50 protein-coding genes (1 of these 50 running past the window's edge) are annotated in these 57671 nt (G+C 66.8%); 36 read left to right on the top strand and 14 right to left on the bottom strand.

Going from position 1 to position 57671, the window contains the following annotated elements:
* The 10 genes in view from VKF82_09475 to VKF82_09430 are tightly spaced (at most 54 nt apart) and all read left to right on the top strand, a layout consistent with a single transcriptional unit that may run on beyond the window.
* Positions 1-152, top strand: partial view of a hypothetical protein gene (locus VKF82_09475; protein HME82294.1) — the 3' portion only. Its footprint begins 25 nt before the window's first position; 152 of the gene's 177 nt are visible here — the last part of the coding sequence; its start codon lies beyond the left edge, outside the window; its stop codon occupies positions 150-152.
* 54 nt (positions 153-206) lie between these two features.
* Positions 207-1253: an NDP-sugar synthase gene (locus VKF82_09470; GenBank protein ID HME82293.1), complete on the top strand. Its 1047-nt coding sequence runs from the start codon at positions 207-209 to the stop codon at positions 1251-1253.
* Positions 1253-3406 (top strand): UvrD-helicase domain-containing protein, encoded by a 2154-nt coding sequence (locus VKF82_09465; GenBank protein ID HME82292.1) that lies wholly within the window; start codon positions 1253-1255, stop codon positions 3404-3406. The genes VKF82_09470 and VKF82_09465 overlap by 1 nt, the downstream gene beginning before the upstream one ends.
* Before the next feature lie 45 nt (positions 3407-3451).
* Complete coding sequence (gene dapB, locus VKF82_09460; GenBank protein HME82291.1) at positions 3452-4201, top strand: 4-hydroxy-tetrahydrodipicolinate reductase; 750 nt, start codon at positions 3452-3454, stop codon at positions 4199-4201.
* Entirely contained in the window at positions 4198-5214 is a 1017-nt protein-coding gene (locus tag VKF82_09455) for an aspartate-semialdehyde dehydrogenase (protein ID HME82290.1), read from the top strand. Before dapB ends, VKF82_09455 begins: the two co-directional genes overlap by 4 nt.
* Complete coding sequence (locus tag VKF82_09450) at positions 5211-6413, top strand: aspartate kinase (protein HME82289.1); 1203 nt, start codon at positions 5211-5213, stop codon at positions 6411-6413. The genes VKF82_09455 and VKF82_09450 overlap by 4 nt, the downstream gene beginning before the upstream one ends.
* 9 nt (positions 6414-6422) lie before the next feature.
* Positions 6423-7319, top strand: a complete 897-nt coding sequence (dapA, locus tag VKF82_09445; GenBank protein HME82288.1) for a 4-hydroxy-tetrahydrodipicolinate synthase — start codon at positions 6423-6425, stop codon at positions 7317-7319.
* Entirely contained in the window at positions 7316-8095 is a 780-nt protein-coding gene (locus tag VKF82_09440; GenBank protein HME82287.1) for a WecB/TagA/CpsF family glycosyltransferase, read from the top strand. Before dapA ends, VKF82_09440 begins: the two co-directional genes overlap by 4 nt.
* 10 nt (positions 8096-8105) lie before the next feature.
* Entirely contained in the window at positions 8106-9092 is a 987-nt protein-coding gene (locus VKF82_09435) for an NDP-sugar synthase (GenBank protein HME82286.1), read from the top strand.
* Positions 9093-9110: 18 nt separating this feature from the next.
* A complete protein-coding gene (locus tag VKF82_09430) occupies positions 9111-9830 on the top strand; it encodes a hypothetical protein (protein HME82285.1) in 720 nt (239 codons plus the stop codon).
* Here the strand turns inward: VKF82_09430 and VKF82_09425 are convergent.
* The 4 genes from VKF82_09425 to VKF82_09410 are packed head-to-tail and all read right to left on the bottom strand — an operon-like array spanning position 9827 to position 14274.
* Entirely contained in the window at positions 9827-11302 is a 1476-nt protein-coding gene (locus VKF82_09425; GenBank protein ID HME82284.1) for an ATP-binding cassette domain-containing protein, read from the bottom strand. The genes VKF82_09430 and VKF82_09425 overlap by 4 nt on opposite strands.
* Entirely contained in the window at positions 11295-12197 is a 903-nt protein-coding gene (locus tag VKF82_09420) for a branched-chain amino acid ABC transporter permease (protein ID HME82283.1), read from the bottom strand. The genes VKF82_09425 and VKF82_09420 overlap by 8 nt, the downstream gene beginning before the upstream one ends.
* The gene (locus tag VKF82_09415) at positions 12190-13050 is read right to left on the bottom strand and encodes a branched-chain amino acid ABC transporter permease (GenBank protein ID HME82282.1); all 861 of its coding nucleotides are present in this window, start codon (positions 13048-13050) and stop codon (positions 12190-12192) included. Before VKF82_09415 ends, VKF82_09420 begins: the two co-directional genes overlap by 8 nt.
* Before the next feature lie 39 nt (positions 13051-13089).
* Positions 13090-14274, bottom strand: coding sequence for an ABC transporter substrate-binding protein (locus VKF82_09410; GenBank protein HME82281.1), 1185 nt, complete (start codon positions 14272-14274; stop codon positions 13090-13092).
* Positions 14275-14386: 112 nt separating this feature from the next.
* On the opposite strand from VKF82_09410, the gene VKF82_09405 reads away from it, so the two are divergent.
* The 6 genes from VKF82_09405 to VKF82_09380 are packed head-to-tail and all read left to right on the top strand — an operon-like array spanning position 14387 to position 21562.
* Positions 14387-15028: a phosphoribosyltransferase family protein gene (locus VKF82_09405; GenBank protein HME82280.1), complete on the top strand. Its 642-nt coding sequence runs from the start codon at positions 14387-14389 to the stop codon at positions 15026-15028.
* A gap of 34 nt (positions 15029-15062) precedes the next feature.
* Positions 15063-16283, top strand: a complete 1221-nt coding sequence (ribD, locus tag VKF82_09400; GenBank protein ID HME82279.1) for a bifunctional diaminohydroxyphosphoribosylaminopyrimidine deaminase/5-amino-6-(5-phosphoribosylamino)uracil reductase RibD — start codon at positions 15063-15065, stop codon at positions 16281-16283.
* Positions 16175-16756, top strand: coding sequence for a riboflavin synthase (locus tag VKF82_09395; protein HME82278.1), 582 nt, complete (start codon positions 16175-16177; stop codon positions 16754-16756). Before ribD ends, VKF82_09395 begins: the two co-directional genes overlap by 109 nt.
* A gap of 31 nt (positions 16757-16787) precedes the next feature.
* Positions 16788-17996 (top strand): bifunctional 3,4-dihydroxy-2-butanone-4-phosphate synthase/GTP cyclohydrolase II, encoded by a 1209-nt coding sequence (locus VKF82_09390; protein ID HME82277.1) that lies wholly within the window; start codon positions 16788-16790, stop codon positions 17994-17996.
* Positions 17997-18008: 12 nt separating this feature from the next.
* On the top strand, positions 18009-18476 hold the full coding sequence (ribH, locus tag VKF82_09385; GenBank protein HME82276.1) for a 6,7-dimethyl-8-ribityllumazine synthase: 468 nt from the start codon (positions 18009-18011) through the stop codon (positions 18474-18476).
* A complete protein-coding gene (locus VKF82_09380) occupies positions 18476-21562 on the top strand; it encodes a pentapeptide repeat-containing protein (protein HME82275.1) in 3087 nt (1028 codons plus the stop codon). Before ribH ends, VKF82_09380 begins: the two co-directional genes overlap by 1 nt.
* Here the strand turns inward: VKF82_09380 and VKF82_09375 are convergent, their stop codons facing one another.
* A complete protein-coding gene (locus tag VKF82_09375) occupies positions 21563-22207 on the bottom strand; it encodes a response regulator transcription factor (protein ID HME82274.1) in 645 nt (214 codons plus the stop codon).
* Positions 22200-23789, bottom strand: coding sequence for a HAMP domain-containing sensor histidine kinase (locus VKF82_09370; protein HME82273.1), 1590 nt, complete (start codon positions 23787-23789; stop codon positions 22200-22202). Before VKF82_09370 ends, VKF82_09375 begins: the two co-directional genes overlap by 8 nt.
* A gap of 72 nt (positions 23790-23861) precedes the next feature.
* Between VKF82_09370 and VKF82_09365 the strand changes: the two genes are divergently transcribed.
* Positions 23862-26006 carry a hypothetical protein gene (locus tag VKF82_09365; protein HME82272.1) on the top strand — a complete coding sequence of 715 codons (2145 nt, stop codon included), beginning with the start codon at positions 23862-23864 and terminating at the stop codon, positions 26004-26006.
* Here the strand turns inward: VKF82_09365 and VKF82_09360 are convergent.
* From VKF82_09360 to kdpA, 4 genes are read right to left on the bottom strand one after another with little or no spacing between them, the layout of a single operon-like run.
* A complete protein-coding gene (locus tag VKF82_09360) occupies positions 26003-27163 on the bottom strand; it encodes an outer membrane beta-barrel protein (GenBank protein HME82271.1) in 1161 nt (386 codons plus the stop codon). The genes VKF82_09365 and VKF82_09360 overlap by 4 nt on opposite strands.
* 10 nt (positions 27164-27173) lie before the next feature.
* On the bottom strand, positions 27174-27773 hold the full coding sequence (gene kdpC / locus VKF82_09355) for a potassium-transporting ATPase subunit KdpC (GenBank protein HME82270.1): 600 nt from the start codon (positions 27771-27773) through the stop codon (positions 27174-27176).
* A 13-nt stretch (positions 27774-27786) separates the two neighbouring features.
* The gene (gene kdpB / locus VKF82_09350) at positions 27787-29835 is read right to left on the bottom strand and encodes a potassium-transporting ATPase subunit KdpB (GenBank protein ID HME82269.1); all 2049 of its coding nucleotides are present in this window, start codon (positions 29833-29835) and stop codon (positions 27787-27789) included.
* Positions 29836-31536, bottom strand: a complete 1701-nt coding sequence (kdpA, locus tag VKF82_09345; protein HME82268.1) for a potassium-transporting ATPase subunit KdpA — start codon at positions 31534-31536, stop codon at positions 29836-29838.
* A gap of 336 nt (positions 31537-31872) precedes the next feature.
* Between kdpA and VKF82_09340 the strand changes: the two genes are divergently transcribed.
* Genes VKF82_09340 through VKF82_09330 form a run of 3 tightly spaced genes read left to right on the top strand, consistent with a single transcriptional unit; the run spans position 31873 to position 35299 of the window.
* A complete protein-coding gene (locus VKF82_09340; GenBank protein ID HME82267.1) occupies positions 31873-33183 on the top strand; it encodes an aspartate aminotransferase family protein in 1311 nt (436 codons plus the stop codon).
* Positions 33180-34271 (top strand): S-methyl-5-thioribose-1-phosphate isomerase, encoded by a 1092-nt coding sequence (gene mtnA, locus VKF82_09335; GenBank protein HME82266.1) that lies wholly within the window; start codon positions 33180-33182, stop codon positions 34269-34271. The genes VKF82_09340 and mtnA overlap by 4 nt, the downstream gene beginning before the upstream one ends.
* A gap of 2 nt (positions 34272-34273) precedes the next feature.
* Positions 34274-35299, top strand: a complete 1026-nt coding sequence (locus VKF82_09330; GenBank protein ID HME82265.1) for a hypothetical protein — start codon at positions 34274-34276, stop codon at positions 35297-35299.
* A gap of 12 nt (positions 35300-35311) precedes the next feature.
* Here the strand turns inward: VKF82_09330 and VKF82_09325 are convergent, their stop codons facing one another.
* The gene (locus VKF82_09325) at positions 35312-36658 is read right to left on the bottom strand and encodes a nitrate/sulfonate/bicarbonate ABC transporter ATP-binding protein (protein HME82264.1); all 1347 of its coding nucleotides are present in this window, start codon (positions 36656-36658) and stop codon (positions 35312-35314) included.
* Complete coding sequence (locus VKF82_09320; GenBank protein HME82263.1) at positions 36655-38379, bottom strand: ABC transporter permease subunit; 1725 nt, start codon at positions 38377-38379, stop codon at positions 36655-36657. Before VKF82_09320 ends, VKF82_09325 begins: the two co-directional genes overlap by 4 nt.
* A 271-nt stretch (positions 38380-38650) precedes the next feature.
* Here VKF82_09320 and VKF82_09315 point away from each other — a divergent pair, with 271 nt between their 5' ends.
* The 5 genes from VKF82_09315 to VKF82_09295 are packed head-to-tail and all read left to right on the top strand — an operon-like array spanning position 38651 to position 43859.
* The gene (locus VKF82_09315; GenBank protein ID HME82262.1) at positions 38651-39295 is read left to right on the top strand and encodes a DUF1326 domain-containing protein; all 645 of its coding nucleotides are present in this window, start codon (positions 38651-38653) and stop codon (positions 39293-39295) included.
* Between the two features lie 7 nt (positions 39296-39302).
* On the top strand, positions 39303-40091 hold the full coding sequence (locus VKF82_09310) for a DUF2182 domain-containing protein (protein HME82261.1): 789 nt from the start codon (positions 39303-39305) through the stop codon (positions 40089-40091).
* A 35-nt stretch (positions 40092-40126) separates the two neighbouring features.
* Positions 40127-40774 (top strand): helix-turn-helix domain-containing protein, encoded by a 648-nt coding sequence (locus VKF82_09305; GenBank protein HME82260.1) that lies wholly within the window; start codon positions 40127-40129, stop codon positions 40772-40774.
* Positions 40771-42894: an alpha/beta fold hydrolase gene (locus VKF82_09300; GenBank protein ID HME82259.1), complete on the top strand. Its 2124-nt coding sequence runs from the start codon at positions 40771-40773 to the stop codon at positions 42892-42894. The genes VKF82_09305 and VKF82_09300 overlap by 4 nt, the downstream gene beginning before the upstream one ends.
* Positions 42891-43859, top strand: a complete 969-nt coding sequence (locus VKF82_09295) for an alpha/beta hydrolase (protein HME82258.1) — start codon at positions 42891-42893, stop codon at positions 43857-43859. The genes VKF82_09300 and VKF82_09295 overlap by 4 nt, the downstream gene beginning before the upstream one ends.
* On the opposite strand, the gene VKF82_09290 is transcribed toward VKF82_09295, so the two are convergent.
* On the bottom strand, positions 43771-44094 hold the full coding sequence (locus tag VKF82_09290) for a hypothetical protein (GenBank protein HME82257.1): 324 nt from the start codon (positions 44092-44094) through the stop codon (positions 43771-43773). The two genes, VKF82_09295 and VKF82_09290, sit on opposite strands and share 89 nt — an antisense overlap.
* Between VKF82_09290 and purB the strand changes: the two genes are divergently transcribed.
* From purB to guaA, 9 genes are all read left to right on the top strand, one after another.
* Positions 44084-45607 carry an adenylosuccinate lyase gene (purB, locus tag VKF82_09285; protein ID HME82256.1) on the top strand — a complete coding sequence of 508 codons (1524 nt, stop codon included), beginning with the start codon at positions 44084-44086 and terminating at the stop codon, positions 45605-45607. The two genes, VKF82_09290 and purB, sit on opposite strands and share 11 nt — an antisense overlap.
* A 9-nt stretch (positions 45608-45616) precedes the next feature.
* Entirely contained in the window at positions 45617-46894 is a 1278-nt protein-coding gene (locus VKF82_09280; GenBank protein ID HME82255.1) for a phosphoribosylaminoimidazolesuccinocarboxamide synthase, read from the top strand.
* A gap of 7 nt (positions 46895-46901) precedes the next feature.
* Complete coding sequence (gene purL, locus VKF82_09275) at positions 46902-49277, top strand: phosphoribosylformylglycinamidine synthase subunit PurL (protein HME82254.1); 2376 nt, start codon at positions 46902-46904, stop codon at positions 49275-49277.
* Positions 49270-50019 carry a phosphoribosylformylglycinamidine synthase I gene (purQ, locus tag VKF82_09270; protein ID HME82253.1) on the top strand — a complete coding sequence of 250 codons (750 nt, stop codon included), beginning with the start codon at positions 49270-49272 and terminating at the stop codon, positions 50017-50019. The genes purL and purQ overlap by 8 nt, the downstream gene beginning before the upstream one ends.
* Entirely contained in the window at positions 50016-50588 is a 573-nt protein-coding gene (locus VKF82_09265; protein ID HME82252.1) for a hypothetical protein, read from the top strand. Before purQ ends, VKF82_09265 begins: the two co-directional genes overlap by 4 nt.
* On the top strand, positions 50585-51100 hold the full coding sequence (locus VKF82_09260) for a phosphoribosylformylglycinamidine synthase subunit PurS (GenBank protein ID HME82251.1): 516 nt from the start codon (positions 50585-50587) through the stop codon (positions 51098-51100). The genes VKF82_09265 and VKF82_09260 overlap by 4 nt, the downstream gene beginning before the upstream one ends.
* A gap of 39 nt (positions 51101-51139) precedes the next feature.
* Positions 51140-52255, top strand: coding sequence for a formate--phosphoribosylaminoimidazolecarboxamide ligase (locus VKF82_09255; GenBank protein HME82250.1), 1116 nt, complete (start codon positions 51140-51142; stop codon positions 52253-52255).
* On the top strand, positions 52252-53385 hold the full coding sequence (locus VKF82_09250; GenBank protein HME82249.1) for a DUF1297 domain-containing protein: 1134 nt from the start codon (positions 52252-52254) through the stop codon (positions 53383-53385). The genes VKF82_09255 and VKF82_09250 overlap by 4 nt, the downstream gene beginning before the upstream one ends.
* Before the next feature lie 76 nt (positions 53386-53461).
* Positions 53462-55042, top strand: coding sequence for a glutamine-hydrolyzing GMP synthase (gene guaA, locus VKF82_09245; protein HME82248.1), 1581 nt, complete (start codon positions 53462-53464; stop codon positions 55040-55042).
* Here the strand turns inward: guaA and VKF82_09240 are convergent.
* Positions 55026-55598, bottom strand: coding sequence for a hypothetical protein (locus VKF82_09240; protein HME82247.1), 573 nt, complete (start codon positions 55596-55598; stop codon positions 55026-55028). The two genes, guaA and VKF82_09240, sit on opposite strands and share 17 nt — an antisense overlap.
* A 39-nt stretch (positions 55599-55637) precedes the next feature.
* On the opposite strand from VKF82_09240, the gene purD reads away from it, so the two are divergent.
* Complete coding sequence (gene purD / locus VKF82_09235) at positions 55638-56918, top strand: phosphoribosylamine--glycine ligase (protein HME82246.1); 1281 nt, start codon at positions 55638-55640, stop codon at positions 56916-56918.
* A gap of 48 nt (positions 56919-56966) precedes the next feature.
* The coding region (locus VKF82_09230; GenBank protein ID HME82245.1) for a class II glutamine amidotransferase at positions 56967-57671 on the top strand (705 nt) is incomplete at its 3' end.

Below are 57671 nucleotides of genomic sequence, written 5' to 3'. Positions count from 1 at the left end.
TCGATGCCGCCGCCGCCGTTCTGCTGATCGCCGTGCTGTTCGCGCCCTTGGCCGGCCAGCTCCGACCAGCGCAACCTCACCGGACCCACGTGACCGCCATGCATGCGCCGGCGATCGCCGCGTTGCACAACGGGGCGCACGTGAAGCAGTAGACCCGCGCCGCAAAGGCAAAACAAGCCTACTGACACGTCCGTTTCGGGGGGATATTGCAAGCAGTCATTCTCGTCGGCGGCGAAGGTACGCGGCTGCGGCCGCTCACCTACGCCCTGCCCAAACCGATGGCCCCATTGCTCGGGCGCCCGTTCATCGGTTGGATCATCGAGCGCCTGCGCCAGGCGGGCGTGGAGCACGTCGTCTTGTCGTGCTGCTATCTCCCCGAAGCGATCGAAGCGCATTTCGGCGATGGCCGCTCGCACGGCGTCACGCTGCATTACGTCCACGAAGAAGAGCCGCTGGGCACCGCCGGCGCGATCAGAAACGCGATCGCACACATCGACGGCACGATCTTCGTCTGCAACGGCGACATCCTCGCGGGCGTCGACCTGCGCACGCTGCTGGCCGCACACCGCAAGAACGATGCTGTCGCCACCATCCACACGCGGCCGGTGGACGATCCGAGCCAATTCGGCGTCGTCGAGACGGATGCTGACGGCCGCGCGCAGCGTTTCGTCGAGAAGCCGGCACCCGGAGAGACGTCGGCGCACGACATCAATGCCGGAACCTACGTGCTCGAGCCCGAGGCGGTGGAGGCGATACCGTCGGGGCGTCCGGTCTCGATCGAGCGCGAGACGTTTCCACTGCTGATCGACTCGACGCACCGCGTGTTCGCCGTCGCGACGCAAGACTATTGGATCGACGTCGGCCGGCCGGACACCTATCGGCAGGCACATCGCGACATTCTTTCGGGCAAGTACTCGCGGCCGTTGGGCGTCGAGCTGTCACCGGGCGTCTGGTCGGCCGACGGTGCAGCACTGCCTCGCGACGTGAAAGTGCACGGGCCGGTCTACATCGGCGCGGGCGCGCGCATCGGCGCGGGTGCTACGCTCGAGCCATACGCCGTCATCTACGACGCGTGCTTCATCGGACCGCGCGCGACCATCGGCGATGCGATCCTGTGGCCGGGCTGCAGCGTCGGCGAGCACGGCGTCGTTCGCGGCGCGATCCTCGGACTTGACGTGGCGGTCGAACCAAAAGCCGCCGTGCCCGCAGGCTCAGTGCTTGGGCGCGGCGAGCGCGTCACCGCCGCGCGCTGATGGATCCGCTCGAGCAGCTCAACGACGAGCAGCGCGCTGCCGCGTCGCACACCGACGGAGCGGTCCTCATCTTCGCAGGCGCGGGCAGCGGCAAGACGCGCGTGCTCACGCATCGCATCGCGTATCTGCTCGCCGGCGGCAAGGTCCCGGCGCATCGCATCCTCGCGGTGACGTTCACGAACAAAGCGGCCGGCGAGCTGCGCACGCGTTTGCAGCAGCTGGTCGGCGAGGCGGCGCACGGCCTGTGGGTCGGCACGTTCCATTCGATCGGCGTGCGCATGCTGCGGCGCAGCGGCGACATCGTCGGCGTCGCGCCGAACTTCGTCATCTACGACGAAGCCGACCAGCGCACGCTGCTCAAAGAGATATTGCGCGATCTGAACATCGACGAGCGTAACTATCACCCCGGCGCCGTGCTGCGCCACATCAGCCGAGCCAAGGAACGCCTGCAGGATCCGCTTGCGTACGCCGACAGCGCGGATGGCCAGCTCTCGCCGGTCGTCGCATCGCTCTACAGCGAATACCAGCGCCGCCTCAGCCAGGCGAACGCGCTCGACTTCGACGACCTCATCATGCGCACGATCGCGCTGCTCGAACGCCCAGTGGAAGGCAAGGCGTGGCGCGAGCGTTTCGAATACGTGCTCGTCGACGAATATCAAGACGTCAACGAGGCGCAGTACCGCATGGTGCGCGGGCTTTCCCAAGGCAGCGGCAACATCTGCGTCGTCGGCGACGACGATCAATCGATCTACGCGTTCCGCGGCGCCGACCATCGCATCATCTTGCGCTTCGAGCGCGACTTCCATAACGCCGCCACCTATCGCCTCGAGCGCAACTACCGCTCCACATCGCCCGTGTTGTCCGCCGCAAACGCGCTGGTCTCGCACAACACGCAGCGCCATCGCAAGAACCTGTGGACCAATCGCGAGGGCGGCAAGCCCGTTCGCGTCTACGCGGCGACGACCGAGCGCGACGAGGCGCGCTTCGTCGTCGACACGATCCATCAAGGCGTCAACGACGAGGGCCGCAGCCTGAGCGATCACGTCGTGCTCTATCGCACGAACGCGCAGTCGCGCGCCTTCGAGGAAGCGTTGCTCGTGGCCGGCATGCCGTATCGCGTGGTCGGCGGCGTCGGGTTCTACGCGCGCGCCGAGATCAAGGACGCGCTTGCCTATTTGCGCTACGTCACCAATCGCGACGACGGGATCAGCCTGCGCCGCATCATCAACGCGCCGCGCCGCGGCATCGGCCAAGCGACGCTCAACGCGATCGGCGACGAGGGCGCGCGCCGCGGGCTCTCGTTCGCGCGGGCGATGCTCGACCCCGATGTGATCGCCGGCGTCGCGCCCAAGAAGGCGAGGGATCTGGCGGCTTTCTTCCGAGACATCGACGCGTTTGCGGTCATCGCCGCCGATCAAGGTCCGTCGGCCGCGCTGGTCTCGGTGCTCGAAGACACCGGCTACGTCAAAGAGCTGCGCGACGAAGATACGGTCGAGTCGCGCTCGCGCGTCGAGAATCTCGAAGAGCTGATCGGCGTCGCGCGCGAGTATGAAGAGCGCGAAGGCCCCGACGTCGCCGGCTTCCTCGCCAATATCTCGCTGGTCTCCGACCTCGACGCGATGGACAAGGGCGGATCTGCCGTCACCCTCATGACGCTGCACATGGCCAAGGGTCTCGAATTCCCCGTCGTGTTCCTGGCGGGCCTCGAAGAGGGCGTGTTCCCGCATAACCGCGCGCTGATCGATCCTCATGAGATAGAAGAAGAGCGACGGCTATGCTACGTGGGCGTGACGCGTGCTATCGACGAGCTGTACTTGAGCCACGCGAAGCGGCGCACGACCTTCGGCAGCGCCTATCTGCATCCGCCTTCGCGCTTCCTCAACGAGATGACCGGGCTCGAGTTCTTGAACGCACCGCCGCTGTCGCCGGTCGGTTCGGGCGGCACGTGGGAAGAGCTGGCGACGCCGGCGCCGATCGCGCGCGAGGTCGAGCTGGTCGTCGGCGATGCGGTGACGCATCCGAAATTCGGCTCGGGCACGGTGTTGGAGGTGCGCGGCGCGGGTGGCGATGCGTTCGTCACCGTCGACTTCGGCGCTGTCGGACGCAAGAGCATCATGCTCAACTACGCGAAGCTCGAGAAAGTCGCGAACTGACCGGCACAAGGGCCGGCTTGTCCCGCTCTTGAAACGTCGAGTGAGATGATACGGGCTGGTGTGGCCGGCGCGAACGGCAAGATGGGCACGCTGACGTCGACCGCACTCGGCACCGCTGAGGGGATCGAATACGTCGGCGGCCTGGTGCGAAAAGGGACCGCCTTTCCCGGCCAGTTCGACGATATCGACGCGTTCGTCGAGCGCGCTCACCCCGATGTGCTGGTGGATTTCTCGCTCTTCCCGGATTCCAAACGCATCGTGCTCGACGCGCTCGAACGCGGTGTGCGGGTCGTGATCGGAACGTCGGGCTACGGCGAAGACGACTTGGCCGAGGTGCGCTCGGCGGTCGAACGCACCGGTATCGGCGCGATCTTCGCCCCCAACTGCGCGCTCGGCGCAGTGCTGATGATGAAATTCGCGACGCTCGCGGCGCCGCATTTCGACGCGGTCGAGATCGTCGAGACGCACGAAAGCGGAAAGAAGGACGCGCCATCCGGCACCGCGATGGCGACGGCGCGTCGCCTCGCGAGCACCGGCGCGTTCGCACGCGCCGAGACCAAAGTCGTCAAAGCCGCCGGCGCGCGCGGCGCCGATGTCGGCGGCATCGGCGTGCACAGCCTGCGCCTGCCGGGCATGGTCGCGCAGCAAGAAGTGCTCCTAGGCGGTCACGGCGAGATATTGAGCATCCGCCACCACTCGCTGTCGCGCCAGTCGTTCATGCCGGGCGTGCTGCTCGCGGTGCGCGCGGCTGAGAAGCTCGACCGTTTCGTCGACGGATTGGAAAGCCTCGTATGATCAGCCCCAGCCGCCGCCGGCTCAACGTCGCGATCGTCGGCGCCGCCGGCCTGGTGGGCGAGACCGTGGCGCGCATTCTTGAAGAGCGTGAATTCCCGATCGGATCGCTGCGCGCATTCGGCACGACTCGCAGCGCCGGGACCCGTCTAAGCGTCGCTGGCTGCGAGGCGCAGGTCGAATCGCTTGACGACGCGCGCGAGCCGTTCGCGGGCATCGACGTCGCGTTTTTCTCAGCGGGCGACACCGTCAGCCGGCGCTTCGCGCGCGAAGCGGTGGACGCGGGTGCGCTGGTCGTCGATAAGTCGGGCGTGTATCGCTTGGATCCGCTGACGCCGCTCGTCGTGCCCGAAGCGAACGCCGGGGCCATCGGCGCCCATCGCCTCATCGCCAATCCGAACTGTTCGACTATTCCGCTGGCGGTGGCGCTGGCGCCGATCCAGCGCGAATTCGGCCTGGCGTGGGTCAGCGTCTCGACCTATCAGAGCGTCTCCGGCGCGGGCAAAGACGCACTGGCTGAATTCGAAGCCCAAACGCGCGGCGACGAGGCGGTGAAGTTCTTGCCGCGCCGCATCGCCGGCAACGTGATTCCGGAGAACGGCCCATGGGACGAATCCGGATACGGCGAGGAAGAACGTAAGATCGCGGCCGAGCTGAAGAAGGTTCTCGGGCGGCCGGATCTGCCGGTCTCGGCGACCTCCGTTCGCGTGCCGGTCGCGGTCGGCCACAGCGAAGCGGTCTCGTTCATGACCGCCCGACCGGCGACGCGCGATCAGCTCGCTGCGCTGCTGCGCACCGCCCCGAGCGTCCGCTTTTACGACGGCACCGCATACGCGACGCCGCTCGACGTCGCAGGCGCGGGCGACGAGGTGCACGTCGGCCGCCTGCGCGCCGATACTGCGCACGCCGGCGCGTTCATGCTCTGGCTCGCGTGCGACAACCTCCGCAAAGGCGCGGCCACGAACGCGGTGCAGATCGTCGAACATGCGCTGCGCGCCGCCCAGGTGCCCGCATGAAGAACACCGCAGCCGAGATCGTCGTCATGAAGTTCGGCGGATCGTCGCTCGCGACGGACGAGCTGCGCCGCACCGCAGTGCAACGCGTCAAAGAGGAGATCGCCGCCGGCAAACATCCGGTCATCATCGTGTCGGCGATCGGCCGCCGGCCCGATCCATATTCGACTGACACGCTGCTCGGGTTGGCTCCGGGCCGGGTCGGCGCCAACCGCGATCTGCTCGCGTCGAGCGGCGAAGCCATCAGCGCGGCCATCTTCGCCAGCCTGCTCGAGGAACAAGGCGTGCCCGCGCGCGCGATGACCGGCGGGCAGGCCGGTATCCACACGGACAAACGCCACGGCGATGCGCGCATCGTGCGCACCGATCCGCTTCCCGTTCGCGCGCGGCTCGGCGCGGGTCACGTGCCGGTCATCGCCGGCTTCCAAGGCATCTCACCTGATGGGGCGATCACCACACTGGGCCGAGGCGGCAGCGACCTCACCGCCGTCGCCTTGGCCACCGCGCTCGGCAACGTGCGCTGCGAGATCTTCACCGACGTCGACGGCGTGATGACGGCCGACCCGAAGCGCGTGGCGAAAGCGCACACGGTCGGCGAGCTGACGTTCGAAGAGGCTGACGAGCTCGCCGCGAACGGCGCATCGGTCATGCACGATCGCGCGGCTCAGATGGCGCGTGAAGAGAAGACCTCCTACTCGGTGCGCGGACTGCGCTCGGGCGCCGGCACCGACATCGAGGCCGACCGGACGATCGAGCCCGGTAAGCCGGTCAGCGGCATCGCGACCATCACCGGCTACGCGTTCTTGCACGCGGTGCCCGAGGCTGCCGCCATGCCCGGCGGCTGGGAACTGGATGCCCTGCGCGTGCTCAAGGACGAGCGCATCAGCATCGACTGCGTCAACGTCAATCGCGCCGGTTTCTTCTTCTGCGTGCCGGGCGACGATTTGCACAACGCCCGCGTCTGTCTAGAGAAGCTGCCGCTCAGCTTGCGCTTCACGCGCGACTGCGCGAAGATCTCGATCGTCGGCGCCGGCATGCGCGGTACGCCCGGCGTGATGTATCAGGTCGTGCGGGCGCTGATGGACGCCGGCGTGCCCATCATCCACTCGACCGACTCCAACATCACCATCTCGATCCTGGTGCCGGGGGCGCAGGCAGCCGCCGCCGAAACCGCACTGCACCGGCACTTCGAACTAGGATAGGCGGATCTCATGGCACGTTTCGGACCGGTCGTCACCGCGATGATCACACCCATGCGCGACGATGGCTCCGTCGACTACCCTGAAGCGCGCCGTCTCGCAAGCTGGTTATGCGAACGCGGCAGCACCGGACTCGTGCTCGCGGGCACGACAGGCGAGTCGCCGACGCTGCGCGACGATGAGAAGGTCAAGCTGTTCCGCGAGATCGTCGCCGAGATCGGCGGACGCGCCAAGGTCATCGCCAACACCGGCGGCAACGACACGCACCACTCGATCGAGCTGAGCAAGCAGGCACAGGCCTGTGGCGTCGACGCGCTCCTCGTGGTGGGGCCCTACTATAATAAGCCGCCTCAGGCCGGCCTTATCGGACATTTCAGCGCGATCGCCGACGCGGTCGAGATCCCGATCGTGATCTACAACATCCCCGGCCGCACGGCGGTCAACATCCTGCCGGAGACGATCGCCACGCTGAGCGATCATCCGCGCATCGCGGGCGTCAAAGAGTCGAGCGGCGATCTCATGCAGATCGGCGAGCTCATCACCAAAGTCGCCAAAGACTTCGACGTCTACTCGGGTGACGACCACCTGACCCTGCCGATCATGGCGATCGGCGGCTGTGGCGTGGTCAGCGTCGCCAGCCATGTCGCGGGAGATGAGATCCGCGCCATGTGCGACGCCTATGCGGACGGTGATGTCTTGCAGGCGGCACAGCTTCATCAGGCGGTGCTGCCGCTCATCAAGGCGCTGTTCGCAGTGACCAGCCCCATCCCGGTGAAGGCGGCGATGCAGCGCTTCGGGTTCGCTACCGGCGCGTGCCGCCCGCCGCTGTGCGCGTTGACCCCCGAGCAGGAGCGCGCGCTCGATCGCGCGCTTGCGCCGTGGCGCGACCGGGTCCACTCGACCGTATGACCGCACCCGCGCTCGAACGCGCGGGGCTGCAGATCCTCGGATGCCGCGTGGACCGCGTCGATGCCGCGGGAGCCGCAGCGCGCATCGCGGATCTTATCGAACAACGCAAAGCCGCGCACGTCGTGACGCTGGGCGCCGAAATGGCAAATCTCGCATACGACGACGCGAGTTACCGCGACGTGATCAACGCCGCCGATCTCGTCGTCCCCGACACCGTGGGCATCGTGGCCGCTTCCCGATTGCTCGGAGCACCGTTGCCCGAACGCGTGGCCGGCATCGACCTGCTCGAGCGCCTGTGCGCCGACGCCGCAGTGAAAGGCCGTCCGGTGTATCTGCTCGGCGGCGCCGACGGCGTCGCAGCGGATGCGGGCCGTGCCCTGCGCCAGCGCTACCCCGGTCTTCGCATCGCGGGCGTCGAGCACGGCTATTTCGCCGATAGCGATGCGTCCGCAATCGCGCAGCGCATCCACTCATCGGGCGCGCGCTTAGTGCTCGTCGGTCTTGGCTTTCCGCGCCAAGAGCGCTTCATCCATGAGAATCTGGAGCACGTCGGGCCGGCGGTGTGCGTCGGCGTCGGCGGCTCGTTCGACGTGATCGCCGGACGCCTGCCCAGAGCGCCGCGCCTGATCCGCGCCGCGGGTCTCGAATGGCTCTATCGTCTGGCGCGGGAGCCGCGCCGGTTCCGCCGCCAGCTCGCGCTGCCGCTCTTCGCGGTGCGTGCGCTGCGCCAGTCTTTGCGCGCGCGGGTAGGCGCTTCGAGCGCCCGGGTCAAATAGCGGGCCGCATATGCGCGGTATGATACTGGCGGGCGGCCTTTCAACGCGGCTGTATCCTCTCACGCTGAAATTGCCCAAGCCGCTCGTGCCGGTGCTCGATCGGCCGGTGGTCGCGCACGTGCTCGATTACCTGCGCCGTTTCGACGTCGACGATATCTCGATCAACGTGCATTATTTCTCCGACGCGGTGCGCCAGTTCGTCGGCGACGGATCGGCCTGGAAAGCGAACGTCACGTATCTCCACGAGACCGAGCTCATGGGCAGCGCAGGGGCGGTCAAGCAGCTCGCCGCGCGCTTCACGGAGACGTTTGCGGTCATCGGCTGCGACGATGTGACCACGCTCGACCTGCGCGCTGCTATCGACTTCCATCGCGCGCATGACGCGATGGCCACGATCGTGCTGGCGCGCGCGGCCGACGTCAGCCACTACGGCGTGGTCGTGACCGACGCGGATGGCCGGATCCGCAGCTTTCAAGAAAAGCCGGCTCCCGGCACCGAGTTGAGCAAGCTCGTCAACACCGGAGTCTACATCTTCGAACCCGGCGTGCTCGAACACATCCCGGCGAACACGTTCTACGATTTCGGCAAGCAGGTGTTCCCGCATCTGCTGCGCTCGCAAGAGCGCTTCTTCGGGATGGTGCAAGACGCGTATTGGTGCGACGTCGGCACGCCCACGGAATACCGGCGCGTCCACCGCGACGCGCTCGAAGGCCGCGTGCGGCTCACGCCGGGCGAGGGCGCGGTCGTTCGCGACGGCGTGCTGCTCGGCCGCGATGCGCGCGTTGATCCAAGCGCCACGATCGTCGCCCCATCGTGCATCGGTCACGGCGCGGCCATTGAGGCGGGCGCCACCGTCGAGCGCTCGATCATCTGGAGCGGCGCCAAGGTCGGAGCCGGCGCGCGCGTGCGCGACGCGGTGATCGGCAATGGCGTCACCATCGACCCTGGCGCGGTGATCGAAGGCGGCGAGCACGCCGCCGCGACGCTCACGCGCTGACGCTGGTAGGCGGTGCGCGTGAGACGAGCGTTGCTGATGGTGGCCCTCGTCGCGCTGGCGGCTGCGCCGGCGCGAGCCGAGACGACGATCGGCCTCGAGGTGTTGACCGTCAATGGCACCCATGCCGAGCAGGCGGGCAGCGTGCCCCTCAACGGGATCGCGCCGCTCTTGGAGCTGCGCCAACGCTTTCATTCGGTCGACGTCACGCTTGAAGGCATTCCCTCGACCGGCGGGCGCGGATATCTGGTCACCCCCACCGGTTACCCGCACCCGCTGACCAACTTCAGCCTCTTCAACGCGCTCGCGCATTACAGCCTCGGGCCGACCGGCCGTTACTGGGTCGGCGGCGGCATCACGGTCATCAACCAAGAGACGTCGCTGCTCTCGCCGCCGCTGGCGGCTGCATCGCGCGTGACCGGCGGGCGCTACGAAGCTCTGGCCTATCTGCCGAGCGGGAGGATCGGCACGGTGGAGCTGCGGGCCGCGTTCATGCCGGCGATGCACGGGTCGGTGAGCTATCAATTCGGGAGCTATCCCGTGCCGCCGGGCGCCGATAGCGAGATCGCCGAGGCCACCGATCTGACGGCGGAATATCTGTGGCAGCTGCGCGGCGTCGCGCTCGGTGCCGGTGTGCGCTCGATCAATTACACCGCACACTTCGTCACGCCGGCCACGCTGGCGGACCGTAACACGTTTTTCGGAGCGCTTCTCGAAGCGCGCTTTCGGGTCGCGCGTTAAAGGCCGAGGAAGCGCTCGAGGCGAGAGCGATGCGCGCGCAGCGCTGCCGCTGTCTCGTGCTCGACGATTCGGCCGTGCTCGAGCACGTAGACGCGGTCGGCGACGGCCAGCGCCAGGTCGACGTTCTGCTCGGCGAGCAGCACGGTCTCGCCTTCACCGCGCAGCGCCGCGATCGTACCTTCAAGGCTGCGCACGAGCGCCGGACTGAGTCCCTCGCTCGGCTCGTCCATCAGCAGCAACAGCGGGTTGCGCAGCAGCGCTCGCGCGATCGCCACCATCTGCTGCTCGCCGCCGGACAGCGTCTCGCTGGGCTGACGCTCGCGCTCTGCGAGCCGTGGGAACAGCGCCGCGATGCGTGGCAGGTCCCAGGGCCCCGGCCGCGCTCCCAACCGCAGCTCCTCACCGACGGTGAGGCCTGAGAGCATCCGCCGCCCCTGCGGCACCAAGGCCATGCCGCCGCGTGCACGCGCCAGCGGCGATGCGCGCGACACGTCGACACCGTCGAAAGTGACGCTGCCTGCGCGCAGCGGTAAGAAGCCGATAAGCGTGTTGAGCAGCGTGCTCTTGCCCATGCCGTTGCGCCCGAGGACCGCAACGACCTCGCCGCGCGCGATCTCAAGCGATACCCGGTCGAGCACGCGTGCCGATCCATATCCGGATTCTACCCCGATCGCCTCGAGCAGCGGCAATGGCGTCTCGGCAAAGCTCGTACGCGCGGCGACGCGCGTGGTGGCGCCAGTCCCCAGATAGACGGCCTGGACGGCCGGATTCTCGCGCACGTCGCGCGTCGCGCCGTCGGCGAGCACGCGGCCGTTGTCGAGAACGGTCATGCGCTCGGCGAAAGATTGCGCGAAGTCGAGATCGTGCTCGATGAGCAGCACGGTGATGTCGCGCGGCAGGCCGGTGAGCAGCGCGCCGATGCGCCGGCGTTCGGATGCGGCCAATCCTGCGAGCGGCTCGTCGAGCAGCAGCAGCGACGGACGCTGCACCAATGCGGCGGCGATCTCCAGTTGGCGCAGCTCGCCGTGCGAAAGCGCCGTCGCGGGCTCTTGAGCCTTCGCGCCGAGCCCCACCGCCTCGAGCGCGCTGAACGCCGCCGCGTCGCAATCGGCGAGCGCGTCGAGCGGCGCGGTGACGGTCCACGCGTGTCCGGTCGCCTGCAGCGCGCTCACTCTGACGTTGTCGAGAACGCTGAAATCGGTGAAGACGCTGCTGGTCTGGAAGGTACGCGCGACCCCCAGGCGCGCGACGCGCTCGGGCGGCATGCCCGTCGTGCGCTGCCGGCCGATGTGGACGTTGCCGTGCGTCGGCGTCTCTTCACCGCTGATGATGGCGAAGAGCGTGCTCTTGCCGGCGCCGTTCGGCCCGATGATCGCGCGACGTTCCGACCGCTCGACGCGCAGGTTGACGCCGTCGAGCGCGGCCACGCCGCCGAAACGCTTGCCGAGCGACTCGACGGTCAGCTCAGGCATTGACCAGGCTCCACAGGCCGCGGCGTGTGAACAGCACGACCACGATGAGCACCGCGCCGATGACGAACATCTCCCATTTGTCGGTCCGCGAGCTGATCCAGGCCTGCAGCAGGACGAACACGCCTGCGCCGATGACGCCGCCCCACAAGCTGCGCGCGCCGCCGAGCAGGACCATGACCAGCAGCACCACCGAGTTCGTCCAGTCGACGTCGGCGAGGCTCACGAAGTTGCGATGATGCGCGTGCAGCACTCCCGCGAGGCCGGTCACGCCGCCGGCGAGCACGAACGCCCAGTACTTGTACCAGAACGCGGACAGACCCAACGCGCGCGTGCGCGTCTCGCTCTGCCGCGCGGCTTCGAGCACTCGTCCGAACGGCGTGCGCAGCAAGTACGAAAGACCGGCGATGATCAACAGCAGCAGCGTCACAGATATGAGATAGAAGAGCGTGTCGCTCAACGGCAAGCGAGGGACGACCAAGCCGTCGCTGCCTCCCGAGACCGAATGCCACTTGTCGGCGGTCGCCCACACGAGCTGCGCGAACGCCAGCGTTATCATAAGGAAGAAGATACCGGCGCTGCGCAGCGACAATGGCGCGGTGATGGCCGCGAACAACGCGGCGACCGCAAAGCCCGCCGCCAGCGTCAGCGCGAGATTCGGGCCGGCGTGAGCGCTGACGATCGCTGCCGCGTAGGCGCCCAGCCCGAAAAACGCGGCCTGCCCGAGCGACACCAGACCCGCGTAGCCGACGAGCAGATCGAGCGCGACCGCCGCGATCGCGTAAAGCACGACCTCGATCGCGAGATAGAGCGCATACCCGTGCAGCAGCGCCGGCGCCAGCGCCGCAGCGACGACGAGCGCACCGAGCGCGATGCGTCGCGCGCGCGCGTCAGCCACGTCTGCCGAGCAGTCCCTGCGGCCGGAAGCCGAGCACGACGACCATGAGCGCGAAGATCAAGAACGGCGCGAACTCAGGGTAGAAGAGCGAGCCGAAGCCGTTCACCGCTGCGACGATGATCGCGCCTACGAATGCGCCGGCGACGCTGCCCAATCCGCCGACGACGACCACCACGAGGGCGAGCAGCATCATCTGCAGGTCCAGGCCGGGCGCGAGCGCGATGATCGGGCCGCCGACCGCGCCGCCGAACGCGGCGAGTGCGACCGCCGCTGTGAACGTGCCCGACGCGACGGCTTGTGCCGGCACGCCGAGCGAGTCGGCGATCTGCGGATCTGCGGTCACCGCGCGGACGCGCGCGCCGAGCGGACTTCGGAGAAGCAGCTGCAAAGCCGCGAACGCGACCACGCCGACGACGATCACGAAAAGCTGATACGCGGGGTACTGGACGCCGAACACCGGCACGAGTCCGCTCAAGACCGCCGGCGGCGACGACGAGCGGATGTCCGCGCCCCAGATCGCGCGGATGACGTCGGCGAGGATGAAGGCCAAGCCCACGGTCAAAAGCACTTGATCGAGCTCTCGGCCGCGCAGCCGGCGCAGCAGCAGGCGCTCGACGAGCCAGCCCAGCACCCCGCCCAGCAATGCGGCGATGGCGAGCGCCGCCCAGAAATTGCCGGTCTTGGTCGCGACCGTGTAGCCCATGTACGCGCCGACCATGTAGAACGTGCCGTGCGCAAGATTCGCGATGCGCCCGACGCCATAGATCAGCGAGAAGCCGGCCGCCAAAAGGAACAACAGCATGGCGAACGCCAGGCTGTTGAGACCCTGGACTTCGAGGAGTTGCGGCGGCACGTCGCCCTATGAGTGCGCCGCGGGCCGCTGCGCCGCCTGTCAGCCCGGGTCGCGGATGCGGCCTAGGTCGGACACGACCTTGTTGTGGTCGCCCGTGCCGGTCAGGACGACTTCACGCAGATAGACGTCCTGGACCACGTTGTGCGTGACCGGGTCGAATTCGAATTGCCCGCGCGGGCTGGCGAACTTCACCGCTTCGAACGCCTCGATCATCTTCTTCTTGTTCGAGGTGTCGCCGTCGAGCTTGTTGATCGCGTCGACGATGACGTGTGCGGTGTCGAAACCGCGCATCGAATAGACGCTGGCATCGGAGCCGAAACGGATCTGATAGTCCTGCACGAAACGCTCGTTCTCCGGATTCCGCAGCAGCAGCGCCCAGTGCAGCGAGCTATGGGCGCCTTCGGCCGCGTTGCCGACCGCCGCCAGCGTGTTCTCCTCGACCATATCGCCGATCACGGCCAGCTTGATCGACTTGGACAAGCCGAACTGCTGGAATTGCTTGAGGAAGATCACGCCGTCGCTGCCGGCGAGAAAACCGAACAGCACATCGGGCTTGGCGGCCGCGATCTTGGCGATGTAGGAGGAGAAGTCAGGACTGCCCAGCGGAGGATAGACCTCGTCGATCACCTTGCCGCCGGCCGCGGTGTATGCGGCTTTGAAATCGGCGGCGCTTTCGCGCCCGTACGCGTAGTCGGCGGCGATCATGAAGACCTGTTTGCTGAATTTGTCCGCCACCCACGTGCCCAACGGGTTGGCGAACTGCCAAGCCGAGAAGCTGGTGCGGAAGATGTATGGGCTCTTGCGCGCGCGCGTCAGCGCATCGCCGCCCGCGTTGGCGACGATCAAGGGCACTTGCGCGTCGGTGACGAGATCGCGGATCGCGTAGGCGGACGGCGTCGCGACGATTCCCGCGAGCAGATCGACCTTGTCGGATTGGATGAGCTTGGTGGCCTTGGAAACCGCCACGCTGGGGTCGCTCGATTCGTTCTCGTTGACGATCACGATCTCGCGTCCGCCGGCCGTGTTGCGCACCTCGTCGAAATACATGCGCATGCCCTTGCCGATCTGATCGCCGAGCTCGGCATAGACCCCGCTCGACGGCAGGATGACGCCGATCTTGAGCGCGTCTTTGGCCGCGGCTTTCGAGGGCAAAGTTTGCGGCAGCAGTCCCAAGCCGCCGGCGGCGATGCCGGCCTTGATGAAATCGCGTCGCGTCAGACTCATATGTCAGATCCCCTCGTTCGAAACCGCGAAGGTAGTGGGCGTTCGTCGCGCTCCTGCGCCGACCTGCGGCCCGGGGCTTGCCGCCTAGGATGCGACGCGTGATGAGCCACGCGTGCTCACCGCCATGCTGGACGTCCTTGCTCCGGCCCGCTGCGCCGCGTGCGGTGCGTTCGCCGCGCCGTTGTGCTCCATCTGTCGTCGCGAACTCGCAGCTTCGCGCCTGCTGGTCCGGCACGATATCGCCGGAATCGACAGCGTGGTCGCGCTCGGAGCGTTCGAAGGCGCCCTGCGGCGCGCGATTCACGCGCTCAAGTACGCAAACCGATTGGATGTCGCAGACGAGATCGCGCAAGCGCTCGCCGGCAAGTTCTGCCCGGACGAACGGCTTTTGATACCGGTGCCGCTGCATCCAGGCCGGCTGCGCTGGCGAGGGTACAACCAAGCCGAGGCGCTGGCCGGCGCGCTGACGCGCGCCTGGAAAACACGCGGGCGCGCCCCGCTCTTGGTCGCACCGGCCGCTTTATACCGCTGCACCGCGACGCCGCCGCAGAGCGCGCTGCGCCTGGCTGCGCGGGAAGAAAACGTCCGCGGCTCGTTTGCCCCCGGCTCGCAAGCGTGCATCGTGAACGGCCGGCGGGTCCTCTTGGTCGACGACGTCGTCACCAGCGGCGCGACGATTCGCGCATGCGCCGGAGTCCTGCGCACATGCGGCGCTGCGGACATCGTGGCGATATGCGCCGCGACCAGACCGTGAGGGGACGCGCTGCCGGTTCGTGAACTAAGCCGCGATGTCAAGTGCGTACATGAAGCGCGCGCTCGCGCTCGCGGCGCGCGCGAGCGGCGACACCAGCCCGAACCCGCTGGTCGGCGCGGTCGTCGTGCGCGACGGGCATGTCGTCGGAGAAGGATTTCACCGTCGAGCCGGCGCTGCGCATGCCGAACGGGTAGCGCTGCGTAAGGCCGGCGCACGTTCGCGCGGCGCGACTTTGTATTCGACGCTTGAACCATGTGCGCACCGCGGCCGGACACCGCCATGCACGAGCGCGATCATCGCGGCCGGCATCAAACGCGTGACGATCGCGATCGAAGATCCGGACAGCAAAGTGAACGGCCGAGGCATCGCGGCCATGCGCCGTGCCGGTATCGAGGTCGAGATCGGCGACGGCGCTTCATCTGCGCGCGAGCAGAACCGCGCGTACATCGCGCAGCGCACGACCGGCCGTCCATTCGTCACGTTGAAGATCGCGCAGACGCTCGACGGTTACGTCGCGCGTCGCAAGGGTGAACGCACGCAGATCACAGGCCCGGCGGCCGCCAGGTTCACCCGGCGCCAGCGCATCGAGCACGACGTGGTGATGGTCGGCGTCGAGACGGCGATCGTCGACGATCCGATGCTTACCGTTCGCCCGCCGCATCGGCGCGCCGTGCCGTACGTGCGTGTCGTGGTGGATTCGCGCGGGCGCATACCGCTGCACGCGAAACTCATCACCGACCAGCGCAGCGCGCGCACCATCGTCGCGACCACACACGCGATGCCGGCAGCCGTTCGCGCCGCGCTCGTGGCGCGCGGCGTGCACGTGATGAACTGCAAACGCACGAGCGCGGGGCGCGTGGACCTGCGCGATCTGCTCGCGCGTCTTGGCAGGCAAGGACACTTGAGCGTGCTCTGCGAAGCCGGGCCGACGCTCGCGCGGGCGCTCGTGTCCGCGCGCCTCGTCGATCGCATCCACTGGTTGATCGCGCCGATCCGATTCGGCGTCACACTTGCGCGCAACGGCCCGCGCACGCGTCCGGTTCAGGCACCGCTGATGCCGCGCGCGCACGTCGAACGCGTCCGCCGCATCGGACGCGACACGCTCATCGAAGCCGCACCGGAGGTGCACTCATCTTCACCGGACTCATCGCGCATCGTGGCACGGTCGTCAGCGTCAGCGCGCGGTCGGGCGCGCGCCGGCTCGTCATCGAAAGCGCGCCGCTCAGCGAAGCCGAAACGCCGGGCGCAAGCATAAACGTCAACGGCGTGTGTCTGACGGTCGTCGAAGCGCATCGCGGACGGCTCGCATTCGACGTCGTGCCGGAGACGCTGTCGCGCACCAATCTCGGCGCGCTCGAGACCGGGGACGTCGTCAATCTCGAACCCAGTCTGCGGCTCGGCGACCCGATGGGCGGCCATCTCGTCTACGGACATGTCGACACCACGACGACGATCGAGCGCAAGGTCCCCGAAGGGCCTGGGTTCCGCCTGTGGTGCTCGGTCCCGGCGTCCGTGGGGCCGATGATTGTAGCAAAAGGCTACGTGGCGCTCGACGGAGTGAGCCTCACGGTTGCCGAAGTAGATACGTCCCAGGGGTCGTTCGCCGTCGCGCTCATCCCGGAGACGCTCGCGCGGACGACATTCGGCAGCGCCGACGTGGGCGACGCGATCAACCTCGAAGTCGATCCGGTCGCGCGCTACGTCCAAGCGCTCTTGACGGTCGAATAAATTCGACCGCTACGCACAGGAAGCAAGATATATGCCGCTCGCACGCATCGAAGACGCGATCGCCGACATCCGCGCCGGCAAGATGATCGTCGTCATGGACGACGAGGATCGCGAGAACGAAGGCGACCTCACCATGGCGGCCCAGATGGTGACCGCCGACGCGATCAATTTCATGTCGAAGCATGGGCGCGGGCTGATCTGCGTGCCGATCATCGGCCGCCGGCTCGAAGAGCTGCACATCCCGATGATGGTGCAAGAGAACACGTCGCCGCTCGAGACCGCGTTCACGGTATCGGTCGAGGCCAAGGGCCGCACGACCACCGGCATCTCGGCGCACGATCGCGCGGCCACCGTCGCCGCGCTGCTCGATCCGCGTTCGAAGCCGAGCGATTTCGTCTGTCCAGGCCACACGTTTCCGCTGCGCGCGCGCGAGGGCGGCGTGCTCGTGCGCGCCGGCCAGACCGAAGCCGCGGTCGACCTCGCGCAGCTGGCCGGCCTGTATCCGGCCGGCGTCGTGTGCGAGATCCTCGACGATGACGGCACCATGATGCGCCGCCCGCGCCTGGAGACGTTCTCCGCCGAGCACGGGCTCAAGATGATCACGGTCACCGATCTCATCGCCTACCGCATGCGCCACGAGAAGCTCGTGCAGCGCATCGCGACCTTCAAGCTTCCGACGCGGTTCGGAGAATTCACGGGCTATGCGTACGAGTCGTCGGTCGACCACGCGTGCCACGTCGCGATGGTCATGGGCGACATCGGCGACGGCCGCGACGTGCCCGTGCGCGTCCACTCCGAGTGTCTCACCGGCGATGCGCTCGGCAGCAAACGCTGCGACTGCGGCGCGCAACGCGACGCCGCGCTGCAGATCATCGCCAAAGCCGGTCGCGGCGTGTTCTTGTACCTCCACCAGGAAGGCCGCGGCATCGGGCTTGCCAACAAGCTGCGCGCGTACGAGCTGCAGGACAGCGGCGCCGACACGGTCGAGGCCAACGTGAAGCTCGGCCTGCCGGTCGACAGCCGCGAGTACGGCACGGGCTCGCAGATCCTGCACGACCTCGGCGTGCGCGAGATGAAGATCATCACCAACAATCCGCGCAAGATCGTCGGCCTCGAGGGCTACGGTCTGAAGATGACCGGCCGCATCCCGCTGATCGTCGACGGCGACGAGTACAACGCGGACTACCTGCGCACCAAGAAAGAGAAGCTCGGCCACCTGTTCGAGCAGACGGGCCGCTAGAGGCCCGCGCCGATGCGCTTCGCCATCGTCCGCAGCCGCTTCAACACGCAGATCACACAGCCGCTGCTCGAGGGAGCCAGGCGCGGATTCGCCGACGCCGCGATCGAGCCGGACCTGATCGATGTGTTCGAGGTTCCGGGGGCGTTCGAGCTGCCGCTCGCGGCCCTGTGGCTCGCCCAGACCAAGAAGTACAACGCGGTCGTGTGTCTGGGATGCGTCATCCGCGGGGAGACGCCGCATTTCGAGTACGTCGCGGCCGAATCGGCGCGCGGCATCGCGGATGTGGCGCTGCGCACGGGCATGCCGGTGATTTTCGGCGTGCTCACGGCCGATACGTTAGAACAAGCGCAGGCGCGCGCCGATGCGGCCGCGGGCAGTAGCGTGGGTCACAGCGGAGATGGCGCGCGTTCGAACAAGGGCTATGAGGCCGCACGCACCGCCGTCGAGATGGCCCAGCTGCGAAGGAAGTTCGACATCTGATGGACGTCGTCGACGACGAAAAGCTGCACGCGATTCTAGCCGGCACGGCGCTGCATCTGCCGGGCGAAGGCCCGGAGACCGCGCGCATCGTGCGCGCCGAGTGGATCGTCGAAGCGGTGCGCTTGGGGTTGGCGGTCGACATCGACAACGCGATCGTCGCCGGCGCGCTCGAACTCGAAGGGCGGTATATCCCGGCCGCCTTCTCTCTCACCAACGCGCGCGTTTCCAGCGTCAATCTCGGCGAGGCGCGCTTTCTGCAGGCCGCGCGCTTCGACGGCACCGTTTTCGAAGGGGCTACGCACTTCGCCGGCCTGCGCGCCGAGAGCGATGTCTCGTTCGCCGGCGCACGGTTCGCCGGCGATGTCATCTTGGACAACGCCGTCGTCGGCGGCACGCTGACGTTTGACGGCGTCCACGTCGAGGGCGCACTTGCGGGCAAGAGCACGCGGGTCGGCGTCTCGCTCAGCGCGGCCGGCGCGACGGTGCGCGGCGGCGTGCGGCTTGTCGAACCGCAGATCGGCGCGGATCTCATCCTCGACGAGGCGCGCATAGAGCGCGACGCGGTCTTCAGCGAGCTCTCGGTCATCCGTCACACCAGCGCGAAGCGAACGGCGTTTGAGGGCGATCTCACCTTCGAACGCGCGCAGATCGGCGGACAGCTCGAGCTGAGCGAAGCGTCCGTCAGTGGGCGAGCGGCGTTTCGCGCGGCGCGCGTCGCCGATGCGGTGCTGGCAGCGGCAGCATCCTTTGCCGGCGAGGTGGGCTTCGAGGCGGCGCAGCTCGGCGAGCTGACGCTCTCGAACATCTCGTTCCAAGGACCCGTCTCGCTCAAGGAGGCCCGCATCGCGCGGCGCCTGCTGTGCCTGCAATCGACCTTTGAGCGCGATGCGACGTTCGCCGGCGTCGGCGTCGGCGGCGACGTCAACTTGGAGGATGCGGTTTTCAAAGGCGCGATGCTGATGCATCAAGCCGATATCGGCGGGGCGCTGAGCTGCGAATCGGCCACCTTCGAGCAGGGCGCTGATCTGTCCGACGCGCGCGTGGCGCACGCCGGGGACTTCACGCATGCGACCTTTCGCGCGCCGGCGGCGTTTTCGAGCGCGCGCCTGGGCAGCCTTGACTGCACGCGCGCTACGTTCGAACGCGATGTGGATTTCAGCAACGCGCGCGCTGAAGGCGCCGCCTGCTTCCGCTGGACGGCGTTTCGAGGCGGCGTACGTCTGCAAGCGCTGCGCGCGGGCTCGATCGTCGCGGCGCACGCCACGTTCGCCGAGCGCGCCGACCTGAGCGAAGCGGACTGTGCGGGCGATCTCGATCTGAGCGGTGCGGTTTTCGAGCGCGACGCGCAGTGCGCGAATCTATCGGCTAAGGCAAACGTGATCGCGACCGAGGCGCGCTTCGAGGGCGACGCGACGTTCGCAGGCGCGAAGATCGGTGCCGACTTGCACCTCGAGCGCGCCACGCTGCGCGGCGCGTGCTCTCTACGCGCCATCGCGCTGGGCGGCGCCCTGCACGCGGCCGGCGCGACCTTCGCCCGCGGCGTCAATCTGGGTGTCGGACGCGTGGGCGGCGCGGTTGATCTGGCAGGCGCGCATTTCGTCGGCGAAGCGCAGTTGGGCGCGCTGTCGGCTGGCGGACAGCTTGACTGTGCAGGCGCGAGCTTCGACGGGATCGCCGACGCGCGTTCGGCGCGCATCGGCGCGAGCACGTCGTTCGCCAAGGCGGCCTTCGCCGCAAGCGTGCTGCTCGACGGCTTAGAGACCGCCGGGTCGCTGGACCTGGCCGAGGCGTCGTTCCACGGCGAGCTGCGCTGCAATGATGTGACGATCTCAGGCGCGCTCGACGCGCACGGGGCCACGTTTGCAGGCCCCAGCGTGTTCCATCGCATGAGCGTCGCCAAACAAGCGACCTTCGCAGGCGCGCGCTTTGCGCAGTCGGCCGAGTTCTCAGGTTCGATCTTCGGCGCTGCGCTGCTCGCGGGCAATGCTCGTTTCGGCGGACGGGCGGACCTGGAAGGGATCACCGTCGGAGCGAACATGGAGTTCGCGGATGCCGCGTTCGAAGCCGATGCGCGCTTCGATGCGATCCGCATCGGCGGACACGCCGATCTCTCGCGCTGCACGTTCGCGCAACGTGCGGTGTTCGACGGCTCCGATGTGAAGACCGACCTGTCGTTCGAGCGCGCAGCTTTCGGCGCCGAGGCGAGATTTATCGGCGCGCGGGTCGGCGCGCAAGCGCGCTTCAGCGACGCCACGTTCGGAGCGCCGCTCGACCTGCGCTGGATGCACTTCCGCAGCCTCGAGCTCGGCGAACGCGCCGCCGAAGTCGCCCCGCCGGCACCGAAGCGTTCTGGTCCGACGAATGGCGAGCTGGCGCAGGCGCCGGCGGCGCCACGGTCGCTCGATCGCGGCATCACGCTTGACCTGCGCGGCGGACATTTCATCGTGCTGCAATCGGCTGCGCAGGCGGCCGACGACACGGCATTTCCCGCGGCGGGGCGGGTCGAGCGGACCGCGCGCACGGCCGGACGCCCGGCGCGCGCACAGCGAACCATGGCTGCGGACGCGTTCTACATGCGCCGCGAACTCGCCGGCGACGGCATCAAACCATTGCGGTCGCCGATCTGGACGGCCACGTTTTGGGCGGACCTGCTGCGGTTCATCGCCGATCGCACCATGCGTGCGGTCGCCGGTTACGGCGTGCGTCCGTGGCGCATGCTGGCATGGCTGCTCGCGCCGCCCCTGCTCGCGGCGCTCCTGTTCGCGGCAGTGGCAGGCATGGCGATGCCGCCTGCGTCGCAAGACGCGACCGCGCCGAACGCCACCGCTGCCCAGTCGACGGAGCCCTATCCGTGCGACGCACGGGCGCCTGCCCCAGACGCCGCTGCGCTGAGCATCGCCATCTATGCGTCGTTCGATCCCGCGTTGGTGACGCAGTGGCGCGTGTCGGCATGCCCGGTCGCCGGCACGCCTGTGACCGCGTGGCATCTCGCCAACGCGGAGCGCATCATCGGATGGTTCCTGATACCGCTGGCGCTGCTGACGTTCACCGGCGTGTTGCGCCGGCTGCTGGGCTACCGCTCGTAGCTAGATTAGTCCACGGCGCAGCGCGATGACGGCGGCGTGCGTCCGATCGGATGCCGAAAGCTTCTCCATGATGTCGCGGATGTGGCCTTTGACCGTGCCGAGTCCGATCGCGAGCCGCTGGGCGATCTCCGCATTGCTCGTGCCCGCAGCGATCAGCCCGAGGATCTCCGTCTCGCGCGGCGACAGCGGCGACCCCTCCGCGCTTGCAGCCGCACGGTCGGGGCGATTGAACGCGCGCAGCACGACGTGCGCGATGCCGGGATCGAAGTACGCGCCGCCTGACGCGGCCGCTTTGACGGCATCGACGATGCGCTCGGGATCGGCCGACTTGAGACAATAGGCATCCGCGCCGGCGGCGAGCGCCGCGACGACCTCCTCGTCCATGTCGTGCATCGTGAGGATCAGCACTTTGGTCTTCGGCAGGCTCTGGCGGATGCGGCGCGTGAGCTCGATGCCGTCGATGCCCGGCAGTCCGATATCGACGACGGCCACATCCGGCTTGAGACGCAAGGTCTCTTCCCATCCCGCCTCTCCGTCGCTGGCTTCGCCCACGACTTCAAGTGAAGCATTGCAATCCAACGCGGTGCGCAGACCGGTGCGCGTGAGCGCATGGTCTTCGACGATGAGCACCTTGGTCTTAGCCATGCGGCACCTGCGCCGGCGAGGCGAGCGGCAAGGTCAGCGTGAAGGTGCTGCCGCGCGGCTCGCGCGGCGTATAGGAGATCGAGCCGCCGTGGCTTTCGGCGATGCGGCGCACGATGTACAGGCCAAGGCCGGTGCCGCCGCCGCGGCGCGCAGTGCCGTCGCCGTGAAAGCGCTGGAAGAGCGTGGCCCGGTTTTCCTCCGGCACGCCGAAGCCGTCGTCGCTCACTGCGACCACGGCCTCGCCATCGCGCTCCTGCACTTGGACCACGATGCTTCCGCCCTCCGGCGTCCACGTGACGGCGTTCGCGATCAGGTTGATCAGCGCGCGGCGCACTTCGCTCTCGTCCACGTGCGCGAGCACGTCCACGCCTTCGACGTGACAGTCGATGCGCTTGGAGCGCCACAGCGATTCGAGCTCATCGATAACGGAGCGCGCCAGCTTGGCGAGATCGGCGGGCCGGCGCGCGTGCGACTGCTCGCGCGATTCGTAGCGCGCGACCAGCAGCAGCGTCTGCGCCAGCCGCTCGAGCTCTTCGTTGGAGCTCAGCGAACGGCGCAGCACCTCGACGTACTCCGCCGGAAGCCGGCCATACGCGCCCGCGAGCGCCTGATGCATGGTCATGCCGGCCGCCATCAACGGCGTGCGCAAATCGTGCGAGAGCGCATAGACGATGTCGCGGATCACCTGGTTGCGCTCGACGAGCTCGTGATTGGCGGATTGGAGCTGGTCATTGGTGGACGCCAGCGCCTCGACCAGTTTTGCCTGTTCGATCGCGCGCGCACCCTGATCGGCGAAGGCTTGGACCAAGTTCTCAAGCTCGGAATCGAGCTCGCGTTCCCGCTCGCGCCATTCCACCAGCAGCACGCCGACGGCCTCGGTCCCAGAACCCAGCGGAGCGATCAGCGCCGTGCGCGCTCCGATGTTGCCGAGCGTGAAGCGAGCCAGCGCATCCGCCTGGCTCAAGAAGACGATGTTGCGGTCCTCTACCGCTTTTTGCAGCGCCGTCCACACGCCCGGCCCCGGGCGTTCGGTGCGCGTCTCGACGTCGCCGGATCCGCGCGTCGCGGCGAACGAGGCTCCGGTCAGGCGTCCGTCCTCGCACGGGAACAAGGCGGCCGCATCGCTCTCTAGCAGAGCGTTCGCCTGACGCACGACTTCGCGCCACACCAGCTCGAGGCTCAGCGATTCGCGCATGCGCTCGCCCGCGCGGCGCAGCGCGTCGGCGCGCTTGGCGACGTGGTCGCGAGTGGCCGACTCGCCGGCGAGCCGGGCCGCGGACTGCGTCGCCACGGCGAGGCCGCCGACGAGCACAGTGGACAGGCCGGCGAGCACGCGGTCGAGCGTCGCGATGGAATCGTAGTGGCCTTCGTGGACGCCGTTATACCAGCCCGCGACCGCATTGAGCACCAGGCACACGCCGACCATGGTCCAGGTGAAGCGGCGGTTGAGCGCCAGTGCGGTCAGCGCGACCGGGGCATCGAAAAGGATCGCCGCTACGAACAGCTGCGGCGTGAACATGTCGATGACCCACGCGGCCACGACCAACGCGATGCAAGCATACGGGATCCAGGAGCGCTGCACGGGGGCGACTTCGGTGCGGCGATGTTCCTCCCATGCGCATGGACGCCGTCTTTGCGGGGCGAACGGGAACGCGTGGACGCGATCGACTCTCGCGCGAAGGCCGCTGCGGGGCTGCTTTCCGATCTCGGCATGGGGCCGCGTCTGCGCGTCTATCTGGGTATCGCGCCGGGCGCCGGCAAGACGCGACGCATGGTCGAGGACGCGCTCGCGCTGAAGAAGACGGGGCGGCGCGTCTACATCGGCGCGCTCGAGACCAAAGGCCGGCCTGATCTCGAGGAGTTGGCCGCGTCGCTGCCGCGGATCGCGCCGCGCGTGGTGACGATGGCCGGCTCCACGTTTGAAGACTTCGATTACGACGCCGCCTTGGCGGCGAAGCCCGAGGTCATCGTGCTGGACGAGCTCGCGCACGCGAACCTCCCGGGAGGGGTGCACTCGAAGCGCTGGCAAGACGCCGCGGCACTGGTCAAACACGGCATCGGCGTGCTGGGGGCGATCAACGTGCAGCACATCGAGTCGGTGGCGCCCGCCGCAGAGCGCATCATCGGTTTTCCCGTGCGCGAAATCGTGCCGATGTCGTTCATCAACGGCGTCGACCAGCTGGTCGCGGTCGACGTATCGCCGGAGCAATTGCAAGCGCGGCTGCGCGAGGGCAAGATCGTGCGCTCGGAGGACATCAATCGCGCGCTGGCCGGGCCGTTCCGCCTAGCCGCGCTCGCGCAGATGCGCGAGCTCATGTTGCGCTTGGTCGATGACTTCACCATACCGAAAGTCGCGCCGACCCGCGTGTCGACCGTCGTCGCATTGCTGACCGATGGCATCGACGCGAACGCCTATCTCAAGCGCGTCGCATCGATCGCGTCGCTGTTCGACCTGGTGCTCGAAGTCGCGTGCGAGCCCGGCATGGATCGCGACACGTGCGCGGCGGCGACCGCAAAGAGCGGCGGCAAAAACGTCCCCTGGCCGGGCGGTGGCTCGACGCCGCAAGTCGAGTCGCTCGCCGGCGCGCTGATCGCGATGCCAAAGGGCGATATCGCGCGCACGCTGCTGAGCCGCGGCGCCGACCGGGACCTGCTGGTGGCCAGCGACAAGCCGATCGGCGCTGTGGCAGGGGCGGTGCCGGCCGCCGGCGCGTCCAACGCGGCCGACGCTCACCGGGACCGCGGCGACAACCCGCTGCGCAACGCGTATGGCCGGCTGACGATCTACCTCGGCTCGGCGGCCGGAAGCGGCAAGACCTATGCGATGCTCGACCGCGCCCATCAGCTCAAAGACGCGGGCGTCGACGTGGTGGTCGGCTACATCGAGACGCACGGCCGCGCGGAGACGGCGCGCAAGCTCGAAGGGCTTGAAGTGGTGCCGCGCAGGGTCGGCACCTACAACGGCATCACCTACGAGGAGATGGATCGCGATGCCATCATCGCGCGCCACCCACAGGTCGTCTTGGTCGACGAGCTCGCGCACACCAACGCGCCGGGCAGCGCGTCGGCCAAGCGCTACATTGATGTATTCGCGATCCAGGCGGCCGGAATATCAGTGCTCACCACGCTCAACATCCAGCATCTCGAGGGCCTGGGAGACTCGGTGACCCGGCTGACCGGGGTGACCGTGCGCGAGACGCTGCCCGACTGGATCCTCGGCATGGCGGACGATCTCGTCTTGGTCGACGTCTCGCCGGAGATCCTGCGCGAACGGCTGCGTGCGGGCTTTATCTACCCCGCCAACCGCATCGAGGCGTCGCTCTCGAACTTCTTTCGCACCGAGAACCTTGCGGGACTGCGCGAACTGGCGTTGCGCGAGACGGTGCGCACGCGGACGCTCGAGCCCATGCCGCCGCCGGTCGCCGCGCTGATGTTGGGCGTGGGTGCGCGCGCGCGGGATGTGAAGCTCATCTATCGCGGAGCCAAGCTGCGCGCGCGGCTCGATGCCGATTACATCGTCGTGCACATCCAACAGAAGGGCCGCGTGACGCCGCCCGCCGTTTTGGCGGAGCTCAAGGCCGCCGCCGAAGCGGTGCACGCCCGCTGGATCTATGCCAGCGCCGCTGACGCCGCCAAAGCGATCGTGCCGCTCGCGCGTGAGCACAACGCGTTCCTCGCGGTGGAAGGCGCGCGCGCGACGCCGCGTTGGCCGCTCGGTCCGACGTTTGCGCGACGCGTGCTCGAGGCGGGCGCGCGCGAACTGCTCGTGCTCGCGCCGCCGCCCCTTGATCCGTCTTAGAGCTGGATCCCCAACTCGAGCGCGGTGCGGAACTGGCTGTTCCCGGTGCCGCCCGTGCCGAACGCGAGTCCGGGCGTGTAGTAGCCGGGCCAGGCTTCGGAGAAGTCCACGCGCGCGAACACGGGCCCGTCCTTCCACTCCGGCGTCAGCGTCAGCGTGTTGACGCCGCTGCCGGGTCCGTAGCCGACGAGGTCCGCGTTCAGACTCGTGGCGCCGGGCATGCTCGAGTTGTGCAGCGTCTCATAGCGCAGCGCCGTCGACCACTTGCTTGAAAAGTTCATGTCCGCCAGCACGGCTGCGCCGAACGCGCTCTCCGAACTGGTATATCCCAGGCCCGGCGCGGACGGGGAGTGCGCCCACAGCACGTACGGCGCGATCTGCAGCTTGCCGAGCGTGCGGGTGTAGACGAGGTTCAGCAGCTCCTTGTTGGCGACCGAGGCGGTCGGATTCGGAGGCGTCTGGGCGTTCGGGATGAGAGCCACGAACAGCAGCGATTCATTCGAGTCCGGAACGTAGTTCAGAGAACCCTCGGCCGCGACCCAGCTGCCCGAGTAGAAGCCGTCGTTCGCGCCGCCGGTGACGCTCAGTTTGCCCGTCGTGAAACTCATGCGCACGCCGCGGCTGACGGCGTTCTCGACGTTCCACACCGCCCCGCGCTGGATGTTCCAATCTTCATACGTGAAGGTCGACTCGGCGCCGGTGAGCGTCGCGAGCACGCCCGCGCTCACGTTGAAGTTCGAGCTCGGCACGTACTCGAGATACGCGAGCGGCACTGGTCCGTACAGGCCGGTGTTCGCGTTGCCCGCGATCGTCTTGTTGCCGGCGAAGCCGACGACAGGGATGCTGTACGCGCCGGCTTGCAACGCGTACTGTAAGGTCCCTTGGTTCTTGGTCAAGATCGCGAAGGCGTTGCTGACGTTGAAGCGCGATGCCAAGTCGGCGCCGGTCGGCGTATCGAAGCTGCCGGTCGCGTTGACGCCGCTGGTGAAGATCTCGGTCGCGCTGAAAACGCCGTGCAGCTGCACGGCCGGCGACGGCGAAGGCGACGCTGAGGCCGACGGCACAGGCGACGGAGACGGGGAGGGCTGATCGGCGAGCGCGAGCGCCGGGAGGGCGGCGCCTGCGAGGGCCGCCGCCACGAAGACTAGGAAACGCATGGTTCTTGGGCTATCGCTTTCCGGCGTCGAGCGCCAGGTTGAGTTCTAAAACGTTGACGCGAGGCTCTCCCAACACGCCGAGGGTCCGCGCCTGCACGTGCTGGTCGATGATGGCGTGCAGTTGCGCAACCGTCATGCCTCGCGCGGCCGCCACGCGCGGCGACTGGTAATACGCCGCCTCGGGGCTGATGTCGGGATCGATGCCGCTGCCGCTTGAGGTCACCAGATCCATGGGGATCGGGCCGCTCGCCTGCGGGTTCTCCTTGCGCACGGCGGCGATCGCATCTCGGGTCGCATCGATAAGCTTCTTCGAGGTCGGACCGAGGTTGGTGCCGCCCGTCGAGGTCGGATCGTAGCCTTTGCCGGCGGCCGACGGACGGCCATGGAAATACTGCGGCTTTGTCCACTGCTGTCCGATGATCGCCGATGCGACGGGTTTGCCTGCGACATAGACCATCGAACCGTTCGCCTGATTGTGGAAGAGCAGCTGCGCGACGATGGTCATGACAGCGGGATAGACCAGGCCGAGCATCACCACGCTGAGCACGGTGTAGAGCAGCGAGGTGACCAGATGGTTGCTGGTGTTGTCTTTGACGTCTTGCGCATTCATGGTCGAATAGTCCTTACGAGAGGTGCAGTACGCCGAGCAGCAAGTCGATCGCCTTGATGCCCAGGAACGGGATGATCACGCCGCCGACGCCGTAGATCAGCACGTTGTTGCGAAGCACGATGTTCGCTCCGATCGGCCGGTAGGCGACGCCGCGCAGCGCCAGCGGGATCAGCGCGACGATGATCAACGCATTGAAGATCACGGCCGAGAGGATCGCGCTGTGCGGGTTCAGCTGCATCACGTTGAGCGCGCTGATGACCGGGTAGGCGGTCGCGAACATCACCGGCAGGATCGCGAAATACTTGGCGACGTCGTTGGCGATCGAGAAGGTCGTCAGCGCGCCGCGCGTCATGAGCAGCTGCTTGCCGATCTCGACGATCTCGATGAGCTTGGTCGGATCCGAATCGAGGTCGACCATATTCGCGGCCTCTTTGGCGGCCTGCGTGCCCGAGTTCATGGCGACGCCGACGTCGGCTTGGGCCAGCGCGGGTGCGTCGTTGGTGCCGTCGCCGGTCATGGCGACGAGGCGGCCGCTCTCCTGCTCGCGCTTGATGAGCGCCATCTTGGTCTCCGGCGTGGCTTCGGCCAAGAAATCGTCGACGCCGGACTCGCGGGCGATCGTGGCGGCGGTGAGCGGGTTGTCGCCGGTGATCATGATGGTACGGATGCCCATCGCGCGCAGGCGGTCGAAGCGCTGCTGCATGGCGGGCTTGAGAATATCCTTAAGGTGGATGGCGGCGAGCACTTTGCCGTCCTGCGCCAGCAGCAGCGGCGTGCCGCCGGAGCGCGCGATGCGGTCGACGTCGGCGCCCAGCACGTCACCGGGGTCGCCGCCGCGCTCGCGCGCCCAGGCGCGGATGGCGTCGGGTGCGCCCTTGCGGATAGATGGTCCACCGGCGATATCCACGCCGCTCATGCGCGTGTAGGCGGAGAAGGGCACGAACGTCGCATTGTCCGGCTTGCCGCCCAGCGCGGCGCCGTATTGCTCGGCCAGCACGATGATCGAGCGGCCTTCCGGCGTCTCGTCGGACAGCGAAGAGAGATACGCGGCGCGAGCCGCGTCTTTGATGTCCACGCCGGGGGCCGTCACGAACTCGGTCGCTTGACGGTTGCCGAGCGTGATCGTGCCGGTCTTGTCGAGCAGCAGCGTGTCGACGTCGCCCGCGGCCTCGACCGCCCGGCCGCTCATCGCCAGCACGTTGCGCTGCAGCACGCGATCCATACCGGCGATGCCGATGGCCGAGAGCAGCCCGCCGATGGTGGTCGGGATCAGGCAGACGAGCAACGCGATGAGCACGGTCACTGACTGCGGGGTGCCCGCGTACAGCGAGTACGGCGAGAGCGTCGCGACCGCGATGAGGAAGATGATGGTGAGGCCCGAGATCAAGATCGAGAGCGCGATCTCATTGGGCGTCTTCTGGCGCGTGGCGCCTTCGACCAGCGCGATCATGCGATCGAGGAAGGCCTCGCCCGGATTTGCGGTGACCTGCACGAGGATAGAGTCCGACAGCACGCGCGTGCCGCCGGTCACGGAACTGCGATCGCCGCCCGCTTCGCGGATGACCGGCGCTGACTCGCCGGTGATGGCGGACTCGTCGACCGTCGCCGCGCCTTCGACCACGTCGCCGTCGGCGGCGATGAGCTCGCCGGCGTTGACGCGGAAGACGTCGCCCTTGTGCAGTTCGGTCGAGCTGACGAGCTCCTCACGCCCATCGACGACGCGCCGCGCCTTGGTGTCGGTCTTGGTGCGCCGCAGGAAATCGGCTTGCGCTTTTCCGCGCCCCTCGGCGACCGCCTCGGCGAAATTCGCGAACAGGACGGTGAACCACAACCAGATCGAGATGGCCAGATCGAACCCCGCCGGGCCATGCGTGCGCAGATCGCGGAAGAAGAAGCCGAGCGTGACGATCGCGCCGATCTCGCACACGAACATGACGGGGTTGCGGAACTGCCAGCGCGGGTCGAGCTTGACGAACGCGTCGACCACCGCGCGCGACATGATCGCGCGGTCGAAGAGTGAGCGCGCCTTGGGCCGGCGCTCCAGCCGTCGCTCTGAGATCATCTAGAAAGTCTTTCCTTGCAGCATGAGCAGATGCTCGACGATCGGGCCGAGCGCATCGGCGGGGAAGAACGTCAGCGCACCGACGATGATGATGACACCGAGAAGCAGACCGATGAAGATCGGCGAGTGGGTCTGGAACGTCCCGGTGGTGGCGGGCGTGCGCGGCTTGCCGGCAAGCGAACCTGCGAGCAGCACCGCCGGGATGAGGAACAAGAACCGGCCGCACAGCATCACGATGCCCATCAGGATGTTGAAGTACATGTTGCCGCCCAGCCCGGCGAATGCGCTGCCATTGTTCTCGGTGGTCGAGGTGAAGCCGTACAGGAGCTCGGAGAAACCATGCGGGCCGGCGTTGCCCAAGGTCGCGGTTCCGGCCGGGACGATCACGGAGATCGCGGTCGGGACCAGCGCGAACACCGGCAGCACAAGCGCGGCGAGGATCGCGAGCTGCACCTGCTTGCGTTCGATCTTCTTGCCGAGGAACTCAGGCGTGCGCCCGACCATCAGCCCGGCGATGAACACGGTGAGCACCACGAAGAGGATCATGCCGTAAAGGCCCGTGCCGACGCCGCCGAAGACGATCTCGCCGAGCTGCATGTCCCCGAGCGGCACCAAGCCGCCCAACGGCGTGAACGAGTCGTGCATCGCATCGACGGCGCCGCACGACGTGTCGGTGGTGACGGTGGCGAACAGCGACGACGCGGCGACGCCGAAGCGGCACTCCTTGCCCTCCATGTTCCCGCCCGTGACGCCGAGGCTGTGCACGATCGGATTGCCCGCGGACTCTGCGGCGTACGCGACCGTGAAGCCGCCGGCGAACAGGATGGCCATCGCGGCGAAAATCGCCCAGCCTTGACGCTGGTCCTTGGCGTAACGGCCGTAGGTGTACGTCAGCGCGGCGCCGATCGCGAAGATGAGGAACATCTCGAGTAGATTGCTGAAGGGCGTCGGGTTCTCGTTCGGCGCGGCAGAATTCGCGTTGACGAAGCCGCCGCCGTTGGTGCCCAGCTCCTTGATCACTTCTTGCGAGGCCATGGGGCCGCCGGTGATCGTCTGTTTGAAGCCTTCGATCGAGACGATATCCTGGTACGAATGGAAATTCTGCGGCACGCCTTGCCACACGAGCAGCAGGCAGCCCACGACGCTGATCGGCAGCAGCACGTAGAGGGAAGCGCGGGTGACGTCCACCCAGAAGTTGCCGACCGTCGGCTTGTCCGTGCGGCACACGCCGCGGATGACCGCGATCGCGATGGTGATGCCGACGGCGGCCGAGACGAAATTGTGCCAGGAGAGACCGGCCATCTGCGACAGATAGCTCATCGTGCTCTCGCCGGAATAGAACTGCCAGTTCGTGTTGGTCATGAAGCTGATCGCGACGTTCCACGCGTTGTCGCCGGTCAGGTTGTCGAAATGCTGGGGGTTGAGCGGAAGCCACTTCTGGGTGCGCAGCAATACGTACAGATAGGCCAGGCCGACGAGGCTGAAGGCCAGGGTGGCGAGCAGGTACGACCCGGCCGACATCTCCTTGGCCGTGTCGACGCGGCAGATACGGTAGATCAGCCGCTCGATCGGCGCAAGCACGGGGGACAGCATGGTGCGCTCGCCCTCGAAGACGCGCGCCATATACGATCCCAGCGGCCGCGTCACGAGCAGGACGAGCGCGAAGAAGACGAGCGCTTGCAGCCAGCCGTACAGGTTCATATGGTTCCTAGAATTTCTCCGGCCGCAGCATGGCGTAGGTGAGATACCACAGGCCGAGGAGCGTGAGCGCGAGCCCGACGATCTGGTCAGCCACTAGAGATGCTCCAGGGCGACCGTGTAGCGGTCGAACGCGAAGAAGATCACGAGCGTGCAGAACAGCAGGATGAGATCGAGCATTTTCAAGCCTCTGGACGGTTGTCCAGGGGCATCCTAGCATAAGGTCAAGACGCGGGCCATCCTCCGAACGGTCCATCCGTTCGGATATTTGCGACCCCTCGGCGTCAAGCGGCTGGGACGCCGGGACAAAACTGCCCGCTCGCAGAACTCGGCCGCATCATGGCTAAAGTGGCAAGCTCGAGCGCGGCGCGCAAGGCCGCGTACCTCATGGATTGCGCGAAGACGTACTATCCCGAGCCGCTCACGCTCGTGTCGGGCGACGGCGCGTATGTCACGGATGAGGACGGCCGGCGCTATCTGGACTTTTTCGCGGGCATCGCGGTGCTCGTGGCCGGGCACAACCACCCGGCGGTCGCGGCCGCGGTGCACGATCAAGTGGACAAGATCGTGCACACCTCGACGCTCTACCTCAACGAGCCGATGCTGGATCTGGCCGAGAAGCTCTCGAACGCGTCGCCGACAGGGCTGGACAAGGTGTTCATCGGCAACTCCGGGACCGAGGCGAACGAGCTTGCCGCCGTGCTGGCCAGGCATTTCACCAAGAGCTCCGAGTTCATCGCGCTGGCGCATGCGTATCACGGGCGTTCGGCGTGGACGGTGGGCATCACCGGCTTGTCGGCGTGGCGCAACTTCGGCGCCGAGCCGTCCAAAGTCGCGTTCGCACCGAATGCGTACTGCTATCGGTGTCCGCTGAATCTGACGTATCCATCGTGCGAGATCGCCTGCGCCAAAGCGGTGGAGGACGTCATCCAGACCGAGACCTCCGGCCACGTCGCCGCCTTCTATGCCGAGACCATCCAGGGCGTCGGCGGCATCATCACGCCGCCACCCGAGTACTACGGCGTCGTCAAAGAGATTCTCGACCGGCACGGCATCCTGTTCGTGGCCGACGAGGTGCAGACGGCCTGGGGACGGCTCGGCCATAACCTGTTCGGGATCAGCGATTGGGGCGTCACGCCCGATATCGTGACGTCCGCCAAGGGACTGGGCAACGGCTTGCCGATCTCGGTCGTCGTGGCGCGGCGCGAGATCGCCGACGCCTATAAGGGGCCGCACATCAACACCTTCGGCGGCAATCCGCTCTCATCGCGTGCAGCAGCGGCGACGCTCGACGTCATCGAGAGCGAAGGTCTGACCCAAAACGCCGCCGTGGTCGGCGAGCACCTGATGGCGCGGCTTCGAGCGCTGGCCGAAAAACATCCGATCATCGGCGACGTCCGCGGACGCGGCCTGATGATCGGCGTCGAACTCGTGCGCAACCGCAGGACCAAGGAGCCGGCGGGCCAAGCCGCCGAGCGCGTTCTCGACGTGTGCAAGGACGAGGGGCTGTTGATAGGGCGCGGCGGGCTATATGCCAGCACCCTTCGGATCCAGCCGCCATTGATCATCACGCGCGAGCAGGCGGACGAGGCCGTGCGCGTGCTCGACGAAGCGTTCACGATCGCCGGACGCGAGTTCGCGCGCGCATGACGCCGGGAGCGCCGCGGCCGGCGCATATCGAGTACGAGCCCGGCGTGCTCCGCATCATCGATCAGACGAAGCTGCCTGAATTCACCGAGGTCGTGTCGCTGACGACGCCGGCTGCTGTGGCCGAGGCCATCCGCGAGATGCGTGTGCGCGGCGCGCCTGCGATCGGCATCGCCGGTGCGTACGGCATGGCGATCGCAGCGCTCGCCGCTGCCGCGAAGGCCGACAGCCCGGACCATTTTCTCGCGATGCTGTCCGACGCCGCACAGACGCTCGAATCGGCCCGTCCGACGGCCGTGAACTTGTCGTGGGCCGTGCACGAATTGCTCAACGACGCGAAGCGGCGCACGAACGGCGGCACGCCGCCCGAGGCGGTCGCGGTGCTGCTGCAGGACGAAGCGCGGCGGCTGCACGCGCAGGACGTCGAGGCGTGCCATCGCATCGGCGATAACGGGGCGGCCCTTCTCTCGAACGGCGTCACCGTCCTCACGCACTGCAACACCGGCGACTTCGCGACCGGCGGGTACGGCACCGCGCTCGGCGTGATCCGCTCCGCGTGGCGCGACGGCAAACTGCGCGGCGTGTTCGTAGATGAGACGAGGCCCCAGCTGCAGGGCGCACGCTTGACCGCGTTCGAGCTCTTGCAGGACGCTATCCCGTTCACGCTGATCGTCGACGGCATGGCGGGGCATTTCATGCAGCGCGGCGACATCGGGGCCGTGGTCGTCGGCGCCGATCGCATCGCCGCCAACGGCGACACCGCAAACAAGATCGGCACCTACCCTTTGGCCGTGCTCGCGCGCGAGCACGGCATCCCGTTCTACGTGGCGGCGCCGCGCTCGACGTTTGATCCGGACACCCAATCGGGCTCCGACATCGTCATCGAGGAGCGCGATCCGGCCGAAGTGCGCACCGTGCGCGGACAACCGGTCGCGCCGCCCGATACCCCGGTCGCCAACCCCGCATTCGACGTCACGCCGGCGCGCCTCATTACCGCGTTCATCACGGAAGAGGGGGTATTGATGCCCCCGTATGGCTCCGCGATCACCGCGCTCGGTCGAATAAATTCGACCGCTACAGCGCCGTCATAGCAATGCCGGCGAAGAAGGCGGCCGGCAAGGTCGGATACCTGGCGTTCATGGAGAGCCCGGTCAAGGAACCGCCGCGGCTCGTCGTCATCGCGGGCAAGGAGCCGGTGCTCGCCGACGAGGTGCTGGCGCGCCTGCTCGCCGCGGCGCTGCCCGACGAATCGCTGCGCCCGCTCAACGTGGACGTGATCGACGCGCGCGCGACCGACGATTTCAGCACCATCGAAGAGAAGACCGCGGCGCTACCGTTCCTCGCCGGGCGGCGCGTCGTGGTCGTGCGCGGCACGATCGACCTCAAGAAAGAGCAGCGCGACGAGATCGCCGAGGCCGCGGAACACGTGCCGGAGCACGCGCTGCTGATCGTCGATCATTCGGGTAAGCCGGCTCGGCCTCAAGGCCGCAAGCCGGCGGACGAGGCGGCAGCGTTTGCAAAGGCGGCAGCGGAGTCGCTCATCGTCGACGTGACGCTCAACGCCGCCGGCTGCGAGCGCTACATCGAGTCGCATGCGGCGCGATTGGGCGTCAAAATCGACAAGGGAGCCGCCCTCGCGCTCGCATCGATCGAGAACGTCAGCGAGATCAAGAACGCGCTCGAGCTGCTCTCACTCCTGAAGAAGGACATCAAAGAGGCGGACGTGCGCGAGTATGCGCTACCCAGTTCTGACGTCAAGTTCTGGGATTTGGCGGGCGCGATCAATGAGGGCAAAGCCGAGCTTGCGCTGACGTTGGCCAAAGAACTGGTGAGCGAACCCGGCGACGCGATCGGGCCGCTCATCTGGCTGGCGGCGGAGCAACAGATCATCTGGGAGCTGCGCAACGGCGCGCGCGGCACCGAATACGCGGCTGCGACCGGTCAGAATGCGTGGCGCGTCAATAAGTTGTTGGGCGTCGGGCGCGATCTGAGCAAGAGAGAGCTCAAAGAGCGGGTGGACGTGACGATGGCGGCGCTCGAGCGCTCGCTCACCGGCCGCCGGCAAGCCGACCAGGCGCTTGAAGAAGTGATCGTGCGGCTCGCGGGGCGGCGCCCCTAGCAGGGCGGCGCGTCACGTCGGGAAGGGCACGCGCTGGTCCGCCTCCTCCGGCAAGAAGACCATGCCCTCCGCCGCGTCATACTCGAAGAGTTCGGCATAGCGCGCCCAGTCCACCGCGGTCGCGAACTGACGCTGCGCGTCCTCACGCGGGAAATACTCATCCCACAGATCGAGGAAGAAATCCGCCCGCATCGACTTGCTCTGTTTGTTGCGCAGCGTGCGCACGATGGACTCGAACAGCGGCACGCGCGACAGCAGCTGCTGGCGGAAGAGATCTTTGCTGCGCAGGATGGTGGTGGTGGCGAAATCGCGCCCCAAGTCGGTCAGCGTCACTTCGCCGTCGCTGATGCGCACGAAATCCAACAGCACGCATGCGTCGAGCAGCGCGAGCAGATCGTCCACCGTGACGGCAAGCCGCTCGGCGAGATCGGCGACGTCCTCCTTGCCCCCGGGCTGCTCGGCGAGCAGCTCGAGCAGGCCGCTGATGCCGCCGATGCGCACGTGCGGCAACGGCTGCGCGAACGGCGATCGCGCCAGGCGTTTGGCAGCCGTTTCCGGCGTTTCGGGCGCGGCCAAGGACTCGACCGCGACGTCCTGTTTGGTCATCACCGTATACAGGTGATCGACGAGGTCCTTGAAGCGATCGTCCGCGCGCGTGTGCGGCCGCTTGAGATCGATGAGCACCTCGCCGCGGATATGGCCGGGGTTCGAACCCAAGACGATCACCCGGTCCGCAAGGATGACCGCCTCCTCGATGTTGTGGGTGACCAGGAGGATGGCTTGAGACGGGAATGACCCCGCATTCCACAGGTCGTCGATCTCGCCGCGCAGGTTCTCAGCGGTGAGGACGTCGAGCGCTGAGAACGGCTCGTCCATGAACAAGACCTTGGGCTCCATGACCAGCGCGCGCGCGCAGCCGACGCGTTGCTTCATGCCGCCCGAAAGCTCTTTCGGGTACGCGTCTTCGAAGCCGTCGAGTCCGACGAGATCGATCGACTTGAGCACGCGCCGAAAACGCTCCACTCGCCCCACGCCGCGCGCTTCTAACCCGATCTCGACGTTTTCGACCACGGTCAGCCACGGCAGCAGCGCGAAGCTCTGGAACACCATCGCCACATCGGAATTTGCGCCGCGCAACGGCACGCCGCCGCTGATGACGTCGCCGTCGCTGGCCGGGATGAGACCGGCCATGATGCGCAGCAGCGTGCTCTTGCCGCTGCCGCTGCGGCCGAGCAGCGCGAGCACCTCGCCGGCGCGCACCTCGAGCGAGATGTCGCTGATCGCGGTGAATTCGCCCTTTCCCTCGGGCAAGGGAAAGCGCTTCGAGACGTTCTGACAGGCGATCAGCGCAGCGCTCATCGGGCGAACCTCGTCTCTCCAAGGCGGTACAAGCGCCGCCACACCACGCGGTTGATCACGACGACGAACAAGCTCATCACGCTGACGCCCAACGTGATGCGCGGCCAGTCGCCTTTGCTCGTCGCGTCCGCGATGTACGTCCCCAGTCCGAACGCGGTGAGCGTCGTCGAGCCCCACGACACGATCTCGGAGACGATGCTGGCGTTCCACGCGCCGCCGCTGGCGGTGATCGCGCCCGTCACCCACGACGGGAAGATGCCGGGGATGATGAGCCGGCGCCAGCGCAGCCAGCCGCGCACTTCGAGGTCATCGGTCATCTCGCGCAGCTCCGTCGGCACGGTCTGCGCACCGGCGATCGCGTTGAAGAGGATGTACCATTGAGCGCCGAGCGCCATGAGCAAGATGCACCCCCAGTTGATCGGGATATGGTAGACGATGAAGGCGAGGGTCGCGAACGGGAACACGAAGTTCGCGGGGAACGAGGCGAGGAACTGCGCGATCGGTTGGGCGAGGCGCGCGAGGCGCGGATTGAAACCGATGGCGACGCCGACGGGCGTCCACACCAACGTGGCGAACACCAGCAAGATGAACACGCGCCCCATGGTGGCCAGCCCGAGCAGAAGGACCTTGCCGACCTCGCCGACGCCGACGGTGCGCAGCACGAAATCGGCGGCGACCGCGATCAGCGCCGCGGTCACGAGGATAAGCGCACCATTGTAGACCTTGTCCGGCATGCTGCCGGGCTCGAACGATGCTTTCTCGCGCGGCTTGGTCAGCGCGACCAGGCGCAGCGTAAGCCAGTCGCGCGCCGGCCCGAACGCCCGGTCGATCGCGTTGGGCAGATCTGCGGCGCGGATGAGGTCGTAGACCCACGAGCGCGGCGGTTCGGCTGAGGCGCTCTGCTCGAACCGGAACCTGTCGGCCCACGCGACCAGCGGGCGCCAGAAGAGCTGATCGACGATCGTGATCACGATCGCGATGGCGATCACCGCGTAGCCGAGCGCGTGCAGGTTTCTCGCTGCGACGGCGGCGGCGACGTACGAGCCGATGCCCGGTAGCGTGTAGCTCTGATTGAGCACGCTGATCGACTCGCTGGCGGCGAGGAAGAACCATCCGCCGCCGAAGCTCATCATCGCGTTCCAGACAAGCGGGATCATCGCCCACGGCAGCTCGAGCTTGCCGAAACGCTGCCAAGCAGAGAAACGGTAGAGCGACGCGGCCTCATCCAGCTCTTTGGGGACCGAACGCAGCGACTGGTAGAACGAGAACGTCATGTTCCATGCCTGCGCCGTGAAGATGGCGAAGATCGAGGCGAACTCGAGGCCGATCAAGCTCCCTGGGAACAGCGCGATGAAGCCGGTGACGGTGATGGACAGAAACCCGAGGACCGGCACCGACTGCAACACGTCGAGCAGCGGTACCAGCACGCGTTCCGCGCGGCGGCTGCGCGCCGCGGCGTAGCCGTAGACCAAGGTGAAGAGCAGCGACCAGAAGAGCGCGATGAACATGCGCAGCGTCGAGCGCGCCGCATATCCGGGAAGGTTGTGCGGATCGAGGCTGATGTGAGGGACCAGCTTCGGCGGCGTGAAGCCGACGAACATCCCGGATCCGACCTTCGCCAAGATCGCGAGGACGGTGAGCGCGCCCAGCACGACGGCGATGTCGGCAAGCCGTATCGGCGGGCGCCGCAGCGCTTCGGGCGGCGGGAAGGTGGGCTGCATCGAATCACCTTAGATGCCCGCGCGCCACGAGAAGCGCCGGCGACGATTACCGCATCATCACGATTCGCCCCACAGTTCCAAGACGAGGGCCCGAACCCTGTGGCCGCCGCCCGGCCCTCGAGGTCACATTAAGAAACGCACCTCCCCTCAAGGTCTTGACAACCAGCTGGTAAATGTGGTATTTAGTCAAGTGACCAAGGCGTGTGACTAAACCCGCATCGGGTCCCACCGGCCTCTGGTTCCTGTTCCCTGACCCGAAGGAGGGCAAGTCATGGCGACGCAGACCCAGACCCAAAGCCAGAAGGCGGCAAGGACCTATGTGCTCACAGGAACGCTGCTCGAGGCGTGCTCGTGCCGCACGCTGTGCCGCTGCTGGATCGGAGAGGATCCCGACAACGGCGCGTGCGACGCGTTCAACGCCTATCACATCGACAAAGGCGAGATCAACGGAATCGACGTCTCCGGCCTCACCTACGTCCAGGTCGTGAAGATCCCGGGCAACGTGCTCGTGCCCAAGAGCTGGACGCGGGTCACATACGTCGATTCCAAAGCGACGCCGCAGCAGAGGCAGGCGATTCTCGACGCCTGGCACGGCCGGCTCGGCGGTCCGCTAGCCGATCTCAACGGGCTCATCAAAGAGGACCTCGCGATCCATGACATGCCGATCGAGCACAAGCTGTTCGGCGGCAAAGGCACGATCGTGATCGGCGACAAGGTCCGGGCGACGATGGCGCCCTACACGAGCGCGTCCGGAATCGCGACGACGCTGCGCGACAGCGTCTTCAGCACGATCGCCGGCGCACCCGCATATGTCTCCAAGGCGTCCGAGCACGTCGTGAACATCCCCGAATACGACATGGTGTGGACGTTCAAAGACCGCAACGCGATCCAAGGCGACTTCCGGATGGAGGCCTAGGGTCATCATGGCGACGATCACCGCACCCGCAACCGCAACGGACAGAGGCTACGTCTGGACCCTCGGGATCTTGGGCGCGGCGATCGTCGGGGCGTGGGGGCTGTGCGGCTGGGCGGAGATGAGCGGTACTGCCGCGGCGCTCCATCACCACGCGCTCTACGAAAGCGGACGGCCGTTCTGGATGAGCGCACTGATCGTGCTCGGCGCCTGGCAAGTGATGACGGCGGCGATGATGCTGCCGTCGTCGCTCGGCTTCATCCGCATGTACGCCGCAGCGGCGCGCAACGCGCCGGAATACCCGCATGCGCTCGCGCTCTTCCTCGCATCGTATTTCGGCGTGTGGACGGCGTTCGCGTTAGCGGCGTTCGCCGGCGACATGCAGCTGCATCGCCTTGTCGATGCGTGGGCGTGGCTCGGCGCGCATTCGCAAGTCATCCTCGCGGGCACGCTGGGCCTGGCAGCGGTCTATCAACTGACGCCGCTCAAGGACGCGTGCCTGCGCGCGTGCCGGCATCCGGGCATGTACCTGGCACGCCACTACCGACGCGGCGCGTCCAACGGCTTGCGCATCGGGATCGGGCATGCGCTGTTCTGCCTGGGATGCTGCTGGGCGCTCATGCTCGTGATGTTCGCCGCGGGCGTGGCGCATCTGGCTTGGATGGGCGTCCTCGGCGTGGTGATGCTGGTGGAAAAGGGCGCGCCCGGCGGCGATCGCGCCGTCGTGCCGGTGGGCATCGCGCTCGCGGCGCTCGCGCTCGTCGCGCTCCTGGCACCGCACTCGATACCAGGACTGTAGCGCACGGACTAGCCAACGCAACCCATGCGGAGGACATGACGATCAAAGCGACACAACGCCAACGCGTCGGCATCACGCCGGCGCGCGAAGATGCAGAGCAGGCATTCCTCGACGCGGCCGAGCGTCTGCTCGTCCGCGTCGGCTACGCCGCCATCACGACGCGAAAGCTCGCCGAAGAGGCAGGGCTCAACCACGGACTGGTACACTACTACTTCGGCTCGATGCAAGAGCTGCTGCTGCAGGTGCTCGAGCGCTATACGGACCGGCTCATCGTCCGGCAGCGCGAGATGTACGCGGCGCCGGGACCGTTCATCGAGAAGTGGCGCACCGCGATGCGCTACCTCGATGAAGACGAGGCCAGCGGCTACGCGAAGATATGGTACGAGCTGCAAGCGATGGGCTGGAATGATCCCGAGATACGCAAGCGCGTCGTCAACGTCGACCGCGCGTGGTATAAGGTGATCACAGAAGCGCTCGACAAGGCGCTGGACGAGTACGGCCTCGATCGCAGCCAGTTCCCGCTCGAAGCGGTCGTCACGCTCGTCGGCACGTTCAACGAAGGCATCCATCTTGAGCGTCTCTCAGGCATCCACTCGGGCCACAGCGCGCTGCTCAAGGCGATCGACAGCTGGCTCGAGTCGCTCGAGAAACGCAAGCGCTCGCGGGGCGCAGGATCGCGATGAGAGCCCGGCTTCCCGATCGCGACGGCTACGCGCAGCGCGACGGCCTCAAGATCTTCTACGAGGTCTTCGGCGACGGACCGCAGACGATTTTGCTGCTGCCGCCGTGGGCCATCAACCACTCGCGCACGTGGAAGGCGCAAGTGCCCTACCTGTCGCGCCACTTCCGCGTCGTCACCTACGACCCGGTCGGCAACGGACGCTCCGATCGGCCGCAGGATCCGAATCAGTACACGGATTGGAAGCGCGTCGCCGATGCGATCGCGGTCATGGACGCGACGGGCACGCAGGAAGCGGTGATCGTCGGCATCTGCACGGAAGCGTGGGTGGCCACGCTGTTGGCAGGCGAACATCCGCAGCGCGCCAACGGACTCGTGTTCTTCGCACCGGTCTCGCCCTACGGCGAGTCGATGCCGGAGCGCGAGGGCTTCTCGTTCGACGAGCCGCGCGATTCGTACGAAGGCTGGGCCAAAGAGAACCGCCACTACTGGCTGAGCAACTACAAGGACTTCCTCGAATTCTTCTTCAGCCAGGCGATCGATGAGCCGCATTCGACCAAACAGATCGAAGACTCGGTCGGCTGGGGATTGGAGACCGATCCGAAGACGCTGCTCGCGACGGTGGATGCGCCCGAATACTTGGGCACGCTGACGGCTGCCGACCCGCAGGTGGCCGAGCTGTATCGCAAGATCGAGTGTCCGGTGCTCGTCATCCACGGCGAGCACGACCGGCTCGTATCGCCGACGCGCGGCGAGGCGGTCGCACAAGCGACCGGCGGCGAGCTGATCGTCGTCAAAGGCGGCTGCCACGTCTTGTGGGGGCGCCAGCCTGTCAAGGTCAACCTGCTGTTGCGGGATTTCGCGGAAAGGATCGCGTCGATGGCACCGGTCAAAGAGCAGCGCTGGACGACAGCCCGGTCTCGCCGGCGGCGCGCGCTCTACATCTCCTCGCCCATCGGGCTCGGCCACGCGCAGCGCGACATCGCGATCGCGCGCGAGCTGCGGCACTTGCGGCCGGACCTGGAGATCGACTGGCTCGCGCAGGATCCGGTCACGCGCGTGCTCGAGGCCGAAGGCGAACGCATCCATCCGGCCAGCCGCTTCCTCGCCAGCGAAAGCAAGCACATCGAAAGCGAGTCGGCCGAACACGATCTGCACGCGTTCCAGGCCGTGCGGCGCATGGACGAGATCTTGGTCAACAATTTCATGGTGTTCCACGATATCGTGCGCGACGAGCCGTACGATCTATGGATCGGCGACGAGGCCTGGGAGCTCGACTACTTCCTGCACGAGAATCCGGAGGAGAAGCGCGCCGCCTACGTGTGGATGACCGACTTCGTCGGCTGGATCCCGATGGAGGACGGCGGCGAGCGCGAGGCGTTCTTGACCTCGGACTACAACGCCGAGATGATCGAGCACATCGCGCGCTATCCGCGCCTGCGCGACCGCTCGATCTTCGTCGGCAATCCTGAGGACGTCGTGGCCGATCGCTTCGGGCCGGATCTGCCGCTCATCGCCGATTGGACGCGCGAGCACTTCGACTTTTCCGGTTACGTCACCGGCTTTGATCCAGCCGCGTTCGCGGACCGTGCGGCGCTGCGCGCCGAGCTCGGGTACAAGCCGGATGAAACGGTGTGCATCGTGACGGTCGGAGGATCGGGCGTCGGCGGCCACTTGCTGCGCCGCGTCATCGAATCATTCCCGGCAGCCAAACGCCTGGTGCCGAACCTGCGGATGATCGCGGTCGCGGGCCCGCGCATCGATCCCGCCTCCCTGCCGTCAGCGGATGGGCTCGAGGTGCGTGCATACGTGCACGAGCTGTACCGCCACCTCGCCGCGTGCGATATCGCCGTCGTGCAGGGCGGACTGTCGACGACTATGGAGCTCACCGCGAACCGCCGGCCGTTCTTATATTTCCCATTGCGCCATCACTTCGAGCAGAACTTCCACGTCCGCCATCGGCTCGAGCGCTACGGCGCGGGCCGCTGCATGGATTATGCGACTGCCACGCCCGACGACATCGCTGCGGCGATCGCGAGCGAGCTGAAACGCCCGGTCGGGTACAGGCCGGTCGAGACCGACGGCGCCGCACGCGCGGCGAAGCGTATCGCGGAACTGCTGTGAGGGCGCGCGAGCCGGACGGATCCGGCTACGTCGAGAATGCCGGCGCGCGCATCTATTATGAGGTGTTCGGGTCCGGCCCGAAGACGCTGCTGTTCTTGCCCACCTGGTCGCTCGTCCACTCGCGCGTGTGGAAACTGCAGGTGCCGTACTTCGCGCGGCATTACCGCGTCATCGCGTTTGACGGGCGCGGCAACGGCAAATCGAGCAGACCAAGCGGGGCGGAGGCGTATTCGGCACAGAACTTCGTCGACGACGCGCTCGCGGTGATGGACGCGACGGTAACCGCGCGCGCGACGGTCGCCGGCTACTCGATGGGCGGCCTCCACTTAGCAATGCTTGCCGCGAACCACGCATCGAGGGTCGCGGGCGCGGTGTTCATCGGCCCGGTCGCGCCATTCGGCGCGAAAGGCCGTCCGGAGCGCACGGCGTTCTCGTGGAGCGAGCCGCTCCCCACGTCAGAAGGCTGGGCGAAACACAACAAGCACTACTGGAAGCGGGCGTATGACGACTGGCTTGCGTTTTTCGCAGGCAAAGTGCTCACCGAGCCGCATTCGACCAAGGGCATCGAGGACGTGATCGGCTGGGGCAACGAGACCAACGCCGACGTGCTGATCGCGACGTACGAAGCGCCGGAGTCTCCGGGCGAACCGCCCTCCGACCTAGCACAGGCCGCGCAGTACTATGCGCGCATCGCGTGTCCGGTGCTCGTCATCCACGGCAGCGACGACGAGGTGATCGCGCATTCCGCCGGCGCCGGTGTCGCGAAGGCGACCGGCGGTACGCTTGTCACGATTGCGGGAGGCGGCCATGCGCCGCACCTGCGCCATCCGGTCAAAGTGAACATCCTGCTTCGGCGCTTCATGGATGACGTCGCCGCTACGGCAGATCGAGCGGCTCGAAGTTGGCGAACATCTCAGAGCACTCCGCGAGGCTTGCGAGCGGAACATACTCACACGCTTCGTTGAAGCGCGCCCAGAGCTTGTGGACCTCGGGATTCGAGTGCGCGCGTTCGATCGCGTCGTCGGACTCCCACTCGAAGACTTCGACGATGGTGCCGTCCTTCGCACGCATCGCTTGAGCGGGCCGCTGCGTGACGAGTTTCTGAGCGCGGAGCACGGGCATATGGTCGCGCACGCAATCGAGCAGTTGTGCTTGCTTCCCCGGATGCGGCCGGTATGCCGCGATAGAAATGACGCCCATTGTCGGTCACCTCGCCGCGCCGATTCGGCCGGCGCGTTCGCTTATCCGGGTGCACAGAGGGCGCGCGCGTCCCGCGCCGAACGACGAGAGTGCCGTGAAGACAGCGTATTCCTCACCGTTCTCTTGGCGATACGGCCGTCCCGCCATGCGCGCGCTGTTCTCGGAAGAGACCAAGCGACGCATGTGGCGCCATCTATGGCTCGAGCTTGCGCAAGCGCAAAGCCGCGCGGGGCTGATCACGCCGGAGGAGATCGCCGACCTGCGCCGTTTCGTCGACGCCGTCGACCTGGACGCGGCTGACGCGATCGAGGCGCTCATCCATCACGACCTCATGGCCGAACTCCGGGTGTACGCCGACCAGGCCAAGATCGGCGGCGGCAAGCTGCACCTGGGCGCGACGTCGATGGACATCGAGGACAACGTCGAGACCGCGCGCATGAAGGTCGCGCTGTCGATGCTGTGCGGCGCGCTGCGCTCGCTGCTCGACGTCTTCGCGGACCAGATCGAACGGTACGCCGATCTAACCTGCATGGCATACACGCATCTGCAGGCGGCGGAGCCGACGACGCTTGGTTATCGGCTGAGCCTGTGGGCACACGATTTCTATCTCGACTATGAGAACCTCAAATGCCTGGCGAGCTGGCTGCCCAGCAAGGGGCTGCGCGGAGCGGTCGGGACGTCGGCATCGTACGCAGCGCTGCTGCACGGGACCGGCGTGTCGCCGGACGACGTCGAACGCGACGTCCTCTCGACCTTCGGGCTGCAAGCCTCGATGATCACGGGTCAGACCTATTCGCGCCGGCTAGATTACATCGTCGTATCGGGCGTCGCGGCGCTGGCCGCCAGCGCGAGCAAGTTCGGCTTCGACATACGCATCCTCGCGAGCAGTCCGTTCGGCGAGCTGGGCGAGCCCTTCGGCGCCAAACAAGTGGGTTCGTCGGCGATGCCGTTCAAACGCAATCCGATCATGAGCGAGCGGATCTGCTCGCTGGCGCGGCTCGTGAATGCCAACGCGGGCGTGATGTGGCAGAACGCGGCGGACAATCTGCTCGAACGCACGCTCGACGATTCGGCGAACCGCCGTTCGGCCATCGCCGAGACCTTCTTGGCGGCCGACGAGGTGGTCGCGCTCGCGCATAAGGTCGTCGCCGGCTTGCGCGTCGACAAAGACCGCATCGCCGCCAACCTCAAACGCTTCGGTCCCTTCGCCGCCACGGAGGCGGTGCTGATGGCGGCCACGCGCCGCGGTGCGGATCGTCAGGCGCTGCACGAGCGCTTGCGAGAACTGTCGATGAGCGCCTGGGAGGCGCTCGAAAAGACGGAGAACAACCCGCTTGCCGATACGATCGCAGCCGACCCTGCGCTGAGCGAATACATCGAGCCCGCGGAGATGCGGGCCCTCATGGATCCGGCGCAGCACACGGGTTTGGCGGCGGAGCGGGCGCGGCTGTTCGCCTTGAAGGTCAGAGCTCTAGATAGGCCGGCCCCGCTGACGCTGGAATCGATACTATAAAGGAGAGCGATGAACAAAGGACCGGAAGTCGCGCGCGGCAAGACCAAGATCCTCTACCAGCATCCCGACCAGCCCGATGCGGTGATCGTATCGTCCCAGGACAGCATCACCGCCGGCGACGGCGCCAAGCGTAACGTCATCACCGGCAAAGGCCGGCTGGCGGCGCTGACGACGGCGCGTATCTTCCGCCTGCTCAACGCCTGCGGATTGCCGACGCACTATATGAGCGGCGGCGAAGACGAAGACGGCAACGAGATGGTCGTGCGCCGCTGCGAGATGATCCCGATCGAGGTCGTCGTGCGCGGCGTGGCCGCCGGTTCGTACCTCAAGCGCCACCCGGCGGTCAAGGAAGGCACCGTGTTCGCGCCGCGCCTGGTGGAATATTTCTTCAAAGACGACGCGCGCCACGATCCGCAGTACAGCGCCGAGCAGATCATCACCGAAAATCTCGCCACGCCTGCGGAGCTGGCGGAGATGACAGACGTCGCACTGCTGGTCTTCGAGATCCTCGCGCATGCCTGGAAGCAGCAGAACGTCCTGCTGATCGATTTGAAGGTCGAGTTCGGACGGTACAAGACCGCCGAAGGCGGCAGCCAGATCCTGCTGGCGGACGTGATCGACAACGATTCATGGCGCGTCTGGCCGGGCGGCGATCCCAAGCGTATGCTCGACAAGCAGATCTATCGCAACATGGGGACTCCCAAAGACAGCGAGCTGGGCGCCGTCAAGGAGAAGTACGAAGAGGTCGCCGAGCGCGTCGCGCAGTTCCAGAAGAGCGTCGGCGGGTTCGTCGCCATCATCATGGGCTCGTCCGGGGACGCCGCGCACGCCGAACGGATCGGCAAAGCATTGTCCGGCTTCGGCATTCCCAGCACCAAGCACGTCGCGTCGGCGCACAAGACGCCGCTGTACGCGCTCACGCGCGTCCAACAGACCGACAGCGCGATGGGGCGAGTCGTCTACATCACCATCGCCGGCCGCAGCAACGCGCTCTCAGCCTTCGTCGACGCAGCGACGCCGAACCCGGTGATCGCCTGTCCGGTCATCGGTTCGAATTGGGCCGGCATGGAGATCCTCTCGAGCTTGCAGCTGCCCTCCGGTGTGGCGAGCGTCGTGGTCTTGGAGCCCGAGAACGCTGCGCTGGCCGCGGCGAAGATCCTCGGCGTAGACGACACCGTGCTCTTCGGCCGCGTGCTGGTGTCGCAGTATCGCAGCCGCAAGAGCGTGATCGACTCCGATGCGCGCATGGCGGCGGCACCCCCGAACGGGAAAGCGGCGCGTGAATGACGGTCGAATGAATTCGACCGCCACCGAGATCAGACGTTCGGCCGAACCGCTCCCCGTAGCGGGGGCCACCGACGACCAATTGCAGCGCCTCGCTCGTCGCGAGGCGCTCGCGCTCTCACCCGCCGAATTGCGCTCGATCGCGCAGCGCATCGGCCGCGATCCGACGCGGGCCGAGGCGCACGCGTTCGCCATCCAGTGGAGCGAGCATTGCTCGTATAAGAGCAGCCGCCCGCTGCTGCGGAAACTGCCGACCGTGAGCGCGGACGTGCTCGTCGGCGTCGGCGAAGACGCGGGCGTCTTGCGCGCAGGTACGGTCGACGGCGTCGAGTACGGCGTGGTGGTGGCGCATGAAAGCCACAACCACCCATCGCAGGTCGTGCCGTTCGAAGGCGCGGCGACCGGCGTGGGCGGGATCTTGCGCGATGTCTTGTGCATGGGCGCGGAGGTCGTCGCCAGCGCCGATCCGTTGCGTTTCGGCACGCCGGTGCCCGGATCGCACGCCGCGTACGTCGCCGCGGCGGCGGTCGACGGCATCGGCGCGTACGGCAACGCAGTGGGCGTGCCGAACCTGGCCGGCGACGTGTACTTCGACGATTCGTTCAACGAGAATTGCCTGGTCAACGTCGTGTCGCTGGGGATCGTGCCTGCCGATCGCATCATCCACAGCCGCGTGCCGTCCGATGGCGCGGGGTACGACCTCGTCCTCGTCGGCAAAGCGACGGACGCTTCTGGTTTCGGGGGCGCCGCGTTCGCCTCGCTCGTGCTCGACGCGTCGCTGGCGCAATCCAACAAAAGCGCCGTGCAGGTCCCCGATCCGTTCCTCAAGAGCGTCATCATGCGCGCGAGCTATGCGGCGTTTGATGAGATCCGGCGGCGCGGGCTGCAGGTCGGCTATAAGGACTTGGGCGCGGGCGGGATCATGGGCGCCAGCTGCGAGCTGTGCAATGCCGGCGGCTTCGGCGGTGCGATCGATATCGACGCGGTGCCGCAAGCGGTGCCAGGATTGCCGCCCTTCGTCATCGCGTGCGCGGAGACGCAAGAGCGCATGCTGTGGGCCGTCCCGTCGTCATTCACACCGGCGCTGCTGCAGATCTACAACGAGCGCTTCACCCTGCCCGAGGTGTCGGCCAACGCGCGCGCGGCGGTGATCGGCAAAGTGACTAAAGAGCGGCACTATATCGTGCGCGCGGGCGGCGAAGCGGTGGTCGACGTTCCGATCGACGTGCTTGCCGGGCCGATCGTGGTGCAGCGCACGGCTGCACCTGAAGGGAGTGGAAGAATCCATGCCGGTCGGGCAAATTCGGACGGTCGAATAAATTCGACCGCTACAATCGGCGAGACGCTGCTTGAAGTGCTCGCGCACACGGACGTCTGCAGCCGGCGCCCGCTCATCGAGCATTACGACCGCTTCGTGCGCGGGGCGACCGTCATCCCGTCCGGCTATGCAGATGCGGGCGTGTTCATCATCAAGCGCGGCGGGCGCGCGGGAATCGCGCTTTCGGTCGACGGCAACCCGCGCTATGGTGCGATCTCGGCGAAGCAGGCGGCTGCCCACGCGGTCGTCGAGGCCGCGCGCAACGTCGCCGCCGTCGGCGCGCGCCCCATCGGACTCACCGATTGTCTCAATTACGGCGACCCGGAGGATCCAATCGCCTATCGCCAGCTGGTCGACGGTATCGACGGTCTCGCAGAAGCGGCTGCGGCCCTCCAGCTCAACCGGCCGGGGGAACCGCTGCCCTTTGTCAGCGGCAACGTCAGCTTGTACAACGAGTCGGCGGCCGGCGCCGCGATCGCGCCCTCTGCTATCGTCGCGTGCATCGGCCGGGTCGACGACGTGGGTAAGGTCGTCACGATGCAGCTCACCGGGCCTGACAAGCGCCTTTATCTCTTGGGGAAGCGCGCAGACCAACTGGGCGGCTCGGTGTTGGAAGCTATTCGCGGAGACGAAGACGCCGAGTTGCCACCGCTGGACTATGCCGAGGCGAACGCCTCGATCTATGCCGTCGTCGCCGGTATCCGCGAGGGCATCATCAGCGCGGCGCACGATATCTCCGATGGAGGGCTGCTCGCCTGCGTCGCCGAGATGTGCTTGGGCGGCGACGCGGATGGCGCTATCGGGGTCCGACTTGACGCACCCGCGAAGTGGGCACCTGGGGTAACGTCGTGCGCCGCGCTGTTCGGAGAAGCGCCGGGTTTCGTCGTCGAGGTGGCGGACATGCGTCGCACCGCCTTCGAATGGATCTGCGGCGCGCAAGGAGCGCAGCCGGTCCTGATCGGCAAGACGGGCGGAAGATCTATCCACGTCGGCGGCGAGTCGTGCGACGTGCCGCTCGCGCAGGCGGCCATAGTGTGGACGCAGCCCCTAAAGGCGCTCTATGCCTGACCCGAAAGTCGCCGTCATCGTCTTCCCCGGCACGAACTCTGAGGTCGAGACGGTGGATGCCTGTCGCGACGCGGGTGTGGATGCGCGGCTGTTCTGGTGGTCGGAAGACCCCGAGACCCTGCGCGCCTTCGACGCATACGTGATCGCCGGCGGCTTCGCGCATGAGGACCGTGTGCGGGCCGGCGCCATCGCAGCCAAGAGCCCGACCGTCGCTGTTATAAAGGAAGAAGCCGGCAAGGGCAAGCTCGTCCTCGGGCTGTGCAACGGGGCCCAAGTGCTCGCCGAAGCAGGCATGCTCGGCGAGGTCGCCTTGGCCAAGAATCTGCCGGCACATCATTTCCAAGGGTTGATGGTGGACGTCGTCGTCGACCGCGAGCCGCAGCGTTGCGCGTTCACGGACGGATTGGCGCCGGGAACGGCGATGCGCATGGCGCTGGCGCACGGCGAGGGGCGCTTCACCGGCGCCCCTGAGGTCTTCGACGATCTCGAAGAGCGCGGCCGCATCATCTTGCGCTACGCCGGCGGATCGCCCAACGGCGCGCAGCACGACGCCGCCGGCATCTGCAATGACGCCGGCAACGTGCTCGCGCTTATGCCGCATCCCGAGCGCGCGGCGTGGTCCCTCAACGTCGCGTACGGCGTACCGGCGCTGCGGCGGGGCGACCCCAACGCGACCGCTGGCGCGCATGCCATCTTCGCGTGCATGGCCGCTGCGCTGCGCGCTCGGACAGGCGGCCGATGAGAAGCGGCGCGAGCGCGCTCTGGTACGGTGTCGGCGCGCTGGTGATCGTCGCCGGCATGATTGCCAGCGTGTTCGGAGCGCTGGGCGATTTCAAATCGCTGCAAACGGCGTTCGCGAGGGTCGTCGTGCCAGGTTCCGACGAGCTGCACCTGAGCAAGCCGGGGACGTATGTCATCTACTATGAATATCGCAGCGACATCAACGGCGAGATCTTCGAAACGCCCGAGACCACGGACATCAAATGCTCGATCGTGAGCCGCACAGGCCGCACCATCGAGATCGTGCCCGCCAGTTTGAACGCCGAATACGATTTCGGCGGCCGAGCAGGGAAAGCGATCGCGCAATTCGTCGCGCCTGATGCCGGGATGTACGTCATCAATTGCGATTACGCCGGCGGGAAAGGGACGCGCATCGCGCTTGCGATCGCGCCGCCAGTCGCGGCTGGGTTCATCGCATCGTTCTTCAAATGGCTGGCGTTGGCGTTCGCAAGCCTCGGATTCGGCTTGATCATCCTGATCGTGACGTTGGTCCGCCGCGCCGGACCGGGGCCGAGGCCGACGCTGCAATGATGCGCCTGGAGATCGCGATCGACCTGATCGTGCCCGACAACACCGCGTTCACCGTTCTCACCGCGCTGCGCCAGCTCGGCTACACGGCTCTCGAGCGCGTCGAGAGGACGGAGATCGTCGAGTTGGAAATCGATGCGCCGCATGCGGCGACGGAGGACCTCGTGGCTAAGGTCATGCGCGCGGAGATCATGTTCAACCCCAACAAGCATCGCCTCAGCTATGCGCCTTCGAGTGCGCCGGCCGCCGAGGGCAATGGCGCCGCGCAATGGGAGGCGTTGGTGGTGGATCGCGATGACGAGACGTCGGGGCTTGTGACGCTGCTGGCGGGACCCTTCGGCCTGAGCGGCCTCAAGACGCTCTCGCGCGGGGTCGCATGGCGCTTGCACGAGGCGAACGGCCCCGCGCCCAAGGCGCGTATCGAATGGGCGTGCCGCGAATTGCTGGCCAATCCGTTCTCGCAAGTGTTTCACGTGCGGCCGGCGCCTGCGCGGACTGTCGCCGCCACGCGATAAGGGAATTATGGGCGCAGAGGCGAAGCAGAACAGGCAATAATGGCACGCAAATCGTCCGCGCAACTCCCCGAGCTGTATACGATCGCGACGCTCGGCAGCCACTCCGCGCTGCAGATCCTCAAGGGAGCCAAGGACGAAGGGTTCCACACCCTCGCCGTCACCACGCCGCAGAACGAGAGCCTGTACGCCAGTTTCGGCTTCGTGGACGAAGTCATGGTCATCCCGCGCTACAGCGATTTTCCGAAAGTCGAGAAAGAGCTCGGCAAGCGCAAGATCGTGATGGTGCCGCACGGCTCGTTCGTCGCGTATCTCTCGCTCGACCAGCACAAGGCCATGACCACGCCGTACTTCGGCAACAAGGCCGTGCTGGATCTGGAAGCCGACCGCATGCGTCAGCGCGAGTGGCTGCTCCAAGCGGGTTTGAAGATGCCGCGCCAGTTCACCAAGGCGAGCGAGATCGACCGGCCGGTGATCGTCAAGTTGTATGGGGCGCACGGCGGCAAGGGTTACCTGTTCGTCAAGAACGCCGAAGACTTCCACAAACGCGCGGCCCATCTCGTCGAGCAGAAGTACATCATGCAAGAGTACGTCATCGGCGTACCGGTCTACATCCACTACTTCTATTCACCGCTGACCGGGAAGCTCGAGATCATGTCGATGGACCGGCGCTATGAGAGCAACGTCGACTCGCTCGGGCGCATCCCGTCCGCCAGCCAAGAGGGCTGGGATATCCAACCCAGCTACGTGGTCATCGGCAACCAGCCGATCAGCCTGCGCGAGTCACTGCTCGCCGAAGCCTTTCACATGGGTGAGGCGGTCGTGCGCGTCAGCCGCGAGCTGTGTCCGGAACGCGGACTGTTCGGCGCGTTCTGCCTGGAGACGATCGTCACGCCCGAGGCCGAGTTCTTCCTCATGGAGATCTCGGCGCGCATCGTCGCCGGCACCAACCTGTTCATCGACGGCTCGCCGTACTCGTATCTGAACTACACCGAGCCGATGTCGACCGGCCGGCGCATCGCGCGCGAGATCAAGAACGCGCTGCTCTCCAACAGCCTCTCATTGGTGCTCGACCAATCCAGCAAGATCTTGGTCGAGGAAGGCAACGGCAAACCGCCTTTGGCGCGCATACCCGGACCGGGAGTTCCAGCGAATTGACGGCGGGCGTCGCGGACGTCCTCGCCGGCTACGACCCAGCCAACTTGACGCTCTGCTGCATCGGCAGTCATTCTGCGCTCGACGTGTGCCTGGGCGCCAAGCGCGCAGGCTTGCGCAATCTCGTCATCACGGTCAAGGGACGCGAGCGTACGTATGCGGTCTACTATGCCTCGCGCCCCGACGGCACGGGATGCGTGGACGACACGTTGATGGTCGGCCACTTCGCGGACGTCGTATTGGAAGACGTGCAGATCGAGCTGCTGCGGCGCAACGCGATCTTCATCCCCAACCGCTCGTTCGAGGTCTACGCGCGCCAGCGCCACACGTTCGAGGAGATCGAGCGCGGCATGCGCGTGCCGTTCTTCGGATCGCGCCATCTGCTGCGCGCTGAGGAGCGCGACGAGCCCGACAACCAATACCGGCTGCTCGAAGCGGCCGGTCTTCGTTTCCCGCGGCGCCTGCGTTCGCCTGATGGGATCGACGGGCTCACCCTCATCAAAGCCCCGCACGCCAAGGTGACGTTCGAGCGCGCATTCTTCGTCGCGGCATCGCCCGAGCAATACAAACGCCGCTCGGAAGCATTGCTGCGCGCAGGCGTGATCAGCGAGGAGGGCCTGGCCGGCGCGGTGCTCGAGGAATACGTGCTCGGCCCGACGGTCAACTTGAATTTTTTCTATTCGCCGATGCTCGGCGAGCTCGAGCTATTGGGCACCGATACTCGGCGCCAGACGAACATCGACGGCGCGCGCGCGCTGCTGGCGATCGAGCAGGCGTCGCTGGGCGGCGCGTTCATGCCCTCGATGGAGGAAGCGGGGCACATCGCAGCCACGCTCACCGAGTCGATGCTCGAACAAGCCTTCGACATGGGCGAGCGTTTCGTGGCGGCGGCCCGAGCTGCTCGGCCACCGGGCATCGTCGGCCCGTTCGCGCTGCAATGCGTGATCGCGGCGGGACCGCCCAAGTCGTTCGTCGTCTACGACGTCAGCTTGCGCATCCCGGGCTCGCCGGGCACGAAATTCACGCCGTATTCGGCGTACCGCTGGGGTCGCGAGATGTCGGTCGGCGACCGCATCGCCGGCGAGATCTTGATGGCCCGTGACGCCGGCCGCTTGGCAGAGGTGCTCACGTGAAAGTTGATGGAGCGGTCGAGTTTACTCGACCGCCCAAGGAGCAGGCGACACCACAGGCTGGCGGAAACGATTGGTTATGAAATCCTCGCCAGTCACTGAAAAGCCCATCGCCGACACGCCGGCGCAGGAAACCGTTGTCATCCTCGATTTCGGCGCGCAGTACAGCCAGTTGATCGCGCGGCGCGTGCGCGAGGAGCAGGTCTATTCCGAAGTGCTTCCCTACGACGCGCCGTGGTCGGAAGTCGAACGGCGCAATCCCAGCGCGTTCATCCTCACGGGCGGGCCCGAAAGCGTCGTCGCGCCGGGCGCGCCGCACATCCCGCCGCAGCTGCTCGAAGCGGGCAAACCGGTCCTCGGCATCTGCTACGGCATGCAGGACCTCGTGCGTGCGCTCGGCGGCACGGTCGTGCCTGGCGAGATCCGCGAATTCGGCAAAGCCGAGCTCGTCGTCGACGCCGTCCATTCGCCGCTGTTTGACGGGCTGCCGACGCACTCGCAGGCGTGGATGAGCCACGGCGACACTGTCACCGAATTACCCGAAGGTTTCCAGACGCTCGCTCACACCGGCACCTGCGCGCAGGCCGCAGTGGGCGATCCCAGCCGGCATTGGTACGGCGTGCAGTTCCATCCCGAAGTGAAGCACACCGAGCACGGCAAGCGCGTGCTGCACAATTTCTTGCGCAAGGTCGCCGGCATCTCCGAGCGTTGGGAGATGTCGTCGTTCATCGAGCGCAGCGTCGAGAGCATCCGCGTGCAGATCGGCGACGCCCGCGCGGTGTGCGGCCTGTCCGGCGGCGTCGACAGCGCGGTGGCCGCCACGCTCGTCTCGCGCGCTATCGGCGATCGGCTGACGTGCATCTTCGTCGATCACGGTTTGCTGCGCCAAGACGAGGCGCGTCAAGTCGTCGAGGCGTTCCGCGACGTGCTGCATCTGAATCTCGTGCACGTGGATGCCGGCAAGCGGTTCTTGACGGCGCTTGCCCGCGTGAGCGATCCTGAGGAGAAGCGCAGGATCATCGGGCGCGAGTTCGTCGCCGTGTTCGAAGAAGAAGCGCAGAAGATCCCCGGCGTCGAGTTCCTGGTCCAAGGCACGCTCTATCCCGATGTCATCGAGAGCAAGACGCCTGCCAGCAAGGCCGGCCACAAGATCAAGACGCATCACAACGTCGGCGGACTGCCCGAAATCATGGCGCTCGGGCTCGTCGAACCGCTCAAACTGCTCTTCAAAGACGAGGTGCGCGAGTTAGGGCGGCAGCTCGGGCTACCGGCGAACATCGTGAATCGTCAGCCGTTCCCAGGCCCGGGTCTGGCAGTCCGTGTGCTGGGCGCGGTGACCACCGAGCGTCTGGACGTCTTACGCCGCGCGGACGCGATCGCGCGCGAAGAGATCGAAAAAGAGCCCGATGTGCCCTGGCAGTACTTCGCCGTGCTGACCCCGCTGCAGAGCGTCGGGGTGATGGGCGACGGCCGCACCTACGCCAACATGGTCGCGATCCGTGCAGTGACCAGTGACGACGGCATGACCGCTGATTGGGCGCGACTGTCGCCGGACGCGCTGGCACGCATCGCGACGCGCATCGTCAACGAGGTGCCGGGCGTCAACCGCGTCGTCTACGACATCACGAGCAAGCCGCCTGCGACTATTGAGTGGGAGTGAGCGGTTTGGCCGCGTCTTCGGCGGCCCATGCGTCCGCCGGAGCGATCCGCGGTTGACCCTTCGGGTAGACGCTGACATTTCTGTCCAAGTAGCGCTTGCTGAGGAGCGCAAGATATTCGAAGTTCTCGAACAGCTCTGGTCCACGCGTGCGCCGCATGACGACGATCGTACCAGCCATGGCAGTCCAGTCGGCGAGCACGACCGGCGCCCACAAATCGCAGACCAGGTCGGCATCGAGCATCTGGCGATTCACGTAGGCCCCAAGCGTTTCATACATCCGGCCGACGAGAGTGAGAGGGTAGAGCTCGCTCGGGAGCGGACTGCCCATGAGCGCAGCCCTGAATGTCCGATCGTCGAGCTTGCGCGGCAGCATGTGAATGAACTCGACGGCCCCGCGGAACTCCTGGTCCTCGGTCGCTTTCCGAAAATCGTTGAGTATAGCGATCTGGTTGCTCGTGCGCAAATGATACAGTTGGACGACAGCCGCAATCGCGGTCGCGGCGATGACGACAAAGGTACCGACCGAGGCAACGGTGCTCCATAGCTCCAGCGACATGGAGAGGTCCTTTCTCCCTACGACAATAACCGCCTCGTCGTGAACGTCCTCATTGTCGGATCGGGCGCGCGCGAACACGCGCTCGCGTGGAAGCTCGCGCAATCGCCCAAGGTGAGCGCGCTCTATGCCGCGCCTGGCAACGCCGGCACGGCGCTGCTCGGCACGAACTGGTCCGACATATCCGCGACCGATACGCACGCGCTCGTCGCCCGAGCCAAGGAAGCGCAGATCGGCCTCGCGGTCATCGGTCCCGAAGCGGCCCTTGCGGTCGGCGTGGCCGACGCAATGCGCGCCGCCGGCATCCCGACGTTCGGACCCGGCCGCGCCGCCGCGCGGCTCGAGTCGAGCAAAGCGTTCGCCAAGCAATGGATGCTGCGCTACGGCATCCCGACCGCGGCGTTCAAAGTGGCGCACGATCGCAAGCAAGCGCAGCGCGCGCTCAACGAATGGAGCGGCGGCGTCGTCCTCAAAGCCGATGGCCTGGCCGCCGGCAAAGGTGTCGTGGTCGTGGATTCGCCAGCCGACGCGCAGCCTGTGCTCGATCAGTGGTACGGCAAGCACGCCCTGCCCGGCGGCGGCACGACGCTGGTGCTCGAGGAACGCCTCGAAGGCAAGGAAGTCTCGGTCATGGCGGTGACCGACGGCTCTGTCATGCACCTGCTCGCGCCGGCGTGCGACTACAAGCGTGCGCTTGACGGCGACGCAGGCGCCAATACCGGCGGCATGGGCGCGTACTCCCCGGCCGCCGACGCGCTCGATGACGCCGCGCTTGCCCGCATCCGTAAGGACGTGATCGAGCCGGTGCGCGAGGGCATGAGCCGCGATGGCATGGAGTACCGCGGTTGCCTTTACGCGGGTCTGATGATGACCAAACGCGGCCCCTGCGTCCTCGAATTCAACGCGCGCTTCGGCGATCCGGAAACCCAAGTCGTGCTACCGCGCCTGGAATCCGACCTCTTCGAGCTGCTCCACGCCGTAGCGGCGGGCGCCGACGTTCCAGCTCCCCGGTTTTCGCCGGACGCTTGCGTCGGCGTCGTGCTGGCCTCGGAGCACTATCCCGAACGCTCCGATCCTGTGGATAACTTGCCGCTGCCGCCGCCGGCAGATGGTGTCGCGTGCTTTTGGGGCGGTTCGAAGCTGGCAAGCGGCCGGGTGAGCGCGTCGGGAGGACGCGTCCTGACAGTGACCGCGCTCGGCTCGACGATCGCCGCCGCTCGAACGCGTGCGTATGAAGCCTGCGCGGCCTACGTCGCGCTCCTGCCAGAAGGCACAAGGCTGCGCTTCCGCAGCGACATCGCACGACGTGCGGCGGGCGGCTAGCGCGCCGATGGGGTACACGATTCTGGCCGCCTATGGTAAAATGAAGGCATGAAGCCCCCCGTGCCGCCGCTTCCCTCGACGTACGACGGTTGGCGTGCAAAGGCCGGCGACGACGCTATCCATGACGCGTGCGGCGTTTGCGGGATTTTCGCACCGGGCGAGGACGTCGCCCGGTCCACGTTTTTCGCGCTGTACTCGCTGCAGCACCGCGGCCAAGAAAGCGCCGGCATCGCGGTCTCCGATGGACAGACGCTGCGCTGCCACAAAGACATGGGGCTCATCTCCCAGATCTTCACCGAGGAGATGCTCGAGTCGCTGCCCGGCTATCTGTCGGTCGGCCACACACGCTATTCGACGACCGGTTCGTCGATCGTCTACAACGCGCAACCGCTGCTCACGCACACCGAGATCGGGCAGTTCGCGCTCGCGCATAACGGCAATCTCGTCAACACCGAAGAGCTGCGCGAGCAGCTGCACGACACGCTCGTGCCCACCTCCAATTCAGATTCGGAAGTGATGGCGCGCCTGATCTCTCACGCGGCCGTCGGCTCGATGGAAGAGCGCATCGAGGCGGCGATGCGCCGCTGCATCGGGGCGTTCTCGATCGTGCTCGCGACCGAAACCCAGTTGTTCGGCTTCCGCGATCCGTGGGGCGTGCGGCCGCTGTGCATCGGGCGCTATGGCAGCGGCTATGCGCTCGCGTCGGAATCGTGCGCGCTTGCCACCATCGGGGCGGAATACATCCGCGAGGTA

It is taken from the genome of Candidatus Eremiobacteraceae bacterium, from assembly GCA_035314825.1.
Taxonomy (GTDB): Bacteria; Vulcanimicrobiota; Vulcanimicrobiia; order Eremiobacterales; family Eremiobacteraceae; genus JAFAHD01.
This window is presented reverse-complemented; position numbering and strand designations above follow the sequence as displayed.

Excerpts from the sequence above, each read along its gene's own strand:
- purB (HME82256.1), top strand. The coding sequence starts at position 44,084 with ATGACGCCCATTGTCGGTCACCTCGCCGCGCCGATTCGGCCGGCGCGT.
- VKF82_09440 (HME82287.1), top strand. The coding sequence starts at position 7,316 with ATGACCGCACCCGCGCTCGAACGCGCGGGGCTGCAGATCCTCGGATGC.
- VKF82_09425 (HME82284.1), bottom strand. The coding sequence starts at position 11,302 with ATGCCTGAGCTGACCGTCGAGTCGCTCGGCAAGCGTTTCGGCGGCGTG.
- VKF82_09465 (HME82292.1), top strand. The coding sequence starts at position 1,253 with ATGGATCCGCTCGAGCAGCTCAACGACGAGCAGCGCGCTGCCGCGTCG.
- VKF82_09380 (HME82275.1), top strand. The coding sequence starts at position 18,476 with ATGGACGTCGTCGACGACGAAAAGCTGCACGCGATTCTAGCCGGCACG.
- VKF82_09280 (HME82255.1), top strand. The coding sequence starts at position 45,617 with ATGAACAAAGGACCGGAAGTCGCGCGCGGCAAGACCAAGATCCTCTAC.
- ribD (HME82279.1), top strand. The coding sequence starts at position 15,063 with ATGTCAAGTGCGTACATGAAGCGCGCGCTCGCGCTCGCGGCGCGCGCG.
- VKF82_09360 (HME82271.1), bottom strand. The coding sequence starts at position 27,163 with ATGCGTTTCCTAGTCTTCGTGGCGGCGGCCCTCGCAGGCGCCGCCCTC.
- VKF82_09330 (HME82265.1), top strand. The coding sequence starts at position 34,274 with ATGCCGGCGAAGAAGGCGGCCGGCAAGGTCGGATACCTGGCGTTCATG.
- VKF82_09255 (HME82250.1), top strand. The coding sequence starts at position 51,140 with ATGGCACGCAAATCGTCCGCGCAACTCCCCGAGCTGTATACGATCGCG.
- dapB (HME82291.1), top strand. The coding sequence starts at position 3,452 with ATGATACGGGCTGGTGTGGCCGGCGCGAACGGCAAGATGGGCACGCTG.
- VKF82_09435 (HME82286.1), top strand. The coding sequence starts at position 8,106 with ATGCGCGGTATGATACTGGCGGGCGGCCTTTCAACGCGGCTGTATCCT.
- purQ (HME82253.1), top strand. The coding sequence starts at position 49,270 with ATGCCTGACCCGAAAGTCGCCGTCATCGTCTTCCCCGGCACGAACTCT.
- VKF82_09305 (HME82260.1), top strand. The coding sequence starts at position 40,127 with ATGACGATCAAAGCGACACAACGCCAACGCGTCGGCATCACGCCGGCG.
- VKF82_09240 (HME82247.1), bottom strand. The coding sequence starts at position 55,598 with ATGTCGCTGGAGCTATGGAGCACCGTTGCCTCGGTCGGTACCTTTGTC.
- VKF82_09315 (HME82262.1), top strand. The coding sequence starts at position 38,651 with ATGGCGACGCAGACCCAGACCCAAAGCCAGAAGGCGGCAAGGACCTAT.
- ribH (HME82276.1), top strand. The coding sequence starts at position 18,009 with ATGCGCTTCGCCATCGTCCGCAGCCGCTTCAACACGCAGATCACACAG.
- VKF82_09290 (HME82257.1), bottom strand. The coding sequence starts at position 44,094 with ATGGGCGTCATTTCTATCGCGGCATACCGGCCGCATCCGGGGAAGCAA.
- VKF82_09310 (HME82261.1), top strand. The coding sequence starts at position 39,303 with ATGGCGACGATCACCGCACCCGCAACCGCAACGGACAGAGGCTACGTC.
- VKF82_09450 (HME82289.1), top strand. The coding sequence starts at position 5,211 with ATGAAGAACACCGCAGCCGAGATCGTCGTCATGAAGTTCGGCGGATCG.
- mtnA (HME82266.1), top strand. The coding sequence starts at position 33,180 with ATGACGCCGGGAGCGCCGCGGCCGGCGCATATCGAGTACGAGCCCGGC.
- VKF82_09410 (HME82281.1), bottom strand. The coding sequence starts at position 14,274 with ATGAGTCTGACGCGACGCGATTTCATCAAGGCCGGCATCGCCGCCGGC.
- VKF82_09320 (HME82263.1), bottom strand. The coding sequence starts at position 38,379 with ATGCAGCCCACCTTCCCGCCGCCCGAAGCGCTGCGGCGCCCGCCGATA.
- VKF82_09260 (HME82251.1), top strand. The coding sequence starts at position 50,585 with ATGATGCGCCTGGAGATCGCGATCGACCTGATCGTGCCCGACAACACC.
- guaA (HME82248.1), top strand. The coding sequence starts at position 53,462 with ATGAAATCCTCGCCAGTCACTGAAAAGCCCATCGCCGACACGCCGGCG.
- VKF82_09455 (HME82290.1), top strand. The coding sequence starts at position 4,198 with ATGATCAGCCCCAGCCGCCGCCGGCTCAACGTCGCGATCGTCGGCGCC.
- VKF82_09375 (HME82274.1), bottom strand. The coding sequence starts at position 22,207 with ATGGCTAAGACCAAGGTGCTCATCGTCGAAGACCATGCGCTCACGCGC.
- VKF82_09265 (HME82252.1), top strand. The coding sequence starts at position 50,016 with ATGAGAAGCGGCGCGAGCGCGCTCTGGTACGGTGTCGGCGCGCTGGTG.
- VKF82_09340 (HME82267.1), top strand. The coding sequence starts at position 31,873 with ATGGCTAAAGTGGCAAGCTCGAGCGCGGCGCGCAAGGCCGCGTACCTC.
- VKF82_09325 (HME82264.1), bottom strand. The coding sequence starts at position 36,658 with ATGAGCGCTGCGCTGATCGCCTGTCAGAACGTCTCGAAGCGCTTTCCC.
- kdpA (HME82268.1), bottom strand. The coding sequence starts at position 31,536 with ATGAACCTGTACGGCTGGCTGCAAGCGCTCGTCTTCTTCGCGCTCGTC.
- dapA (HME82288.1), top strand. The coding sequence starts at position 6,423 with ATGGCACGTTTCGGACCGGTCGTCACCGCGATGATCACACCCATGCGC.
- kdpB (HME82269.1), bottom strand. The coding sequence starts at position 29,835 with ATGATCTCAGAGCGACGGCTGGAGCGCCGGCCCAAGGCGCGCTCACTC.
- kdpC (HME82270.1), bottom strand. The coding sequence starts at position 27,773 with ATGAATGCGCAAGACGTCAAAGACAACACCAGCAACCATCTGGTCACC.
- VKF82_09300 (HME82259.1), top strand. The coding sequence starts at position 40,771 with ATGAGAGCCCGGCTTCCCGATCGCGACGGCTACGCGCAGCGCGACGGC.
- VKF82_09390 (HME82277.1), top strand. The coding sequence starts at position 16,788 with ATGCCGCTCGCACGCATCGAAGACGCGATCGCCGACATCCGCGCCGGC.
- purL (HME82254.1), top strand. The coding sequence starts at position 46,902 with ATGAATTCGACCGCCACCGAGATCAGACGTTCGGCCGAACCGCTCCCC.